The 57,671-nt window shown below is 58.6% G+C and carries 48 protein-coding genes and 5 pseudogenes (2 of these 53 running past the window's edge); 26 read left to right on the forward strand and 27 right to left on the reverse strand.

Features of this window, described 5'->3' with window-relative positions:
• The 3 genes and pseudogenes from ACYZUD_RS22495 to ACYZUD_RS22505 form a co-directional block, all read left to right on the forward strand.
• Nucleotides 1–471, forward strand: partial view of an SIR2 family NAD-dependent protein deacylase gene (locus ACYZUD_RS22495; protein ID WP_112196099.1) — the 3' portion only. It extends 318 nt beyond the left edge of the window; only the last 471 of its 789 coding nucleotides appear in the window; its start codon lies off the left edge, out of view; it ends in the stop codon at nt 469–471.
• Between the two features lie 426 nt (nt 472–897).
• Nucleotides 898–2,226: pseudogene (locus tag ACYZUD_RS22500) on the forward strand (tyrosine-type recombinase/integrase).
• Between the two features lie 905 nt (nt 2,227–3,131).
• Nucleotides 3,132–3,746, forward strand: a pseudogene (locus tag ACYZUD_RS22505) (integrase domain-containing protein); the annotation flags it as partial.
• A 187-nt stretch (nt 3,747–3,933) separates the two neighbouring features.
• Here ACYZUD_RS22505 and ACYZUD_RS22510 read toward each other — a convergent pair.
• From ACYZUD_RS22510 to ACYZUD_RS22525, 4 genes and pseudogenes are all read right to left on the reverse strand, one after another.
• Nucleotides 3,934–4,044 (reverse strand): annotated as a pseudogene (locus ACYZUD_RS22510) (AAA family ATPase); the annotation flags it as partial.
• 249 nt (nt 4,045–4,293) lie between these two features.
• Nucleotides 4,294–6,651, reverse strand: a complete 2,358-nt coding sequence (locus ACYZUD_RS22515; RefSeq protein ID WP_462020200.1) for a membrane-bound PQQ-dependent dehydrogenase, glucose/quinate/shikimate family — start codon at nt 6,649–6,651, stop codon at nt 4,294–4,296.
• 1,088 nt (nt 6,652–7,739) lie between these two features.
• Nucleotides 7,740–8,024, reverse strand: a complete 285-nt coding sequence (locus ACYZUD_RS22520; protein ID WP_462020201.1) for a type II toxin-antitoxin system RelE/ParE family toxin — start codon at nt 8,022–8,024, stop codon at nt 7,740–7,742.
• Nucleotides 8,014–8,256, reverse strand: a complete 243-nt coding sequence (locus ACYZUD_RS22525) for a CopG family transcriptional regulator (protein ID WP_462020202.1) — start codon at nt 8,254–8,256, stop codon at nt 8,014–8,016. The genes ACYZUD_RS22520 and ACYZUD_RS22525 overlap by 11 nt, the downstream gene beginning before the upstream one ends.
• A gap of 602 nt (nt 8,257–8,858) precedes the next feature.
• On the opposite strand from ACYZUD_RS22525, the gene ACYZUD_RS22530 reads away from it, so the two are divergent.
• Nucleotides 8,859–9,221: a DUF6124 family protein gene (locus ACYZUD_RS22530; RefSeq protein WP_462020203.1), complete on the forward strand. Its 363-nt coding sequence runs from the start codon at nt 8,859–8,861 to the stop codon at nt 9,219–9,221.
• A gap of 113 nt (nt 9,222–9,334) precedes the next feature.
• Here ACYZUD_RS22530 and ACYZUD_RS22535 read toward each other — a convergent pair whose 3' ends face one another.
• The 4 genes from ACYZUD_RS22535 to ACYZUD_RS22550 all read right to left on the reverse strand — a co-directional run bounded on the left by ACYZUD_RS22535 (nt 9,335) and on the right by ACYZUD_RS22550 (nt 11,873).
• Nucleotides 9,335–10,177: an oxidoreductase gene (locus ACYZUD_RS22535; protein WP_462020204.1), complete on the reverse strand. Its 843-nt coding sequence runs from the start codon at nt 10,175–10,177 to the stop codon at nt 9,335–9,337.
• Nucleotides 10,178–10,244: 67 nt separating this feature from the next.
• The gene (locus tag ACYZUD_RS22540) at nt 10,245–10,955 is read right to left on the reverse strand and encodes an SDR family NAD(P)-dependent oxidoreductase (protein ID WP_462020205.1); all 711 of its coding nucleotides are present in this window, start codon (nt 10,953–10,955) and stop codon (nt 10,245–10,247) included.
• Between the two features lie 43 nt (nt 10,956–10,998).
• A complete protein-coding gene (locus ACYZUD_RS22545) occupies nt 10,999–11,655 on the reverse strand; it encodes a DsbA family oxidoreductase (RefSeq protein ID WP_462020206.1) in 657 nt (218 codons plus the stop codon).
• Nucleotides 11,652–11,873 (reverse strand): tautomerase family protein, encoded by a 222-nt coding sequence (locus tag ACYZUD_RS22550; protein WP_008025002.1) that lies wholly within the window; start codon nt 11,871–11,873, stop codon nt 11,652–11,654. The genes ACYZUD_RS22545 and ACYZUD_RS22550 overlap by 4 nt, the downstream gene beginning before the upstream one ends.
• 375 nt (nt 11,874–12,248) lie before the next feature.
• Here ACYZUD_RS22550 and ACYZUD_RS22555 point away from each other — a divergent pair, with 375 nt between their 5' ends.
• The 3 genes from ACYZUD_RS22555 to ACYZUD_RS22565 are packed head-to-tail and all read left to right on the forward strand — an operon-like array spanning nt 12,249 to nt 15,581.
• The gene (locus ACYZUD_RS22555) at nt 12,249–13,589 is read left to right on the forward strand and encodes a CHASE2 domain-containing protein (protein ID WP_462020207.1); all 1,341 of its coding nucleotides are present in this window, start codon (nt 12,249–12,251) and stop codon (nt 13,587–13,589) included.
• A gap of 40 nt (nt 13,590–13,629) precedes the next feature.
• Nucleotides 13,630–13,992, forward strand: coding sequence for a hypothetical protein (locus ACYZUD_RS22560; RefSeq protein WP_462020208.1), 363 nt, complete (start codon nt 13,630–13,632; stop codon nt 13,990–13,992).
• A gap of 11 nt (nt 13,993–14,003) precedes the next feature.
• Entirely contained in the window at nt 14,004–15,581 is a 1,578-nt protein-coding gene (locus ACYZUD_RS22565) for a M48 family metalloprotease (protein WP_462020209.1), read from the forward strand.
• Nucleotides 15,582–15,766: 185 nt separating this feature from the next.
• Here ACYZUD_RS22565 and ACYZUD_RS22570 read toward each other — a convergent pair whose 3' ends face one another.
• From ACYZUD_RS22570 to ACYZUD_RS22590, 5 genes are all read right to left on the reverse strand, one after another.
• Nucleotides 15,767–16,546: a DeoR/GlpR family DNA-binding transcription regulator gene (locus ACYZUD_RS22570; protein ID WP_462020210.1), complete on the reverse strand. Its 780-nt coding sequence runs from the start codon at nt 16,544–16,546 to the stop codon at nt 15,767–15,769.
• 55 nt (nt 16,547–16,601) lie between these two features.
• Nucleotides 16,602–17,603 carry a 4-hydroxythreonine-4-phosphate dehydrogenase PdxA gene (gene pdxA / locus ACYZUD_RS22575; RefSeq protein ID WP_462025097.1) on the reverse strand — a complete coding sequence of 334 codons (1,002 nt, stop codon included), beginning with the start codon at nt 17,601–17,603 and terminating at the stop codon, nt 16,602–16,604.
• A 5-nt stretch (nt 17,604–17,608) separates the two neighbouring features.
• On the reverse strand, nt 17,609–18,889 hold the full coding sequence (locus ACYZUD_RS22580; RefSeq protein ID WP_462020211.1) for a four-carbon acid sugar kinase family protein: 1,281 nt from the start codon (nt 18,887–18,889) through the stop codon (nt 17,609–17,611).
• Nucleotides 18,886–19,899 carry a 2-keto-3-deoxygluconate permease gene (locus ACYZUD_RS22585; protein ID WP_462020212.1) on the reverse strand — a complete coding sequence of 338 codons (1,014 nt, stop codon included), beginning with the start codon at nt 19,897–19,899 and terminating at the stop codon, nt 18,886–18,888. The genes ACYZUD_RS22580 and ACYZUD_RS22585 overlap by 4 nt, the downstream gene beginning before the upstream one ends.
• Before the next feature lie 295 nt (nt 19,900–20,194).
• Nucleotides 20,195–21,481, reverse strand: coding sequence for an OprD family porin (locus ACYZUD_RS22590; RefSeq protein ID WP_462020213.1), 1,287 nt, complete (start codon nt 21,479–21,481; stop codon nt 20,195–20,197).
• Between the two features lie 476 nt (nt 21,482–21,957).
• On the opposite strand from ACYZUD_RS22590, the gene ACYZUD_RS22595 reads away from it, so the two are divergent.
• Entirely contained in the window at nt 21,958–24,057 is a 2,100-nt protein-coding gene (locus ACYZUD_RS22595) for a TonB-dependent receptor (RefSeq protein WP_462020214.1), read from the forward strand.
• A gap of 227 nt (nt 24,058–24,284) precedes the next feature.
• On the opposite strand, the gene ACYZUD_RS22600 is transcribed toward ACYZUD_RS22595, so the two are convergent.
• From ACYZUD_RS22600 to ACYZUD_RS22615, 4 genes are all read right to left on the reverse strand, one after another.
• Nucleotides 24,285–24,497, reverse strand: a complete 213-nt coding sequence (locus ACYZUD_RS22600; protein WP_462020215.1) for a hypothetical protein — start codon at nt 24,495–24,497, stop codon at nt 24,285–24,287.
• 245 nt (nt 24,498–24,742) lie between these two features.
• The gene (gene aguA, locus ACYZUD_RS22605) at nt 24,743–25,849 is read right to left on the reverse strand and encodes an agmatine deiminase (protein ID WP_462020216.1); all 1,107 of its coding nucleotides are present in this window, start codon (nt 25,847–25,849) and stop codon (nt 24,743–24,745) included.
• Between the two features lie 4 nt (nt 25,850–25,853).
• Entirely contained in the window at nt 25,854–26,732 is an 879-nt protein-coding gene (aguB, locus tag ACYZUD_RS22610; protein WP_462020217.1) for an N-carbamoylputrescine amidase, read from the reverse strand.
• 308 nt (nt 26,733–27,040) lie between these two features.
• A complete protein-coding gene (locus ACYZUD_RS22615; RefSeq protein WP_462020218.1) occupies nt 27,041–29,953 on the reverse strand; it encodes an aminotransferase in 2,913 nt (970 codons plus the stop codon).
• Between the two features lie 175 nt (nt 29,954–30,128).
• Between ACYZUD_RS22615 and rfbB the strand changes: the two genes are divergently transcribed.
• Genes rfbB through ACYZUD_RS22650 form a run of 7 tightly spaced genes read left to right on the forward strand, consistent with a single transcriptional unit; the run spans nt 30,129 to nt 37,223 of the window.
• Nucleotides 30,129–31,211 carry a dTDP-glucose 4,6-dehydratase gene (rfbB, locus tag ACYZUD_RS22620; protein WP_462020219.1) on the forward strand — a complete coding sequence of 361 codons (1,083 nt, stop codon included), beginning with the start codon at nt 30,129–30,131 and terminating at the stop codon, nt 31,209–31,211.
• Nucleotides 31,208–32,083 (forward strand): glucose-1-phosphate thymidylyltransferase RfbA, encoded by an 876-nt coding sequence (gene rfbA, locus ACYZUD_RS22625; RefSeq protein ID WP_462020220.1) that lies wholly within the window; start codon nt 31,208–31,210, stop codon nt 32,081–32,083. Before rfbB ends, rfbA begins: the two co-directional genes overlap by 4 nt.
• Nucleotides 32,080–32,625, forward strand: coding sequence for a dTDP-4-dehydrorhamnose 3,5-epimerase (gene rfbC / locus ACYZUD_RS22630; RefSeq protein WP_462020221.1), 546 nt, complete (start codon nt 32,080–32,082; stop codon nt 32,623–32,625). The genes rfbA and rfbC overlap by 4 nt, the downstream gene beginning before the upstream one ends.
• Nucleotides 32,622–33,491 carry a dTDP-4-dehydrorhamnose reductase gene (rfbD, locus tag ACYZUD_RS22635; RefSeq protein WP_462020222.1) on the forward strand — a complete coding sequence of 290 codons (870 nt, stop codon included), beginning with the start codon at nt 32,622–32,624 and terminating at the stop codon, nt 33,489–33,491. Before rfbC ends, rfbD begins: the two co-directional genes overlap by 4 nt.
• Before the next feature lie 36 nt (nt 33,492–33,527).
• Nucleotides 33,528–35,336: a sensor histidine kinase gene (locus ACYZUD_RS22640; protein ID WP_462020223.1), complete on the forward strand. Its 1,809-nt coding sequence runs from the start codon at nt 33,528–33,530 to the stop codon at nt 35,334–35,336.
• Nucleotides 35,333–36,727 (forward strand): sigma-54-dependent transcriptional regulator, encoded by a 1,395-nt coding sequence (locus ACYZUD_RS22645; RefSeq protein WP_462020224.1) that lies wholly within the window; start codon nt 35,333–35,335, stop codon nt 36,725–36,727. The genes ACYZUD_RS22640 and ACYZUD_RS22645 overlap by 4 nt, the downstream gene beginning before the upstream one ends.
• Before the next feature lie 40 nt (nt 36,728–36,767).
• Nucleotides 36,768–37,223, forward strand: coding sequence for a thioesterase domain-containing protein (locus ACYZUD_RS22650; RefSeq protein ID WP_462020225.1), 456 nt, complete (start codon nt 36,768–36,770; stop codon nt 37,221–37,223).
• A 101-nt stretch (nt 37,224–37,324) separates the two neighbouring features.
• Here the strand turns inward: ACYZUD_RS22650 and cysQ are convergent, their stop codons facing one another.
• Complete coding sequence (gene cysQ, locus ACYZUD_RS22655; RefSeq protein ID WP_462020226.1) at nt 37,325–38,152, reverse strand: 3'(2'),5'-bisphosphate nucleotidase CysQ; 828 nt, start codon at nt 38,150–38,152, stop codon at nt 37,325–37,327.
• Nucleotides 38,149–38,715, reverse strand: coding sequence for an ADP compounds hydrolase NudE (gene nudE / locus ACYZUD_RS22660; RefSeq protein ID WP_462020227.1), 567 nt, complete (start codon nt 38,713–38,715; stop codon nt 38,149–38,151). The genes cysQ and nudE overlap by 4 nt, the downstream gene beginning before the upstream one ends.
• A gap of 90 nt (nt 38,716–38,805) precedes the next feature.
• On the opposite strand from nudE, the gene yrfG reads away from it, so the two are divergent.
• Entirely contained in the window at nt 38,806–39,468 is a 663-nt protein-coding gene (gene yrfG / locus ACYZUD_RS22665) for a GMP/IMP nucleotidase (protein WP_462020228.1), read from the forward strand.
• A 111-nt stretch (nt 39,469–39,579) separates the two neighbouring features.
• Here the strand turns inward: yrfG and lysM are convergent, their stop codons facing one another.
• Nucleotides 39,580–40,020, reverse strand: a complete 441-nt coding sequence (gene lysM / locus ACYZUD_RS22670) for a peptidoglycan-binding protein LysM (protein WP_046045516.1) — start codon at nt 40,018–40,020, stop codon at nt 39,580–39,582.
• A 136-nt stretch (nt 40,021–40,156) separates the two neighbouring features.
• On the opposite strand from lysM, the gene ACYZUD_RS22675 reads away from it, so the two are divergent.
• The 4 genes from ACYZUD_RS22675 to ACYZUD_RS22690 all read left to right on the forward strand — a co-directional run bounded on the left by ACYZUD_RS22675 (nt 40,157) and on the right by ACYZUD_RS22690 (nt 45,160).
• The gene (locus ACYZUD_RS22675; protein ID WP_462020229.1) at nt 40,157–41,044 is read left to right on the forward strand and encodes a LysR family transcriptional regulator; all 888 of its coding nucleotides are present in this window, start codon (nt 40,157–40,159) and stop codon (nt 41,042–41,044) included.
• 94 nt (nt 41,045–41,138) lie between these two features.
• Complete coding sequence (gene fdhD / locus ACYZUD_RS22680; protein ID WP_462020230.1) at nt 41,139–41,978, forward strand: formate dehydrogenase accessory sulfurtransferase FdhD; 840 nt, start codon at nt 41,139–41,141, stop codon at nt 41,976–41,978.
• Complete coding sequence (locus ACYZUD_RS22685) at nt 41,975–44,323, forward strand: FdhF/YdeP family oxidoreductase (protein WP_462020231.1); 2,349 nt, start codon at nt 41,975–41,977, stop codon at nt 44,321–44,323. Before fdhD ends, ACYZUD_RS22685 begins: the two co-directional genes overlap by 4 nt.
• Before the next feature lie 360 nt (nt 44,324–44,683).
• Nucleotides 44,684–45,160, forward strand: coding sequence for a glycine zipper domain-containing protein (locus tag ACYZUD_RS22690; RefSeq protein ID WP_462020232.1), 477 nt, complete (start codon nt 44,684–44,686; stop codon nt 45,158–45,160).
• A 67-nt stretch (nt 45,161–45,227) separates the two neighbouring features.
• On the opposite strand, the gene ACYZUD_RS22695 is transcribed toward ACYZUD_RS22690, so the two are convergent.
• The 4 genes from ACYZUD_RS22695 to ACYZUD_RS22710 form a co-directional block, all read right to left on the reverse strand.
• A complete protein-coding gene (locus tag ACYZUD_RS22695) occupies nt 45,228–45,659 on the reverse strand; it encodes an acyl-CoA thioesterase (protein ID WP_462020233.1) in 432 nt (143 codons plus the stop codon).
• Nucleotides 45,660–45,824: 165 nt separating this feature from the next.
• The gene (locus ACYZUD_RS22700; RefSeq protein WP_462020234.1) at nt 45,825–47,051 is read right to left on the reverse strand and encodes a 3-hydroxyacyl-CoA dehydrogenase; all 1,227 of its coding nucleotides are present in this window, start codon (nt 47,049–47,051) and stop codon (nt 45,825–45,827) included.
• A 227-nt stretch (nt 47,052–47,278) separates the two neighbouring features.
• Nucleotides 47,279–49,207 (reverse strand): RecQ family ATP-dependent DNA helicase, encoded by a 1,929-nt coding sequence (locus ACYZUD_RS22705; RefSeq protein WP_462020235.1) that lies wholly within the window; start codon nt 49,205–49,207, stop codon nt 47,279–47,281.
• 284 nt (nt 49,208–49,491) lie between these two features.
• Nucleotides 49,492–49,995, reverse strand: a complete 504-nt coding sequence (locus ACYZUD_RS22710) for a polysaccharide deacetylase (protein WP_462020236.1) — start codon at nt 49,993–49,995, stop codon at nt 49,492–49,494.
• A 310-nt stretch (nt 49,996–50,305) separates the two neighbouring features.
• Here ACYZUD_RS22710 and ACYZUD_RS22715 point away from each other — a divergent pair, with 310 nt between their 5' ends.
• The 5 genes and pseudogenes from ACYZUD_RS22715 to ACYZUD_RS22735 all read left to right on the forward strand — a co-directional run bounded on the left by ACYZUD_RS22715 (nt 50,306) and on the right by ACYZUD_RS22735 (nt 54,302).
• A complete protein-coding gene (locus tag ACYZUD_RS22715) occupies nt 50,306–50,569 on the forward strand; it encodes a hypothetical protein (protein WP_462020237.1) in 264 nt (87 codons plus the stop codon).
• A gap of 101 nt (nt 50,570–50,670) precedes the next feature.
• Entirely contained in the window at nt 50,671–51,798 is a 1,128-nt protein-coding gene (locus ACYZUD_RS22720; protein WP_462020238.1) for a hypothetical protein, read from the forward strand.
• 316 nt (nt 51,799–52,114) lie between these two features.
• Nucleotides 52,115–52,480 carry a DUF1493 family protein gene (locus tag ACYZUD_RS22725; protein ID WP_462020239.1) on the forward strand — a complete coding sequence of 122 codons (366 nt, stop codon included), beginning with the start codon at nt 52,115–52,117 and terminating at the stop codon, nt 52,478–52,480.
• A gap of 49 nt (nt 52,481–52,529) precedes the next feature.
• Entirely contained in the window at nt 52,530–53,024 is a 495-nt protein-coding gene (locus tag ACYZUD_RS22730; RefSeq protein WP_462020240.1) for a helix-turn-helix domain-containing protein, read from the forward strand.
• A pseudogene (locus ACYZUD_RS22735) lies at nt 53,021–54,302 on the forward strand (type II toxin-antitoxin system HipA family toxin). Before ACYZUD_RS22730 ends, ACYZUD_RS22735 begins: the two are co-directional and overlap by 4 nt.
• 72 nt (nt 54,303–54,374) lie before the next feature.
• Here ACYZUD_RS22735 and ACYZUD_RS22740 read toward each other — a convergent pair.
• Both ACYZUD_RS22740 and hslO read right to left on the reverse strand, forming a co-directional pair.
• On the reverse strand, nt 54,375–55,916 hold the full coding sequence (locus tag ACYZUD_RS22740; RefSeq protein ID WP_462020241.1) for a phosphoenolpyruvate carboxykinase: 1,542 nt from the start codon (nt 55,914–55,916) through the stop codon (nt 54,375–54,377).
• Nucleotides 55,917–56,098: 182 nt separating this feature from the next.
• On the reverse strand, nt 56,099–57,001 hold the full coding sequence (hslO, locus tag ACYZUD_RS22745; protein WP_462020242.1) for an Hsp33 family molecular chaperone HslO: 903 nt from the start codon (nt 56,999–57,001) through the stop codon (nt 56,099–56,101).
• A gap of 101 nt (nt 57,002–57,102) precedes the next feature.
• Here hslO and ACYZUD_RS22750 point away from each other — a divergent pair.
• Nucleotides 57,103–57,297: pseudogene (locus ACYZUD_RS22750) on the forward strand (phosphatase PAP2 family protein); the annotation flags it as partial.
• Between the two features lie 194 nt (nt 57,298–57,491).
• Here the strand turns inward: ACYZUD_RS22750 and ACYZUD_RS22755 are convergent.
• Nucleotides 57,492–57,671: the 3' portion of an RNA-binding S4 domain-containing protein gene (locus tag ACYZUD_RS22755; protein WP_462020243.1), read on the reverse strand. 228 nt of this gene lie beyond the right edge of the window; 180 of the gene's 408 nt are visible here — the last part of the coding sequence; its start codon lies beyond the right edge, outside the window; the stop codon is at nt 57,492–57,494.

The following is a 57,671-nucleotide window of genomic DNA, read 5'->3' on the forward strand; positions in this document are numbered from 1 at the left end:
AATTATGATCGATGGCTCGAAAACACATTCGATCACTTCCAAAAGCCATACACCAAAATAGCATCAGTATCTGACGTAACTAAGATAAGACCTGGAAGTACTCAAATAATTAAGTTTCACGGAGACTTCGATGATGACACCTCGATAGTACTTGATGAAACTAGTTATTTTGAAAGATTAGAATTCGAAACACCTCTAGATATTAAATTGCGATCAGACGTGCTTGGCAAATCAGTACTATTCATTGGTTACCGACTTGCCGATATAAATTTAAGGTTTCTATTCTACAAGCTATCCAAAATCTGGAAGGCCAACTGCAATAGTGAGGCACAGCCTCGGTCATACATATTTTCACCTAGACCAAACCCTGTCCAAGAAGCCATTCTTAACCAATGGGGAATTAACATGCTGTCCTCTCAGGTAGACTCCCAAGGAGATGCTCTCGCTGAATTTTTAGAGAATTTTGTATAACTCAAATGCACTTTCACCCGGCTAAACCGAAGAAATTTACGACTTCGGCCTGATTCTAAAGAAGGCTCTCAGCAGGCCGAAAGTTCAAAGCAGACTCTGAAATTTATTAACCACATCGTTGCACTTGCTATGGGAATAATCCCTGGCAGAAAAAACTGCAAAATCTTAGGGTAGCTTTAGGGGTATAGCGGATTAATCGTAGCTGTTATCTCATTGTATTCAATGAAAAAAGTCCGTTTTTTCGACTCCTGGTGCCGCACCACATTAGGCTCCATTGCATTCTACTGAATGCTCTGGAAGCCCCGAAAACCCGCCCTTTGGCGGGTTTTTTCGTTCCAGGACCCTCTGTCGGGATCCAACAAAATCCCCCTTCCCCGAGGGTATGTTAGGGGTACTGCGATTTCCCGGTCAGGAGCGCGTACCCCTATGCCACGTCTAGCGATCCCCCTCAGCGACCTGCAATGCCGCACGGCCAAAACCCGCGAACGCGCCTACAAACTGTTCGACGGCGGAGGCATGTACCTTTTCGTCAAACCCAATGGCGTGAAGACCTGGCGCTTGAAGTACACCAAGCCCAGCGGCAAGGAAGGCACGCTCATCATCGGAAACTACCCCATCGTTACCCTTTCCGTCGCACGGCGTAAGCGAGACGAAGCCAAGGCGTTGCTGCTAGACAACCTCGACCCAACGGAAGAAAAAAAGAAGGCCAAGATCGTAGCCCAGCGTGCGGCATTGCTTTTCGAAACCGTTGCTCTGGAGTGGCACGCCGACATGTCCCGTCGCTGGACCGAAGGACACGCAAAAACCGTGATGAGCCGACTGCGTACCCACGTCTTCCCGCTGATCGGCCAACGACCCATCGCTGAACTCGATACCCATCACCTGCTAGAGATCACCCAGCGCATCAAGGAACGCGGCACCATGGATGTGGCGTTAAGGGTACAGAACTACTTATCCACCATCATGCGCGGGGCCAAAAGGGCTCGGCAGATCACCATGAATCCTGCACTGGATCTGGCAGGCTCGATTCACGCGCCGCGCACAGTCCATCGCCCGGCCCTCTCCCTCAACCGCCTACCCGAACTGCTACACCGTATCGACAACTACAACGGCCGCGAGCTGACGCGCCTTGCCGTCCTGTTGACGCTGCACGTATTCGTCCGCTCCAGCGAACTGCGCTTCGCACGATGGAGTGAGTTCGATTTCCAACGTGCCATGTGAGAAATCCCCGACACGCGCGCACCGATTGAAGGGGTACGCAACTCCACACGTGGGACCAAGATGAACGGCGACATTCAAATGGTTCCGCTATCGCCGCAGGTCATCGAAATACTTGAGCGCCTGCGCAGCCTCAGTCGCTTTTCAGAGTTGGTGCTACCGGGCGACCACAAGTACTGGAAGCCCATGTCCGAGAACACGGTGAATACCATGCTCCGCAACGTCGGCTATGACACCAGCAAGGACGTGTGCGGCCACGGCTTCAGGACCATGGCCTGTAGCGCCCTGCTGGAGTCCGGGTTATGGACCGACGCAGCCATCGAAAGACAAATGAGCCACAAGGAACGCAACCGCGTGCGCGCCGCGTATATCCACAAGGCCGAATTCCTCGAACAGCGCAGGCTGATCATGGCGTGGTGGAGCAACTACATCGACGCCAACCGCCATGGGCATATGACGCCCCACGAATTCGCTCACCCGATCGGCGACAACATTACCGCCCTACAAAATAGCCGCGGCGCATCCAAACGTGGGTAAGCCAATAAGATCACCGCAGTCCGCCCTTCCATGCGGGTCCATCCAAGCGGGGCTGCAAAGCCGCCTGCTTGGATGGACCTCATTTAAAAAATCTAAAGCCCACGCGAATTGTCTGTGGAAAACCATAGATTTCCACCGGTGGATAATTTCATCCACAGCCGCAGAACTCCCGAAAATTCGAGCCTTGACCCGAATTATCCACAGGCGTAGAAAAGGTCGGGCAAAGCGCTGTCGTTGACAGCAACCCAGGTAGCCAGAACCTTTAAGGCTACGCCACACCGTGGTGGTTCACCCAAAGTGCGATTAGCGTCCGGCGGCCCGCACGGTCACTCACCGAGTGATGGATGCCTACTTCAGATCATTGCCATTGCGGCAAATACATCCCCCTACCCAGCTGCCCTGCAGCAACCTATCCGCTTGGCCATTTCACTGCGCCAACCTGCGCCCGTCTCTTTCTCCCGGAAAGAGACGGGCGCTCCTACCGCTGCTGCAGCCCAACTCGTACAAGGCTTTGCGGCACTCCCCCTCATGACAATCGGCGTGACAAACACCGAAGTCACCAGCAACAGCGATGCAGATGATGGTGCCGCAGTCCACGGAATGGACTGCACCTGACTGACAGTCAGGCACGCCCCGGTCATCGCATTACTGCCTTCACCCGACTCAGAATCTCGCGGCGCCGGTCTCGTCAGCCAGCGCAGCCTCCACCCGCCCACTTCTTCGGAAGTGTTCAGGAGGCCAGATCATGAGATGCCCAAGCTCCCGGTCGTAAAGAGCCGCCAGTCCCGCGTTAGTGGACAACCCTCACAGGTCGCAGGGGCCTTGATCCCTGATAACACTCAACATTCTTGGCGGGATGACGGGGGGAAAGTTTTAAAAGTTTTGGCTTCGAGAGGAGTTCGATCATGGCACTGGTGGGCAGGCGAGATGGACGCAATTTTGGCTACGGTCGGCAGCTGAGCTATGCCGGGCCGCAAGCGCTGAAAGATCTGTTTGGCGGCGGGCATTACGGGACGGTCAAGGCGCACGGTGATCGGTGGCAGGCGTTTGTACGCTGGTGTCGCTCGGAGGATGGGCCAGGGTTTAATGATGCGCGGCAGATTGATCGGCAGACTTTGCTGGACTATGCAGGAGCTCTACGCCAGCAAGTTGAACAAGGTGAGCTCGCCATTGCCACCGCGCAAAACCGACTTTCCAGCGTCAACCGGGTCATGACTGCTCTTCGCGGTGATCAGTATGTGAAAGTGCCAAGCCCGAGTAAGGCGCTGGGAATGCGGCGCACCAGTGTTCGTCGTTCAGCGCCGCAAGGCCAAGACTACGAACAGGTGAAGCGGATCGTAGAGGTGCTTTGCGAAAACAAGCAGCCGCGCGTCGCGGCCATCGCTAAGTTAGCGCGAGCCGCCGGTATGCGCTTGCGCGAGGCGATCTTGGCCGACCTTCCCCGTCTAAAATGTGAAGCCAAGCAATTCGGCAAGATCAACATTCAGGACGGCACCAAAGGTGGACGTTCAGGCGCCTCGCTGGATTACGGTAGATGTGTTGGCGCTGATTGAAAACTGACCCACCCTGCCGATTGAAAAATGACCCAGGGCAGATTGCCGATTTGCCATCAGCAATTGTGGATTAGCGTAGCAGCCCTGTTCGGCGTCAAAGAGATCGAAAGCCCCACCACACGGATACATGCAGAGGGGCACTTTTCGGTCAGGATCAAAATGGCTCATCGTCCTCGACACCCTCATCGTCCTTGCGCTTTCGTTCACGTAATTTGATCTTTGTCTGCGCAGCCAGGGTGCTGTGTTGCAGACGGTAAGACTCGTTAGCCTGCTACGACTTCCTCGACCAGCCTTGGTCAAACCGATGATCTGGTAGGCACTGCGCCGGTCACCGGATTCCATACCCGGAGAAAGCAGGCGCATTGATCGTCCTCACAGAAATTAATGGGAAGCGTCGACTGACTTAGCTCACGTCAGCCGTCCCACGTCTTGATTCACAGCGATGATAGATCGAGTGATCACAAGACCCTGACGTTTACATAAGGGGGCAGTCACCCAAGACTGCCCCCTATGGTTATTTCGAGGTCTTAGGCAACGCAAAGGCAATCATGAAGTCGCCATGGTCAGGTGCCGCGCGTGAACCATTGGCCGTGACTACCACAAACTGACGTCCATCCTCGGGCGAGGTGAACACCAGAGGTGTAGCGCCAGCGCCCACTGGCAGCGGACTTTTCCAGACAACTTCGCCAGTCAGGCTGTTCAGGGCCCGCAGGTAATAGTCTGAGGTCGCAGAGAAGAAGATCAGTCCCGACCCGGTTGGCACCGAGCCACCCAGGGTAGGCATGCCCAGCTCGATTGGAAGACGCGTGCGGAGCCCCAGCGGGCCGAACTGCTCAGGCGTACCCAGCGAGCGGTGCCAGAGCATCTTTTGCGTTTTCATGTCGATGGCGGCCATCGTGCCGAAGGGCGGGGTGGTGCATGGCACGCCGAGGAACGACTGGACCATACCTCGCTCTGCACCGTAGGGCGTATTGTTCATCGGCACCACACCACCCACGCTGTGTGAGCCTTTGCCACCGGCGGCAGCGCGTGCGATTTGATCTTCGCGGGTCAGCAGCCGGGCCTTCATCATGACGCGCATGTCGTTGACGATCATGAGGTCATGCTGCTTGTCGATGGATTGACCACCCCAGTTGGTGGTGCCGTACCAGGACGGGTTCTGCAAGTACCAATCCATCTGTGGCGGCGTGTAGTCGCCTGCGTAGTAAAGTCCTTTGAACTGAATACGGCAGTTCAATTGATCGATTGGGGTGATGCCCCACATCATGGCTTCGTTCAGGACGGCGTCACGCATTTGCGGCATGCCGACTGAATAGGGCTGGGTTTTGGAAAGGTTTTCGCCTTCGACACCATTGGTGGGTACAGCGCGTTCTTCAACCTTGGTAATGGGTACCCCGGTGCGGCGATCAAGTACATAGATCTCACCGTTTTTACCTGCCTGCACCAGAGCGGGAATCCGCCCACCTTTACCGTCAGGCATGTCATAAAGCACAGGCTTGGACGGCAGGTCGTAATCCCATACATCGTGATGCACGAGCTGAAAGACCCAGCGTTCCTGCCCGGTAGTGGCATCCACTGCGACGACCGAGGTACTGACGCGGTCCGTCGCTGCTGAACGCATGCCGCCGAACAGATCAGGGGTGCCATTGCCTGTCGGCAGGTAGACCATGTTCAGTTCGGCATCGTAGGTCGGTGTTGCCCACATGTTGGGGGTACTGCGTGTATAGCTTTTGCCTTCTGCTGGCGGGTTTGGCTCACCGGGGCGGCCCACGTCCCACGCCCAGGTGAATTTACCCGTCGCCGCGTCGAAGGCTCGAACTACGCCGGAAGGCTCGTCCGTAGACTGGTTATCCATCACCCAGCCGCCGATGATCAGGTTCTTACCAGCCAACAGAGGACCGGAGGTCGGGTTGTAGAAACCTGGAATCACCGCGCCCATACCTGCGGCGAGGAAGACGGTACCGTTTTCCCCGAAGGTCGGTACTGGCAAGCCGGTTTTAGCATCCAGAGCGATCAGCCTCATGTCGCCCGTAGTGACGTAAATACGCTTTTTGCCCGGTGCATCATCAGCCAGTCCAGGAACCTCGTAATAGGCCAGCGAACGGCAGCGCATCCAGTCAGCAGTCGCGGCAGGGTCAACCTTGGGGTTGAAGTGCCAGAGCTGCTCACCTGTATCGCCACGCAAGGCAAACACCTGGTTGGTAGGCGTGCAGGGATAGATTACGTTGCCGATCTGCAGCGGCGTGTTTTGGTTTTCGCGGCCGTTGGCCGTGATGTCACCGGAGCGAAAGGTCCATGCGATCTGCAAATCCTTTACGTTATCCAATGTGATCTGGGCGTCAGGCGTGAAGCCTTCGCCCGAAGGTGTGCGCCCGAAACCGACTGATTGCGCCTTGTCCGCACCAGGGTTGTAGTCCGAGGCCACCTGCGGTGTAGAGGTCGGCTTGACCAGCCAGATTGGATACAGTGCGTTGACGAATGCAGCAATCAGCCCCAGCACGATAACCGTGGCAATTCCGCAGGAGACTGGCCGTACTTTTTGACTGCCTCGCGCCCGCGGCAAAGCGGGCGCGCAGAGGGCAATCAGCAAACCGAAAACGGCGAACATGCCTAGACGTGCAGCGAGCGGCCAGAACTGCAGCCCGGTTTCCCAAAGGGACCAAACCAGAGTTACTGCGAAGAAAGCACCGTAAAGGTAAGCCGCTCGCAGATCCAGACGAAAAAGCATGACAGCAGTAGCGATCAGCGCGATGCCCGCTGGCATGTAATAAAGCGAGCCGCCTAAACCGATGAGTTGTGCTCCGGCGTAACCCAGATAAGCGCCCGAGAGCAAAAGTATTGCGCCGACGACGATCGTATAGACGCGCAGCAACGGCGAGACTCTCAGAGGGCCAGGTTTAAGATCTGATAACAAGTCGGAAATCCTCTTTTATTTGGAATTGCATCCGCCGAAATTCGCCCAGATTCATGGGGTATGTCGCATGTGGATAGGTTTCAAAGCAGGGTGACAATATGTCGCACTATAGTGGAATGCTATCACTTAAGCGGCTAGTGATAGACGATCTGAATGTCTACTCAGAGTAGATCTGAAGGAAACAATTGACCCATTTTCGGATGGTGTTTCTCGACAGCCCGGTACCCTTGGCGATCTGGTGCGGCGACAGCTTGTCGCGAAAGTACATCCTCCGAATTTTCCCCAACATTTCCATGCTGATCACCCTGTGTTCTCCTGCTCGGAAAGTGAGCAGAAGTAGTTGAACACCTGGGTCAGTTTTCGGTCAGCGGCAACATGCTCAGGTCTTTACCTCTGCCAGTTTCCGGTCGGAGACATACCCCGTTCGCTTTTACTGGCTCACCTATCAAAAGTAGAGCTTTCCTGAGCCTGCCACTCACCAGTCAAGCGCCTATGGGCAGCCTCGCAAAGACCATCAAAGCCCAGCAGTCGGAGGGGTGACGAAGTTCGTCAACGATGCAGGTCTTCATTCGCCGCAGTGCCGGTCTGGCTTTTTGAAAAGCAGGCGAGAGCCTATCTGCTCAGTTGCGTTCTTACCTGAGCGATCCAATCCAGGAATTGAGCTTCTCGGAATACCGCGGCAACTCACACTCGAACAATGGCCAGACGATCACCCAACAGGCAAACATAACTGCCACCCCGAGGAATTCATTCTGATCGCCAAGTTCGACCCAAGCGAAGGGCATTTCGCCGTATGCCGCTCTGGATATTTTACGTGCAGGCCAACAACGTGCCGACGCCTTAAAAATCCCCGATTCGACTCCACTTAAAGCCATAACTAGCTGATTTATTTATAGTTACTAGATGGGGTACGCCAAATTTTCCACCGACTTCCAGACCCGCAGGAAACCTGGCCTCGTCGAAAGCTACCGTTCGTCTGGTGCCGCACCATATAAAACGAAGCCCTCGTAGAAATACGAGGGCTTTTATGTTTTCGGGAGCCCCTCTTACCACTTGGTACGAGGGCGTTGCCGTGTGTGAAACACCCCGAGAATTTGAAGGCGATCACCGCGAACTCGGTAGGGAATGAGATAGGACCAGTTGGGCACTGCCCATTCGCGCGTGTTTTTGACTCGACCTTCACGGCCCATGGCTGGAAATTCGACCAGCTTGTCTACGCTGGCAAAGATCGCATCGGAGAAGTCGTCAGCAGCCTTGGGGTTTTCAAGGGCAATGTAGCTAGCTTCGTCTTCCAGGTTTTTGAGGGCTTTTTCCAGCCACTCAACCTGCATTCCTGCTCCAACGCCGGGCGCGCATCGCCGCTACCTGATCATCGGAGGCGAATTTACCCTGATCGGCCTCCTCCACCGCCAGTTCGATCTGTGCAGTCAGTGTCCTCTCGTGCTCGATGTAGTCACGAAGAACGTCCATCGCCAAGTAGCTCACACTTTGGCCGTTGGTCCTGGCCAGATCGGCGAGAGAGTTCGAAAGGTCTTCCGGCAGGTTCAGGGATATCCCGGTCATGGCAGCCTCGATGGTGAACGTTTGTTAGGCATCTTACACCGGCAAGCGCTCACTTGAATTGGCAGGTCGTCGCGAGGTGCTTCACGATGCTTTTCGTTTTCAGGCTGACTGCTTTATGAATCCCCCTTCACTTTCGCGGTTAACATTGCGCTGAATCTCCGACTGCCAAGCATGAAGATCGTCGGAAATTTCCTCGTTGCTCGGTGGAAATGCTCTCTTGAAAGGCGTGCATGTCGGATGCATGGCTTGCTTAGCGATGCTTGTTTAATGGCGTTGCGCGTCACTTCCTGAAAGCTACAAAACCTTGCGGCATTGCCTACAGGTACGCCAGACTCCGCCGGCTTGTGCAGCCGAATTACGGGCTCTATCGTTGACTTGCCACTGCCAATCAGTGGTCGGGTTTAGCAGCCCGCTATTCGTCTCTTGCACGTGCATCCATCCCTCGGGGGGTCTCCATACCCGCGGTTTGATGGTGGCTGTACTCAGGGCGCCTTCGGGCGCGCCGGCTTTGAGACGTTTACCGGTCTGCTAACCTGCGTGCAGCTGCCACCCTTTTTGTATAGCAGCCGAAAGGGTTGGCACCCAATTGGAAAAACGTCTCTATGCATAAGGTAACTCCTGATCCCCCGGAAGCAGACAACGCATCCGCGCAAGAAACCCCCGATACACAAAAGTCCGACGAAGTCACCGACCGCAACGTCGACGATGATCACATCTCCTACGCCAACATCCGAGCCACCCCACGCACACCTTGCACGATGTACATCGTCAACCCGGAAGTCGACATTCAAACTCTGCTGGGCTCCGTGTCCGAATCGCTGGCATCTGCCTGCGTGATTACTATGGATCTGGCAGACCGAGAGACGGGGACAAGTCGCAACACTCTGTTGGGCATTTTTGAAATCATCATGCTGGCGGAAATCTCGGTGAACCGGGCACTGGATCAACTCGATCCCATTGAATAGAACGCGGCACGTAAAAAACCACGCTCAAATTCCGTGGAATCCCCATCTGTAGAAAATGGGCATTTCACGGATGTCACTCAATTGTCCGGTGAGTTTTGTAGGTATGAAGCACCTCAGTTGAACTCCGTCGACTCAGAAAGATGCTCCCAAGCGTCAATCTCTCCCTGAAGCTGCACAATCTTTTCCCGCACCAGCCTCACCGCATCCTTACCCAGTAACAAATGAACTGGCGGTTTTTCAGCCGCTACCAGTATCAACAACGCCTGCGCCGCCTTGTGCGGATCACCAGCCTGCTTGCCACTCTTCTCTTCACGCGCCTTGCGGACCGGATCGAATACCGCGTCGTACTCACTAAAAGCGCGACCCGACCGAATCATCGAGCGCCCTGCCCAGTCGGTTCGAAACGAGCCCGGCGCCATGGCCGTCACGTGAATACCCAGACTTTCCACTTCTTTTGCCAATGCTTCGCTGACACCTTCAAGGGCGAATTTGCTGCCGCTGTAGTAGGCGATGCCCGGCAAGGTGATGAAGCCGGCCATGGAGGTGATGTTGACGATATGCCCGCTGCGCCGCTCACGCATACCGGGCAGAACCGCCTTGATCATGGCTACCGCGCCAAACACGTTAACGTCGAACTGGCGCTGCATTTCCGTCAACGGCGACTCTTCGAGAATCCCCTCATGGCCATAACCGGCGTTGTTCACCAACACGTCGATCCGGCCGACCTCGCGCAGGATCTCGGCCACCAGCGGCTCTATCGCCGGGTAGTCGGTGACGTCGAGCACGAATGCCTTGGCGCGATGGGCATCCAGCGCTTCGAACGCAGCACGTTCAGATTCACGCCGCACCGTGCCCACCACCGTATTCCCCTCCGCCAGCGCTGCTTGCGAAAAGGCCAGGCCGAAGCCTGAACTGACCCCGGTGATGAGGAAAACTTTGTGAACGTGGGTGTTCATTGTGCGCTCTCCAAATGAAAACGCCGTCGATAGCGATCGACGGAGTTGCGGACAGTCAGGTCGGGTCTTAGTGACCCGCACTCTGCCCACCATCGACATGCAGAATCTCGCCAGTAACAAAATTGGCGCCGTCCAGATACACAACCGCCTGCGCAATATCGCTGATCTCGCCCATATGCCCGACCGGGTGCAGAGCGCCCAGCGCGGCGTGGGTTTCCTCACCGTGCATCGGCGTCTTGATGATGCCAGGGGAAACCGCATTCACCCGAATCCCGCGCTTGGCGTACTCGATGGCCAAAGATTTAGTCGCCGAGTTCAAACCACCTTTAGTCAGCGAAGCCAGTACCGATGGCACGCCATCGATGGCGTGGTCCACCAGGCTAGTGGTGATGTTGACGACATGGCCGCTACCCTGCTTTTCCATCTCGGTGATCGCGAGCTGGGTGATGTAGAAGAAGCCATTCAGGTTGACCGACAGCACATTGGCGTAGTCTTCAGCGGTGTACGCGGTGAACGGCTTGGCAACAAAGATCCCGGCATTGTTGACCAGGGTATCGATACGCCCGAAACGTGCGATCGCTTCACGGATGACTTGCTGAGCGACTTCCAGGTTGCCGATGTCGCCGGCCACGGTGAGGATGTCCGGGTCGGTGGACGGTTTGATCGAACGCGAAGTGGCGACGACTTTGTAATCCAGATCACGGAACGCTTTGACCATGCCTGCGCCGAGACCTTGGGAGGCGCCAGTGATAACGATGACTTTTTTCGAATTGCTCATGATGAACCTCTACTAAATAAATGATGGTTTAAAAAATAAGTAATCAGGCTTCGGCGGGGGCCTTCGCCATTTGTCTCAATATTTGTTCGTAGTACTCGATCGACTGCGAACCGGACACCAGGTGACGACCGTTGAGAATCATGGCCGGTACCGAGTTGATGCCGCGCTGCTGGTAAAACCCTTCAAGTTCACGCACTTCTTTGGCGAACGCTCCGGACGCCAACACCTCTTGAGCCGCTGCTGCATCCAGTCCCGCTTCGGCAGCCAGTTGAACCAGCGTCTCGCGATCACTTGGGTTCTGGCCGTCGGTGAAGTAAGCGCGTAGCAGGATCTTTTTCAGTGCGACCTGCCGCCCTTCCTGCAGCGCCCACAACAACAATCGGTGCGCATCAAACGTGTTGTAGAAGTGGCTGCGCTTCTCCAGATCGAACGTGAAACCGATGGCCTCGCCGCGTTCGATCTGCATCGCTTTACCGGCGGCGACGTCGTCGGCGGTGCGCCCGTATTTGCGCATCAAGTGCTCGACGGCTTTCTCGCCTTCGGCCAGCATGTTCGGGTTCAACTCGAAGGGCTTGTAGGTCAGCTCTACCGAGACTTCACCGGCCACGTTCTCGATCGCTTGCTCCAGCGCGGTCGCGCCCAAGGCGCACCACGGACACACCACGTCGGAGATGAAATCGATGGAGACCGACGCCGTCACGACTTGCCCTCCTTTTCAGCCAGTTGCTTTCGGTACTGGGTGGTGGTGATGCCGGCGTAGCCCCAGTTATCGGTGTCGACTTCTTCGATCACGATGTGGGTCAGGTGCGGATCCTTCTTGAGGACGCGTTCCAGTGTTTCAGTGATTTCAGCGATCACCTGAGCTTTCTGCTCAGAGGTAACGCCATCGCGGGTGATGCGTACGCTTACGAAAGGCATGAGGAAGATCTCCAGTGACCTGCTCATCGAGATGATGGGTAGGTGTTGGAGCTCAATGTATGAGGTTGGCTGGAGGGGATAAAGGTGGGGGCGGGAACATCATTAGTTACGCGGTGTAATGGATGCAGGCGGAGTAATAGCCCCCGCCCTGGCGATGACTAATCTGTAGGAATCAGCATCCACCTGCGTAGTCCACTCTTTTACGTGTCGCTGTTTTCCAGTTTCAGCGACACGTTCTTGTTATGTGTCGCTGACGACGACACGTATGCGAGGACGCAACCTACAGAGTATGCCCCGCCAGAAAAAGATGGCACCTTGACATCATCTATCGAACTAACCTAAAACGTCAGCTCATTTGACTTTATCGAGCCAGGGATGTCGGCCAGATCACCACTCTTTTCTAGCTGGCAGTACGTGCTCGGGGCGCTTGTCGTGGTCCTGGCCGTGCTCGATCCTTTCGGGCTTTCGAGCTCTAGCAAAAATGCCTCCGCACAGTGGCTGAATCGGGTGTTTGCCAGCAGCTACAAAAACACGGGGCAACAGCAAGTCGCGGTCATTCTGATCGACGACGCGTACCTGATGCGCAACAACACGCACTGGCCCATGCCGTACGACGAACAAAGCAAGCTGTTCAAACGTTTGCTGGCTTACAAGCCGAAAGCAGTGTTCGTTGATTTCATGTATAGCCACGATCACTCCTTGGGTGACCCGGCGCAGGGTAGTCAGTTACTGGCCAATGTCTTCGAACGCTACCGCCACCAGGGCATTCCACTGTTGCTGGCAAACACCGGCCAGGTACGAGGAGCAGAAGGTCAGGCCAATACGCTGGGCAATCTGGCCAAGGTCAGCAGCCCTGCATTGGTGGCGTGGAGCGGGTTTGGCGATAAGTACCCACTGGCAGTCGAAACGCCGCTGGGGCTGATGGAAACGCCAGCGTTTTCGCTGTATCGCCACTATTGCCAGGCGCATTCCTGCGCTGACCTGCCAAGTGATACGCAAGCCGCTGTCCAGAAGCCACCGATCGCCATTCAGTGGGGGATTAACCTGGCACCGGATCAGATGCGCATCGCGGACACCGCCCATTGTTCAGCCCCAGGAGGTTTCTTTGTCGATTTAGCAAAGGAGTTTTTTCAGGCGATTTTCTGGAAACTGGCCGGTGCCGATCAATCACGGTGCCTCTATAACTTCACGCTCTCAGCCAGCGCTCTGGAGGTCAGCACGCCCGAAGACCGCGCCCTGCTGACCGATCTGCTGCGTGATCGCCTGGTGCTGGTCGGCGCGAACATCACCTCCACGGGTGACCTTGTGCAGTCGCCCGTGCACGGCAAGGTTCCGGGCATCTACCTGCATGCCATGGCGCTGGATAACCTCGTCACGCTGGGCATGAACTATGACCGCGAGCCAGCCAACCTGCTGAACTTCGATATCAATTGGCTCGATTTGGTGGAGGTTGCGCTGCTTGGGCTGATCGTGGTGCTCAAAGCGCTGCATGAGCGACAGAGTTCGAGGTCAGGAATCATCGGTCTGCAAGACAGGAGAGGCGGCTTTTTCCGTTCGTCCCTGCTGTCATTCGGGCTGGTGGTTGGAGTGCTCATGCTGCTCAGCTATGGGCTTCACAAGTTGCACTTTACGCCCGTCAACGTACTCGCCGTGCTGATGCTTTCACTGGCGATATTCAGCGAAAAAATCGAAGCGCGCTTTGCGCGCAAGTACTGATTGACCACTCATTTTTCATCTAATAAAAAAGGAATCAAGGATGACCAGAGCAGCCGTCTTGTTACTCACCGCACTGTTCAGCCAGGCAGCCTGGTCGGCCACGCCTACGGTTGAGGCATTTCTCGCCGACCCGATAGCGCTGCTCGACGCACAAGGCAAACTTGAGCGGGAGCTGCCGTTAAAGGACGCCCCGAAAAATTCGCTACCGGTGCTGCAATACAACGAGGCACTGGAGTTGGTGCAAATTGAGCTGGCTGGTCAGAAAGTCTGGCTGGACACCATGGACCTGCGCCTGAACCCCAGCAAGCTGGTCAAACTGCCTTGCGAAAAAATGCCGAGCAGCAAGATTGTCGATAGCCAAAACAACTCCACCATCGGTTTTGGTGCAGGCTGCAAACCGTAAGGGGTCGGCAGATGAAAAGGTCTCTACTGGCGCTCGCTGTGCTGGTCGGTTCGTTGCTCAGCGGCTGCAGCACTCTCAATGGCGCCAACGATGCATTGATGAATCTGGTCGGCCCATCGACTCAATCCAGAGTCACTGGAAAGTATGTCGACAACGCGGACGTTCGGCAGCACTACAAGCTCGATGTCCAGCACCAGAGTAAACAGCGCTTGAGCTATGACGGCCACGCCATTCCGGCCGCCGAGATTCGCCAGCACAACCTGGTGGATATCCCGATCCTGCAAAGCTACTTGCAAGGCGTTGTGACTCGACTCTCCAAGGGCTGGCCCGGTGAGCTTCCAACGCTGCAGGTACGGGTCACCGACAGCTACAGTTTCGGGCCGTCGGCGGATCCCTTCGGTAACGTATACGTCCCCTTGGGCATGCTGGATAACGTCGAGAGCGAAGACGAAATCGCTGCCATGCTGGGCCACGAAATGAGCCACGTGCTGCTACGCCATCATGACCGCATGGCAGCCTTCCAGCAGCAGAAAGAACTGATGACCAACGTCGCTACCACCGTGGTGTTCGCCGCCATGGCCTCCAATACCGGTGTGAATCGTAGCGCCGGAACGATGACGTTGATCAACAAAGATCCAATCGGCACGCAGAAGACCATCGGCAATACCGTGTTGTTTACGGCACTGGCCAACAGCTTTTCGGACAATATCTGGAGCACCGCCTGGGGTCGAAGCCAGGAAGATCAGGCGGATTTGCTGGGCACAGACCTGATGATCCGCGCCGGTTATGCGCCACGGGCTGCCAGCTACAGCCTGCAACGACTGAATGACTTCCAGGGCAAACAAAAGCCGCTTCTCGGCAGTTTTCTTGAAGCGCGCAAGACCGCCATGCAGCAGTCTCTGGAGCAGTTCAACCTCAACAACTTCACCAAAGAACTGGACGTGCTGCTCAACCAGGGGCTGGTCACCGGTATCACGGCGACGAGCCAGTACCTCACGCGCTCGCACATGTCGCCGATCGACCGCGATGAGGAGCTACGCCAGTACCTGCAACGTGAGTACCGCCAGGAACGTCGAGCCCGGGTCGATGTGCGTAGCTGGCCGAAAATCCGCGATGCCGCGCCAGTCGCTGCAGCCATGCAGGGTTACAAGGACGCCTACGCCGCGACTGCCGCACTGGAACAAGGCAAGGTGCGTGAGGCCGACACCTTCAGCAAGCGTGCACTGTCCTCACCGGTGAAGGACCAGCCGGGCATTCGTCGCAGCGCATTTGCCGTGCATCTTGCGCAAGGCAAGAGCGCTGATGCATTGAAAGATCTTGAGTCGATCAAGGATTGGTCGCTGGCCGGACCGTCTATCTATGACCTGATGATCGGCTACCATCTCAAGCGCGGCGATGCTCAATCGGCACTGGCCCTGATCGAAAAGGCCGAACGCAACCTGGGTTCGGAAGAACTGTTCATCACCGAAAAGCTACTGGCCAACCAGCAGCTCAAAGATGCCACACAGGTTCAGACCGTGCTGCGCAAATGCGAGCAGTATCCAACCCGCAAGGAAAACTGCAAAAAACTGGCCCCGATGAAAGCCTGAATTCACGTTTGAGCATCCACAAAAAAGCCCCGAATCAATCGGGGCTTTTTGCTGGCAAGACCTTGCGGCCGCTCGCACTCCAGGCATAGCGAATGTGTTTGGGTTGTCGCGGTTCGGAACAATGCGTGGAAACAGAGATTTCTTCGGCGTGATGAGATTGCCAAGATCGCAGCCTTCGGCAGCGCCTACACTGACTGGGTACTGACTGTTTCCACGGTGATTTGCTTGATCGCGCGAAACGGTGCGAGTGCAGCTTCATCCGCCGTGGCACCGGTAATCAACCGCCACTCCCGCTCAATCGGCGTCCAATGCTGTTGCCTTGCGCGGCCCAGCTTATCGGTGTCGGCAAGGACGACGATCTGCGCCGCCCGTTTGATGATGCATTCCTTGAGATACGCCTGCTGCGCACTCGCCTCACACAAGCCAAACTCCGCGACCACGCCGTCCGCACCCAGAAAGGCCTTGTCGACACTCAACCGGCTCAATGTCAGTTCCGCCAACGGCCCTAACGTGCTCATGCTCGAACCGCGCAAATCGCCGCCGATCAAGGTCAGGCGAATACCCGGCGCGTTGGCCAGGGTCATCACTGCGAGCAAATTATTGGTCACCACATGCACGTCTTGTCGCGAGCACAAATGATGAGCCAACGCAGCGCAGGTAGTCCCGCCGTCGAGCAGTACGGTATCACCGTCCTGGACATGGGCCGCCGCCGCCTGGGCGATGGCGTCTTTTTGCTCCCACTGAGACGTCTTGCGTTCTTCGAGGGAAGCTTCCGGCTCATGAACGCCAACCACGGAGGTCGCGCCGCCATAGGTACGGACCAGGTGCCGCTGCTTGGCGAGCATGGTCAGGTCACGTCGCACCGTGGCTTCCGAGACCCCGAGTGCCGCGCTCAATTGCTCGACGTTGGCATCGCCAATGCGTACGAGATCGAGGATGGCGCGGTGGCGTTCGGAGGCTTTCATGGCGGGTCTCGCACGGTGGACGGTGGTCGATCTTACACGACAGCGCCCGTGCGGCTCATCCCCGTCGCGTGGCAAGCTCCGCACCCTGGCGCAGCGCTTCGAGCAGGCTGCGTTCATCAGCAATGCCCTTGCCAGCGATGTCGAAGGCGGTGCCGTGGTCGACCGAGGTGCGGATTACGTCCAGGCCGACGGTGACATTCACACCGGCTTCAAGGCCGAGCACCTTGACCGGGCCGTGGCCCTGGTCGTGATACATCGCCACCACTAGATCGAAGTCGCCGCGTCCGGCGCGGAAGAACAGCGTGTCGGCGGGCAGCGGGCCGGTCACGTCGAGGCCACGTTCCTGCAACAACTTCACCGCAGGGATGATTTTTTCTTCCTCTTCGCCATAGCCGAACAAGCCGTTTTCGCCGGCATGGGGATTGATGCCGCACACGCCGATACGGGGTTTGGCGATGCCGGCCTTGATCAGTGTCGCGTTGCCGCGTTCGATGGTGCGCTGGACCAGGCCTGGCTCGATCTTGCGGATCGCGTCGATGATGCCGATGTGGGTGGTGACGTGAATCACCCGCAACTGCGGCGCCACCAGCATCATCGACACTTCGTCGACGTTGGTCAGGTGCGCGAGCATTTCGGTGTGGCCGGGGTATTTGTGGCCGCCGGCGTGCAGCGCTTCCTTGTTCAGTGGCGCGGTGCAGATCGCATCAATCTGGCTGGCCTCGGCAAGTTGCACAGCACGGGCGATGTATTGATAAGCAGCATCACCGGCGATGGGCGACAGCTCGCCGAACGGCAGGTCGTCGGGGATCAGGTCGAGATCGATGCAGTCGATGGTGCCGGCCTCATACCGTGCCTGGGAGGCATCCTCGATGCGGCGTACTTTGGCGCTGCCACCGACGATGACATTGGCCTGTTCCAGACGACGGGCATCGCCGATCACCAGCGGCCGGCATTGTTGGTAGACGATGTCATGAGTCAGGCTCTTGACGATGATTTCCGGGCCGACACCCGTGGCGTCGCCCATGGTGATGCCGATGATGGGGAGGTAGTTGCTCATAGTGTTCATTCGAGTCCTTGGATTCGTGTGCGTTTGGGCTGCGAGCGATCGGCGCTATCACTCAGGTGTTGCCATGCCGCATACAAGGCGTGATCGGTGCCGAACGCGCCTGCCTTGGTAACAATTCCGGGACGATGACCCTGCCGGGAAACGGTCGGTCGAGCGAAGGCGACCCCGGCTTCGATTTCCGTCAGCAGTTGCAGGCTGTCGATGCCAACGGTGGTCAAGATGGCCCGCGCCGTCTCGCCGCCCGTGGCGATCAGACCGCCGACCTTGAAGAAGTGCGGTTCTACCAGCGCGGCCAGCATGGTCGAGAGTTGCGCGCCTTCATGGGGATTGAACGCTTCATCGCGGCCAATGCGCAGCAGCAGGTCGCTCCAGCCGTCCAGTTGCTCGCCGATGCGCGCCTGCCAAATCGGCCAGTCTGCATGAGCGTTGCCTTGGCGAAGGACCGCTGGCGGCACGACCAATTCGCTGACCCCGCCACGCTCCTTGAGCAGCGCGCATTGCCGTTCGCAGACACCGGACAGACTGCCCACGAGTATCAGGATCGGCGCCTGGCTTTTTTCGAGGGCAGCAGGTTCGATGGCCGCGAACCGTGCTTCGGAAAAATCAGGAAGACTGGCTATTTCCCGTGCGAGGCCACCCGAACCGATCCAGAACAGCGGCTGATCCATCGACGCGGTAAGCCGAGCGAGAGTCAGCAGGTCATCTTCGGTTTGCGCATCGACGATCAACGCCTGCGTACCGCTGCGGGCGACTTCGGCAATGTGGTGTGCGAGTGCATTTTCGTTGCCGCGCAAAGTGTCGAGATCAAGCTTCGCGGTGCTCAGCCCTGCGGACACAAGCATCGCCTCGACATCCGCCGGACGATCAGCGTTTTCGAGTTTCCAGGTGTCGGTGGTTTCCAGCGGCTGGCCGTTCACGAACACCCGACCGCCGCGCAACGTGCGCCCGGTGGCGGGAAACGCCGGGGCGACGATGGCCAGGCCCGCCAACGGTTGCAGGGCGGCAACTTCCGCCGCCCAGTTACCGCGCAAGGTCGAATCGATTTTCTTGTACAACCGCTGCCCGGGTTGATGCAGTGCCTTGAACGCGGCCACGGTGCGCTCGGCAGCCTGCGCCGGTGAAAGGCGCCGGGTGTCCGTATCGGCGGCGATCACTTGGGCGTCAGCCTTGTCGTTCAAAGGGTCGAGCGTGACGACCGTTTGCATCCCGGCGCTCGCAAAACCGATGGCGCAATCCGCCGCACCCGACAGGTCATCTGCGATGATCAGAATCCTCATCGCAAGGCTTCCTGCTTTTGCGGCTCTAACTCCGGTTCGGGTATGACGACGGGGTTGCGCTGCTGCACGCGCTTGGCGACGGCGGCAGTGAGTATCGGTGCGAGGATCGCGGTGACCACGACGCAGGCAGCCACCAGAATGGTCGCGCTCTTGGCGGCTTCGGCGTACACCGGGTTGGCCGCCGCGATCAGCGCAGGAACGGCTGCGGCATTACCAGCGGTGGTGGCTGCAGCGACACCGGCGACGCCAGTGCCACCGGTCAAACGATCGGCGAAAAACAGCGGGAGACCGGTCAGCACGACAACCGCAACACCCATGCCGAGACCCAGCAAACCGGCTTGCCAGACGTTATGCAAGTCCAGGCTGGCGCCGAGGGCCAGGGCGAAGAACGGAATCATCACCGGAACGGCCTTGGCCAGAAAGTCGCGCATGTCACGGTCGAGATTGCCCAACAGCATGCCGAGAGCCAGAGGCAGGATGCTGCCCACCAGCGTTGGCCAAGGGAACGCCGACAGGCCGGCGATACCCAAGGTGACCATCGTCAGAAACGGCCCGGATTCCAGCGACATGACCGAGTAGGCGCCGACGTCTTCGGAGCGACCGTACTGCCCCATCAGCGCCATGTACAAGCCGCCGTTGGTATCGTTCATCGCCGCAACAACCGCCAGTGTTGAAATGCCGGCGAAGAGTCCTGAAGAAATCGGCTGCTCGCCCAGGAAGTGCCCGAGCACAATGCCGATGAGAACGGCGATGCCGACCTTGGTGACGAGCAGCGTGCCGCCCTTCTTGAGCAGGTAAGGCGTGGCTTTGATGTTGATGCTCGCGCCCATGCAGACGTAGAACACCGCGAGAATGGGAAGCGCACCGGTGAACAAGGCATTAGTGAATGAGCCGAAAAATTTCGGTGTGTCGGGCAGGAACGTTGCCACCAGCGAACCAATCAGCAGGGGCACGATCATCATGCCGCCCGGTATACGTTCAATGGTGCGTTTGATAGGAATCTGGGCCACGAGGGTCTCCTTTTATAATTGTTTGGTAAGACGTGTATCACCTCGAAACTGACTGAACTGATCACGTAATGATTGATTCAGTCAAATTTATCTTAGGTCATCGCCACAACTTGCGCAAACCAATCATTCAAATGATCGTTTTGATCATTTGAGGTGGCGAACCGGGCTGTGATGAACGACTCGAATCGCCCTGTGGAGCAGGCTAGAGCCTTGCAGCGCCCACAAAAAAGCCCCGAACCAGTCGGGGCTTCTTTTTTCTCAGCCTTGAATCAGGCCTCGATCATGCGACCAATCATCAGAAAACGTTGATCGGGTAATCCACAAACACACGTACTTCGTTACCGCTGACGTTGTATTCGCTGGATTTCTGCGACACGCGCAGGATCGAGCTGCGCAGTCTGACGCTCAGGTCTTTGGCCGGGCCGCTTTGGACGACGTACTTGAACTGGTTGAAGATTTCGCGCTCGGTACCGCCTTCGCTGGTGGAGGTGGTGATGTTGTCGCCGCGCACATAGGCGAAGTTGTAGCTCAGGCCTGGAACACCGAAGGTGCTGAAGTCAAGGCCGTAGCCCAGCTGCCAGCTGCGTTCGTCTTCGGCGTTGAAGTCGGACCAGTAGGAGTTGGCCAGGAGGATCGTGTTGCCGCCGTCGCCGACGCGACCTTGATCCTTCTGGTAGCCGCCGTAAGGGTAGCCCAGGTTGCTGTCGCCGGTGCTGCGCTGGTGCGCGACGGTGAACGAGTGCGGGCCGGTGGCGAAGGTCGCAGCCAGGCTCCAGATCTTGTTGTCGTCGCCGGTGAAACCGTTTTCGCGGACGTAGGAATCGTCCAGCTTGGTGCGGTAGCCGTTGAAGTCCAGGGTCAGGGACTGATCCTTGTCGATCGGGAACACGTAGTTGGCGTTCACGTATTGCTTCTTCAGCACGTCTTCGACGTCGGACGCGTACAGGGCAGCCTTGAACTGTTCAGTGAACTGGTAGCTACCGCCCAATACGTTGATCGACTTCAAGCCACCGCTGTCACGGCCTTCAGCGCTTTTACGCGATTCGGCGGTGAAGCGACCGGCGTTCAGCTCCAGACCTTTGATCTCCTTGGAGGTGATCAGCGTGCCGGTGTAGCTTTCTGGCAGCAGTCGCGAGTTGTCGTAGTTCAGCACCGGCAGGACCGGCATTTGGTCGCCGTAGGTCAGCGTTGTGCTGGAGAGACGGAATTTGACCGCGGCGCCGCCCTTGGACAGGTCATCCGCCGCGTTGCCGCTGTCACCCTTCTTGAAGAAGTCGATGCCTTGTGCACCGGTGCGACCCTTGCCGCCGTCCAGACGCAATGCGTACAGACCGAAAGCATCCACACCTACACCGACGGTGCCTTGGGTGAAACCGGACGAGAACGTACCGATGGCCGCTTGGCCCCACTCGGCTTTGTCTTCACGACCGTCTTTGTAGTCACGATTGATGTAGGCGTTGCGCAGCAGCACTTTGAGGCTGCTGTCTTCAACAAAACCCTTGGATTCGGCCTGGTCGTTAGCCATGGCCTGTGTGGCGCTCAACATCCCCAGAGCGATCAGGCTGATTCGCTTGTTCAACATTTTGTTCTTTTCCTTATTTCGGGTTGATACGCGCTGTGTCGAACGGCTGAAACGGCGCTATCGCACTCTTTTTTCACCCCGAAAACAAAAAGGCCCGCCCACGAAAACATCGTGGCGGGCCTTCTTATTATTTTGAGTCATGGCGGTTGGCCACAGGCGTTGGGCCGAATCGTAGCCGCGCCCCTAACGATGTGTCAATTTCATGAATCGTCTGTAAATAGGCCGAAATCGTCTAAGAAATTACTTGTCGGCGGCAGCAGGTTGCGCGAGGGACGGTTTATTCAGGGCATGCGAGGAAACCCTGGCCGCCAACGTTGGCCAGGAGTGCGCGGCTTTCCGCTTGTAACAAGATCGACATAACTTGAAACAATCAAACAACGGAACTTTTCAGGAACTATTAACGAAAGCAAATAGCAATCATTATCATTCGTGACCTGCATGCTACAGCCTAAAAATCCTACGGACGCGTCCTTAAAATGCCCCCCCCTTTTCGTCTTACGCCCTACAGTCTTGGGCTCTCTGCCTTGCTATCTGCTGGTTTTTCCTACGCCGCTCCTACAACCCTGCCAGCAACGTCCATCAGCGCCGAAGCGGAAGCAGAGGAGGATGACCCACGAGTCAAGCAAACCAGCACCGCGACCCGCACGACCACACCGGTTCGCTACGTGCCACAAGCCATCGACTCGATTAAAACCGCGAATGTCGTGGATTACGGCACCAACGATCTGGGCACCGCACTGAGTGGCCTCCCCAACGTCAGCAGCGGCGCCGACACCCGCTTTGATAGCCTGCGCATCCGCGGCTTCGACGCCAGCAACGACTTCTACCTAGACGGCATTCGTGACGACAGTCAGTACGTGCGCGACTTGCACAACATCGAGCGCATCGAAGTCCTCAAAGGCCCGGCCGCCGTGTTGTATGGCCGTGGGAGCCAGGGCGGGATCGTCAATCGGGTCAGCAAGCTGCCGGAGTTCGGCCGTCGTTCAACCCTCGAAGCCCAGGGCGGCAGTGATGATTTGCGCAGCCTTTATGCCGACCTGAACACCGACCCAAGCGAGAACATCAGCCTGCGTCTGAACATGGGCAACATGGATCAGAACAGCTTCCGCGATGGCGTCAGTGGCAATCGCCAATTGTTCGCGCCGTCGATGAGCTGGCAGCTGACCCCTGATCTGAGCTGGTTGGTGCAGTACGAATACAGCCGCTACAACCGTACGCCAGATCGCGGCATTCCCGGTGTAAACGGACGTCCGGCAGACGTAGGCCGGGATACGACCTACGGCAGCGAACACGATTTCATCGACGACAAGTCGCAATCCCTGCGTTCGAAACTCAGCTACGACATCAGCGAAAACTGGCAATTGCGCCAGACCCTGGGCGTGTTCAAGCTCAACAGCGATTTCGACAACACCTACCTCACCGGCTACACCCCGGCGACCAACCGGGTGACACGTCAGCACTGGCAGCAGGATCTGACCACCCGCAACGTCTACAACAACGTTGAACTGGAAGGTGGTTTCGATACCTTCGGCCTGGAGCATCGTCTGCTGACGGGCATTGAGATTGGCAGTCAGCGCCGTGATCCGAAGCTATACACCGCGGCCACTACCGGGCCGGGCCGTCAGGCTGTGCCATCGCTGGACCTGAATAACCCGAATCGTGATTTACGCCACACCGGGACCATGCAGGTGTCCAGCGACAACCACACCGAAGTCGAAAGCCGTGCTGTGTACGTGCAGGATCAACTGCGCCTGAACGATCAATGGCAACTGTTGGCCGGTCTGCGTTACGACACCTTCGACATCGAATCGACCAACAAGCTGCGGGACATTTCCGAAGACCGCGACAGTCACAGCACCAGCCCCCGTGTAGGACTGGTCTGGACGCCGCTGCAGAATCATTCCTTCTACGCCTCTTGGACCAAGACCTTTTCCCCAGTCGGTGGCGGCTTGATCGGCATCACTCCGGGCGCTGCCGGCAACACCAACGACCTGAGTCCCGAGCTGACCAAGCAGAAAGAAATCGGCGTGAAGAGCGACTGGCTCGACGATCGCCTGAGCACCACGTTGGCGATCTACGAACTGGAACTCTACAACCGCCGTACCAGCGACCCGCTCAATCCGACCGTCACTTTGCTCAGCGGCCTGCAACGTTCCCGCGGGATCGAGCTGACCGGCACCGGCAAGATTGTCGGCAACTGGTACGTGCGCGGCGGCGTGGGCGTGCAGGACGCGACGGTAGAGAAGGACAACAACGGCTTTGAAGGCAAACGCATCAGCAACGTGGCCAAGCACAACGGCAGCCTGTTCCTGACCTGGAAACCGGAAATGGGCTGGTACGCCGAAACCGGTTTGACGTTGGTTGGAGACCGCTACGCCGACAACCTCAACACCACCGTGCTGCCGGGTTACGGTCGGTGGGATGCGTTGGCCGGGTTCCGTCAGAAGGATTGGGATTTGCGGACAGCGCTGAACAACATCAGCGATAAAACCTATTACTCGTCGGCCACCAGCGCGGCGCAGATTCAGCCGGGGGCACCGCGCAGCCTGGTCGTGACCGGAACCTACAGCTTCTAAACACCGCAATTCCGGTGTGGGCCACAAATAGTGTGTTCACACCGATCCCCTGTGGGAGCGAGCCTGCTCGCGAAAGCGGTGGGTCAGTCGACATCGACGTTGAATGAACGACCGCCATCGCGAGCAGGCTCGCTCCCACATTTGATCTCCAATGATCATAAAACCCTCGCCCATAAAAAAGCGCCACCATCCCGGCAGCGCTTTTACCCATCCGTTGTTCTTTCTTCTTATCCTTCCATCACATCCCACAACGCATCCAGTTCCGCCTCGCTGAATAAACCAGCGGGGTAGCGCTCGATCATCATCCGGCGCGGATCAGGTTCTCTGATCTGACGCGTTCCATTGGATTTCAACCAGTGCGCCAGGACCTGGAGCGATTCGCTGTTTACTGCCAGGGGATGCAACGCCCGCTCGCTCACTACGTTCATTTCGGCGTTCATTTCCGCGCTCTCTCCTGGTTCGTGAGCGGCTAACTTATCCAAGGTTTGTGACAGAACATCGAAGTTCTCCCCCTCCCTGTTTTGCATCAGGAGAGATACAAGAGCTGTGCCAATGTGTGGGAAGCGTCGACGAACGGACACAAAAAAGCCCGCAGTCCTGATGGGCTACGGGCTTTGTGCAAGGTGGCCGGGAAAAACGTTTGCAGGCGCGATTTAGCAATCAACTCAAGCTGTTACAACCCCACTCATTCCTTGTGCGGCGCTGGCTGTTGTTGGGTAAGGCAGTGGATGTTACCGCCCCCCAGTAACAGTTCGCGGCCCGGCACCATCACCACTTCGTGCTGTGGGAACAGCGCCTGCAAAATCTCTTGGGCCGGGCCATCCAGCGGATCGTCGAAGCTCGGCGCGATGATGCCGCCGTTAACGATCAGAAAGTTCACGTAGGAACCGGCCAGACGAACGGTCGGATTTCGTTCCTGGGTGCCGTCCACCGCGTCCACGCCCGCGCACTCTTCCTCGGTCGCATACAGAGGTCCCGGAATCGGCATTTTGTGCACCGTGAATGGGCGTCCCTTGGCGTCGGTGCTGCTTTCCAGCACTTTCATGGCCGCCTGGCAGCGCGGGTAGTTCGGGTCTTGCGGGTCGTCGGTCCAGGCCAGCAACACTTCGCCAGGACGCACGTAGCAACAGAAGTTATCCACATGGCCGTCGGTTTCGTCGTTGAACAAACCGTCCGGCAGCCAGATGATTTTATCCACAGCCAGATTCGCGCTGAGCACCGCTTCGATTTCCCCACGGTTCAAGTGCGGGTTGCGATTGCGGTTGAGCAGGCATTCTTCGGTGGTGATCAGGGTGCCTTCGCCATCGACGTGAATCGAACCGCCTTCGAGCACGAAGCCTTCGGTGCGGTAACGCTGGCTGCGCTCGATTTCGAGGATTTTGCCGCCCACTTGCGAATCACGGTTCCACGGCGAATACAGCCCACCGTCGAAACCGCCCCACGAGTTGAAATCCCAGTTCACGCCACGGACTTCGCCGCTGTTATTGATGACGAACGTCGGGCCGGTGTCCCGGACCCAGGCGTCGTCGCTGGACATTTCCACGACACGAATATTCGGTACGTCGAGACGGGCACGGGCGTTTTCGTACTGGCCGGCGGAAACGGCCACGGTCACCGGTTCGAAACGGGCGATAGCCTTGGCCACCGCCACGTGCGCGGCTTGTGCCGGTTTGCCACCCAGGCGCCAGTTGTCCGGGCGCTCGGGCCAGATCATCCAGGTCTGGGTTTGTGGCGCCCATTCGGCGGGCATGTAGAAGCCGTCGGCGCGCGGGGTGCTGTTCAAAGTGGTCATGCGGTCAGGACTCCAGGGAACCGTCGAGGGTTTTGATCGCATTGTATAGGTTCGGGCGACGATCACGGAACGAACCCCAGGCGCTGCGGATGTGCTCCAGCTCGTCCAGGTCGAAACTCTGAACCAGCACGCCTTCTTCGGTTGTGTCGAGTTCCTGAACCTTCTCGCCGAACTGATTGGCGATGAACGACGAGCCGTAAAACGTAATGTCGTAACCGTCCTGCTCCTCGTTGCCGATGCGGTTGCTGGCGATCAGCGGCATCAGGTTAGCGCCGGCATGGCCCTGTTGCACGCGCTGCCAATGGTCACGGGAGGAAATGGTCTTGTCGTGCGGCTCGCTGCCGATGGCGGTCGGGTAGAACAGGATTTCCGCGCCCAGCAACGCCATGCTGCGGGCGCACTCAGGGAACCACTGATCCCAGCAGATGCCCACGCCGATTTTCGCGTAACGGGTGTTCCAGACCTTGAAGCCGGTATCGCCCGGGTTGAAGTAGTACTTTTCGTGGTAGCCAGGACCGTCCGGGATGTGGCTTTTACGATAAATCCCGAGGTTGCTGCCGTCGGCATCGATAATCGCGATGCTGTTGAAACGCGCGCGACCGGCCAGTTCGTAGAAGCTGATCGGCAGCACCACTTGCAGTTCCTTGGCGACTTTCTGGAAATGCTTGATGGCGACGTTGTCTTCAACCGTCGTCGCCAGTTGCAGGTAATCCGGGTTCGGCTTCTGGCAGAAGTACGGAGCCTCGAACAGTTCCTGGATCAGGATGATCTGCGCGCCTTTGGCTGCGGCCTCACGGACCAGCTTCTCAGCGGTCTCGATGTTGGCTTCAAGGTCCCAGGAACAGGCCATCTGGGTGGCGGCGACGGTAACGATACGGCTCATGAATCGGCTCCTGAGCAAGTGCTTGAGGGTCGAGTGTGGCGTCGACCGATGACAGAAAGAGGAAGCACCGGGCATGGTTCGTCCACGCCGTGGGCAGCGATGACTTTATAGCCGATAAAAATCGGCTTTTAAAGCAACAAATCTTCCTTTCGTCTAAATTTATGCACTTAAAGTCGATAACAATCGGTATTTATGACCACCTGTAGGAGCTGCCGAAGGCTGCGATCTTTTGATTTTGGCGCCAGTGGTATCGCTGAAGATCAAAAGATCGCAGCCTTCGGCAGCTCCTACAGGAGTAACGCTGACGCTTATAGGCCCTCTGCGAGCACCTTCGCCAGCATGTCGACAAAGAAATCCACGCTCTGGCGCGAGGTGACCATCGGTGGTTTGATCTTGAGGATGTTCAGGTAGTCGCCGGTCGGCTGCATGAAAATCCCCAGCTCACGGAGGCGATCACACAGCGCGGTGGTTTCTTCGGTCGCCGGTTCCAGTGTTTCGCGGTTGCGGATCAACTCGACGCCCAGATAGAAGCCGGAACCGTGCACCGCGCCCACCAGCGGATGGATATCGATCAGCGCTTCAAGACGCTCCTTGAAATACCCGCCCACGACCTGAGCGTTTTCCCAGAGCTTTTCTTCCTCCATGACATCCAGCACGGCCATGCCGACCTGACAACTGACCGGACTGCCGCCGGCCGACGAGAAGAAATACCCCTCGGCCTCCAGCGCCTCGGCGATTTCCCGGCGGGTGATCACCGCGCCCAACGGCTGGCCGTTGCCCATGCCCTTGGCCATGGTGATGATGTCCGGCACCACGCCCTGTTCTTCAAAGCCCCAGAAGAAGTGACCCATGCGCCCGTAACCGACCTGCACTTCGTCGGCGATGCACACGCCACCCTGGGCGCGGACCAGCGCATAAACCTGCTTCAAATATCCCGGCGGCAGCGAGATACCGCCGGCATTGCCGTACACCGGCTCACAGATAAACCCGGCCAACGGGCGTTTCTGCTCGGCGATTTTCGCCAGGTTGTGTTCGACACTGCGCACGTAGTCCGGCGCGCTGTCCGGGCCACGGAATTCGCCGCGATAGGTGTTCGGTGCAATCACCGGATGCACCCAGTCCGGACGGCTGCTCAAGGCCTTGGGGTTGTCAGCAATCGAGGTCGAGACCGCGTCCGCTCCCACGGTCCAACCGTGATAAGCCTCCAGCACGCTGAGCATGTCGCGACCGCCGCTATAGGCCCACGCCAGACGGATCGCCAGGTCATTGGCCTCGCTGCCGCTGTTGACCAGGAACACCCGGTCCATGGAGTCCGGCGACAACTTCAGCAAACGCTCGGAGAACTCGGCAACCGCCGCGTAGTTGAACCGCGAGTTGGTGTTGAGCAGCGACCACTGACGACTGGCGACCACGGCCATGCGCGGATGACCGTGACCAAGCACTGCGACGTTGTTGAGCATGTCGAGGTAAGAACGGCCCTGCATGTCGATCAAGTGGTTGCGCCAGCCCCGCTCAATACGCGGCGGGTCGATGTAATAGTGCTTCTGGGTACGGGCGAAACTGGCGGCGCGGCGCGCCAGCAATGTCTGTGAATCGAGCTCTTCCTGAGCATCGCAGGCCAACCCCAGCAGCGCGGCTGGCGACGGACACAACGCTTGCCAGGCGGCGGCGCGAGACGGCGTGCAAAACAGCGGAGCATTGAACGAAGCGCCTCGGCACAACTGCACCACCAACGGCCCGCTGACAGAACCCAGCACCTGGCCTTTGACCAGCGCCGCACCCGTGTGCAGCGACGGCGTCACGCCCCACAGCCGCACGCTCAATTGCGGACCGTCCAGTTGCAGCACCCCCGCCGTCGGCTGGTGGACCACCCCGGCAAACGGTGACTCGACCGCCGTGCCATTGGGCACGCGCAACTCGACGTGCAAGGGGCAAGTGTCCGGCTCGTCGGCACTGTCCGGCCGGGTGCGGGACAGGCGATATTGCCCATAACGACTGGCTGCCAGACCGTGGGCCGCAGCGGCCTCGGTCAACAGACGCTGGTCGATCCCGTCCTGCTCCCAGTTACCGGCCTCGAAATGCGGGCTGAGTACACCCAGATCGATCAACGCGAATTCACGGCCCACCAGGCTCGGCAGCAAAGGCGCGAAGCCTTCACTGCCGATGCCTGGCAGGCTCTGGCCGACAGACGTCAGGATTGCCGCTTCCATCAACGCCAACGGCACCGACGTGGCCACGCGGAAAATCTCCCATTCGTGGGTCAGGTTGTCGCGACTGTAGGCATTGCCCGGATCGATACTGACCTGCTGTTCGCCGCTGAGCACCAGCACCGCCGCCCGCGCGACGATCAGCGGCCAGAGCGCCAGCAGTTCTTCATGTTGCAACGGATTGACCGCGTGATAAGCCCGCACCGCCGGCAAAATATAGAAAGGATCGCCGCCGGCATGGTGCAGCAGCGCCGCGCAGGTCACCGACAGATCGGTAATGCGCCAGGTGCGGACCAGATCGCCGAAATCGATCACGCCCTGCAACTGCCACTGACGTTGCGAATCCCGCTGCCACACGACGTTGTCATCGGTGATGTCCATGTGAATGGCCTGCACCGGCAACTTGTCCACCAGCGGCTGCAAATGCCGCTCGGCCTGTTCGGCCACCTCAGCGATCAGCGCTCGCTGCAGGTCATCTTCAATAACCGGCAGCAAATGAGCGATCAACGCGTTGGCGTGGCGGGCGTCCCATTGAAGGATACGCTCAAGTCCCGCGTGGTCGAAACTGGCCAGCGCCAGGTCCATTTCGCCGCAGAGCCGACCGAAACCGGCCACCACTGAACCGGGCAGATGATCAAGGTGTGTGAGCGACCGACCTTCGATGTAATCGAGCAGGCGCACATGCACCGCTTGTCCGCCGACTTCCAGGGACAGCAGGTCTGCACCGTTTTTCGCAGGAATCACCCGAGGCACATGCACGTCGGGGTGCCCGGCCAAATGCTTGAGCCCCGCATGCTGGGCTTGCAGCTCCAGCGCCGAATAGTCGCCCCGGCAGATTTTCAGGACGAAACGCCCCTGGTCGCTGTCGACGCGGTAGTTGAGATCCTGCTGGCTGCCGAGGGCCTGTAACCTGCCGCTCAGCCCGTAATGCCCCTCGAGCAGCTCAAGCGCTTGCTCCGCAGACACCTGCGGGCTGGGCAAACTGGCGCGATGAATCAACGTGGCGAGCGGCATACAACGACCCCTGAAATTTTATTAGGCACTTATATCGCCACTCCGTCGGTCGATAATCAACCCCTGTCGACGCTGCAAAACCCAAATAGCACCCACAACCCTATTGCACCACCCCCCTCCTGCCGACAAGCTATGCACATTCGCTTTATCGTCTTACGGAAAAAGGCTGGCCAACATGCGTATTCTCATCACCGGCGGTGCCGGTTTCATCGGCTCGGCCCTGGTTCGCCACCTGATTCGGCACACCGAACACGAAGTACTCAACCTGGACAAGCTGACCTACGCGGGCAATCTCGAATCGCTGACCAGCATTGCCCACGACACTCGCTACGAATTCGTGCAGGCCGATATCGTTGATCAGGCGACCGTGAGCGCAGTACTGGCACGTTTCCAGCCCCACGCGATCATGCACCTGGCAGCGGAATCCCACGTTGACCGCTCCATCGACGGGCCGTCGGATTTCATCCAGACCAATATCGTCGGCACCTACAGCCTGCTGGAGGCAACCCGCGCCTACTGGCACACCCTGGCCGAGCCTGAAAAATGCGCCTTCCGTTTCCATCACATTTCCACGGACGAGGTCTACGGCGACCTGCATGGCGTCGATGATCTGTTCACTGAAACCACCCCATACGCGCCCAGCTCGCCATATTCCGCCAGCAAAGCGGCATCCGACCACCTGGTCCGTGCGTGGCAGCGTACCTACGGCCTGCCGGTGCTGCTGACCAACTGCTCGAACAACTACGGGCCGTTCCACTTCCCCGAAAAACTGATCCCGCTGGTGATTCTCAACGCCCTCGCCGGCAAGCCTCTGCCTGTTTACGGTAACGGCCTGCAAGTTCGCGACTGGCTGTTTGTCGAGGATCACGCCCGGGCGCTGCTTAAAGTGGTCACCGAAGGCGTGGTTGGCGAGACCTACAACATCGGCGGTCACAACGAACAGAAAAACATCGACGTGGTGCGCGGCATCTGCGCCCTGCTCGAAGAACTGGCACCGAACAAGCCCGACGGCGTCGCGCATTTCGCCGACCTGATCACCTTCGTCCAGGACCGTCCTGGCCACGACCTGCGTTACGCCATCGATGCCAGCAAGATCGAGCGCGAACTGGGCTGGGTACCCGAAGAGACCTTCGAGACTGGTCTGCGCAAAACCGTTCAGTGGTATCTGGATAACCTTGAGTGGTGCCGCCGCGTTCAGGACGGCAGCTATCAGGGTGAACGACTGGGCGCCATCAATACCAAGGAGCTGCTCGCATGATGAAAGGAATCGTTTTGGCCGGCGGCTCGGGGACGCGTCTGCATCCGATCACGCTTGGCGTGTCCAAACAGCTGTTGCCGGTCTACGACAAGCCGATGATCTACTACCCGATCTCGGTACTGATGCTGGCCGGCATCAAGGACATTTTGCTCATCTCCACGCCGCAGGATTTGCCGCAATACCGCAATCTGCTGGGTGACGGCAGCCAGTTCGGAGTCAATTTCAGCTACGCCGAACAGCCGTTGCCGGATGGCCTGGCCCAGGCGTTTCTGATTGGTGAAGAGTTCATTGGCGATGATCCTGTGTGCCTGATCCTCGGCGACAACATCTTCCATGGTCAGCACTTTGGCGACCAGTTGAAAAGCGCCGCAAAACGCCCTTCTGGCGCCACCGTGTTTGGCTATTGGGTCAAAGACCCGGAGCGCTTCGGCGTGATTGATTTCGACAGCGAAGGCCGTGCCCTGTCGATCGAAGAGAAACCGAAAAAACCGAAATCCAGCTATGCCGTCACCGGCCTGTATTTCTACGACAACGATGTGATCGAGATCGCCAAGGCGGTCAAACCTTCGCCTCGCGGCGAGCTGGAGATCACCGACGTCAACAATGCCTACCTCAAGCGCGGCGATCTGCAGGTCGAGCGTTTCGGTCGCGGTTTTGCCTGGCTTGATACCGGCACCCACGACAGCTTGCTCGAAGCCTCTCAGTACGTGCAGACCATCGAGCACCGCCAGGGACTGAAAGTTGCCTGCCTCGAAGAGATCGCCTACGAAAATGGCTGGATCGGCCGCGAGCTGTTGCTGGAACGCGCCCGCTATTTCGGCAAGACCGGCTACGGTCAGTACCTCTTCACACTGGCCGGAGAAGAACAGTGAATGTGATTGAAACCGAGCTGCCCGGCGTATTGATCATCGAGCCCAAGGTCTTCGGTGACGAGCGCGGCTTTTTCTACGAAAGCTTCAATGCCAGGGCGTTTGAAGAGGCGACCGGCCTGAACACACAGTTCGTTCAGGACAACCATTCCCGTTCGCAGAAGGGCGTGCTGCGCGGGCTGCACTACCAACTGGAAAACACGCAGGGAAAACTGGTACGGGTCACCGCCGGTGAAGTGCTCGACATAGCGGTAGATATTCGTCGCAGCTCGCCGCACTTCGGCCAATGGATGGCGGTGCGCTTGTCCGCTGAAAACCATCGCCAGCTCTGGGTGCCTGAAGGCTTTGCCCATGGATTTGTGGTGCTGAGCGACTTCGCCGAGTTCCTCTACAAGACGACAGACTATTACCTGCCGTCCGCCGAACGCTGCATTCGCTGGGACGACCCGACCCTTGCCATCGACTGGCAACTGGACGAAGCGCCCAAGCTATCGGCCAAGGACCAGAACGGCAAAACCTTGCAAGAGGCTGATCTGTTCCCATGAGAGTACTCATCAGCGGCCAGCACGGTCAGGTTTCACGTGAGTTGCAGCATCGCCTGGGCGCTCTCGGCGAGTGGGTGGTGCTGGGTCGTGATCAGCTCGATCTGGCACAGCCGCAACAGATTCGCCAGCAAGTGCAACGCGTTCGTCCCGACCTGATCATCAATGCGGCGGCCCACACGGCAGTCGATCAGGCTGAAAACGAACCGGACATTGCTTTCGCCATCAACGCTGTGGCCCCTGGCATCCTGGCCGAAGAAGCACTGGCGCTGGGCATCCCGCTGATTCACTACTCCACCGATTATGTGTTCGATGGCAGCAAGACCGAGCCTTACAACGAAGACGATAAGCCCAACCCGCTCGGCGTCTACGGCAAGAGCAAGCTGGCTGGCGAACAGGCCATCAGCGCGGTAAATGGCCAGCATCTGATCCTGCGGACCAGTTGGGTCTACTCGACCCACGGCCGCAACTTCCTGCTGACGATGCAACGCCTGCTGCAAGAAAAACCGGAGTTGCGCATTGTCGCCGACCAGATCGGAGCCCCGACCTGGGCAGGCACGATCGCCCACAGCACCCTCGCCCTGATCGAACGCTGGCAAGCGGGTGAGGCCGGTGCCTGGGGCACTTATCACCTGACCGCTCAGGGTGAAACCTCCTGGTTCGGTTTCGCCCAGGCCATCGGCGAAGCGTTACGCGAACAGGGAAAACCTTGCGCAAACCTGCTGCCGATTCCTTCCAGCGACTATCCGACACCGGCCGCCCGCCCGCTGAACTCACGCCTGGACTGCAGCCGCCTGCAACGGGAATGGGGCGTCAGCCAGGCAGACTGGCAAACCGCGTTGCGCGAGTGTCTTGCCGGGCAAGCCTAGGCATAATGCGCCTGTACCCACAGGCGCTCGATGCTCATGACTCCGACTCTCCCTCGCAGACCCCGCTGGCGCAGCCTGGCCCTGCTCGCGCTGTGCCTGGCGCCGTTGCTGTGGCCGCTGGAGCATCTGGCCGAGCGTTATTACCGCAGCGAACTGGCCGGGCAGAACCGTCAGACCCTCGACCTGTACGTCGCCAACCTGCTGGGCACCCTGCACCGTTATGAAGTATTGCCGCAGATCCTCGGCGACCTCCCGGCCCTGCGCGCCGACCTGGCCGCACCGGACGACGGTGTGACGCAAGGCAACGCCAATCGCCTGTTGAAAAACATCGCCGCCCAGACCGGTGCCGAAGTCATGTACCTGATGGACACCACCGGCAAGACGCTGGCGGCCTCCAACTGGGACAAACACGACAGCTTCGTCGGCCGTAATTTCTCTTTTCGGCCGTATTTCAGCGAAGCCATGGCCGGGCGCCTGGGACGCTTCTTCGGCCTGGGCACCACCTCGGCCAAACGCGGCTATTTCTTCGCTGCAGCGGTACGTGACCGGGAAAAAATCGTCGGCGTGCTGGTGGTCAAGGTCGATCTGGACCACACCGAAAGCCTCTGGGGCAAAACCCCGGAACAACTGCTGGTCACCGACCACAACGGCGTGGTCATCCTCACCTCGCGGCCGGAGTGGCGTTTTCGCTCGACCCGCCCGTTGAGCGATGCAGAGCGCGAGGCCATCATCGCGATTCAACCCTATCCCACCCGCGATCCAAAACCGTTGAACCTCAACCTCGACGCCTGGCTGACCCAGACCCGGCAGATCGACGAAACCGGCTGGAGCGTCAGCATCCTTGCGCCGCGTACGCTGATCGACCGCCCGGTTCGCACCGTCGTCGCCATCGGCGGCGCGACGCTGCTGGTGTTGATGCTGTTGCTTGGTCTGATGATGCAACGCCGCCGCCACTACCTTGACCGGATCGCCTTCGAAGCCAAGGCGCGCCGCGAACTGGAAGGCCGGGTGGCCGAGCGCACCAGTGATCTGGAAGGCCTCAACCGTCGACTGAAAGAAGAAGTGCTGGAACGCGAACAGGCCCAACAGGAACTGGTGCGCGCCCAGGATGATCTGGTGCAGGCCGGGAAGTTGTCGGCGCTGGGCACGATGTCGGCGAGCATCAGCCACGAACTCAACCAGCCGCTGGCGGCGATCCGCAGTTACGCGGAAAACGCCGAAGTGCTGCTCGATCATCAGCGCACCGACGATGCACGCGGCAACCTCAAGCTGATCAGCGAACTGACCGGGCGCATGGCCTCGATCATTGCCCACCTGCGGGCCTTCGCCCGGCGCGATCGCCACGCCCCGGAAAGCGTCGCCCTGCAACCGGCGCTGGATGACGCGCTGGCCTTGCTGGCCAAGCGCCGGCGCAGCATGGAAGTCGAATTGATCCGCGATTTGCCGGCCGCCACCCTGTGGGTCGAGGCCGGGGAAACCCGTCTGCGCCAGGTGCTCGGCAATCTGCTGGCCAACGCCCTTGATGCTCTGACGGAAAAAGGCCCGCCGCGTAAACTCTGGTTGAGTGCCCAATCCACCGCCGACGGCGTCAGTCTGTACATTCGCGACAATGGCCCCGGTTTTTGCATGGAAGCCCTTGGCCGCGCCAGCGAGCCCTTCTACACCACCAAGACCCGCACGCAGGGGCTTGGGTTGGGGCTGGCGATCTGCGAGACCCTGATGCGCGCCTTCGGCGGTGAACTGTCGTTTGCCAACCACAAGGAAGGCGGTGCCCTGATTACCCTGAAACTGCGCGCAGGCGCACCGGGCGTGAGCCTGCAACCGTCCGAGGACCGAAGTGCATGACCATCGACAACCGCATCCAGGTCGTGTTGATCGACGACGATCCCCATCTGCGTCAGGCCCTGAACCAGACCCTGGACCTGGCCGGCCTGAAAATCCTGCCGCTCGCCGAAGCCAAGGGTTTGGCCGGGCAACTTGAGCGGGACTGGCCCGGCGTAGTGGTCAGCGACATCCGCATGCCGGGCATGGACGGTCTCGAACTGCTGACCGAACTGCATGCCCAGGACCCGGAGCTGCCGGTGCTGTTGATCACCGGTCACGGCGATGTGCCGCTGGCGGTGCAAGCCATGCGCGCCGGGGCCTATGACTTTCTGGAAAAACCGTTCGCCAGCGACGCCCTGCTCGACAGCGTGCGCCGTGCATTGGCCTTGCGTCGCCTGGTGCTGGACAACCGCAGCCTGCGTCTGGCCCTGAGCGACCGCAATGAACTGAGCACCCGACTGGTCGGGCAATCGGCGCCGATGCTGCGCCTGCGCGAGCAAATCGGTGCGTTGGCGGCGACCAAGGCCGACGTACTGATCCTCGGCGAAACCGGTGCCGGTAAGGAAGTCGTGGCCCGGGCGCTGCACGATTTGTCGAGCCGTCGCAACGGCCCGTTCGTGGCCATCAACGCCGGCGCCCTGGCGGAGTCGGTGGTGGAAAGCGAGCTGTTCGGCCACGAGCCGGGCGCCTTTACCGGTGCGCAGAAACGGCGCATCGGCAAGTTCGAATTCGCCAACGGCGGCACGCTGTTCCTCGATGAAATCGAAAGCATGAGCCTGGACGTGCAGGTGAAATTGCTGCGGTTGCTGCAAGAACGGGTAGTCGAGCGCCTGGGCGGCAATCAGCTGATCCCGCTGGACATCCGCATCATCGCCGCGACCAAGGAAGACCTGCGCCAATCCGCCGATCAGGGCCGCTTCCGTGCCGACTTGTATTACCGCCTGAACGTCGCGCCGCTGCGCATTCCACCGCTGCGCGAGCGCGGTGAAGATGCGCTGATGCTGTTCCAGCACTTCGCCGACGAAGCCAGCGCTCGCCACGGTTTGCCACCTCATGAACTGCAACCGGGTCAACGGGCCCTGCTGCTGCGTCACACCTGGCCCGGCAACGTGCGCGAACTGCAAAACGCTGCCGAACGTTTCGCGCTCGGCCTGGAACTGGCCCTGGACAACAGCGCGCCGGATGGCGGCGCCAGCAGCCCGGTCGAAGTGGTCAGCGGAGGTCTGAGCGAGCAAGTGGAAAACTTCGAGAAGTCGTTGATTGCCGCCGAACTGGCGCGCTCCCACAGTTCGGTGCGCAGCCTCGCTGAAGCCCTCGGCATTCCGCGCAAGACCTTGCACGACAAACTGCGCAAGCACGGGCTGAACTTCGCCGATAGCGGCGCCAGCAGCCACACCGACGAGCTCGATTGAACTACCGTCAAATCATCATCTTCATACAAGAGCCCCCTGCATGAGCCGCGACAGTCGTCACCTGGAATCGATCCTCCATCACGACATTCCCCTGACGCGGGACATGGGCCTCAAAGTGCTCGACTGGCACGACCAGCAACTGCGCCTGCACTTGCCGCTGGAGGTCAACGTCAACCACAAAAGCACTATGTTCGGCGGCAGCCTGTATTGCGGCGCGGTACTGGCCGGTTGGGGCTGGCTGCATTTGCGTTTGCGTGAAGAAGGGATTGAGGACGGCCACATCGTGATTCAGGAAGGGAAGATCAGCTATCCACTGCCGGTGACCACCGATGCCACGGCGATTTGCCAAGCGCCGAGTGCGGCGGTGTGGAAGAAGTTTTTGGCGATGTATCAGCGCTATGGACGGGCGCGGTTGACGCTGCATTCAAGGATTGTGAATGCGGGGAGTGAGGAGGAGGCGGTGACGTTTACCGGGCAGTACGTTTTGCATCGGTAAGTAAAAGATCGCAGCCTCGTTTCACTCGACAGCTCCTACAGGGGGACGCGCGTTTCTCTGTAGGAGCTGTCGAGTGAAACGAGGCTGCGATCTATTGATCTTCAGGCCCGAGCCAATGCCAACAACTTATCCCGCCACGCCGCGTTAGCCGGCAGCGCCAGGAAAAACTCATTCAACAAAGAATCCCGCGCCGGATAGCAAAACGGCGCGCCGCTCAAATCCAGCACCTCGCCCCCCGCACCTTCGAGAACGCCCTGGGCTGCCGCCGTATCCCACTGCGAAGTCGGCGCCAGCCGCGGATAACAATCCGCCGCCCCTTCCGCCAGCAAGCAAAACTTCAACGAACTGCCAATATTGGCCAATTGCAGTTCACCCAGACTGTCACTCAACCCGGCCAGCAAGCGCTCCTGCTCGGGGCTCGAATGCCGCCGGCTGGCGACCACGGTAAAGGCCTCACCTGCGGCCGGCACGTTGCGAACCTGAATCGGCAACGGCTCGGCATCTTTGTCACCCCGCCAGGCGCCCAGTCCTGCACCACCGACATAGAAACGCCCGTTGGTCGGCATCGACACGACGCCAAACACCACCCGTCCCTGCTCGATCAGCGCAATGTTGACGGTAAATTCTTCACTACCGGAGATGAACTCCTTGGTCCCGTCCAGCGGGTCCACCAACCACCAGCGCTGCCATCCGGCGCGCACGCTCTGGGAAATGTTGGCGTCCTCTTCGGACAACACCGGGATGTCCGGATCCAGCGCTGTCAGCCCCGCCAGAATCAGGTGATGAGCGGCCAGGTCTGCTGCGGTGACCGGGGAATCGTCAGCCTTGGCGGTCACGGCGGTGCCGGTGCGCCAGAACGGCAAGATGACCTCACCAGCCTTCAATGCCAGTTCAACCACCGGCGCCATCAACGGATGAGGGAAATTCATGGCAGGAACACTCCGCGCTGAGTCAACAGATCACGGGCCAGGTACAGCGCTGCCAAGGCACGGCCCTCGGTGAATTTCGGATTCTGGGCCAAGGCTGACAGCTCACGCAGGTTGATCTTGTCCACGCCCATCGGCTCGGGCTCGTCGCCCTCAAGGCTCTCTTCGTACAAATCGGTGGCCAGCACCACCTGAATCTTCTGACTCATGTAACCGGGCGACAATGACAGCTCGGTCAAATGCTCCAGTTGTCGTGCGCCATACCCGGCCTCTTCCTTGAGCTCGCGCTCGGCCGCCGCCAACACGTCTTCGCCCGGCTCTATCAAGCCTTTGGGCAGTGACAGCTCGTATTCATCGGTGCCGCCGCAATATTCCTCCACCAACACCGCGTGGTCCGCATCGAGCATCGCCACGATCATCACCGCGCCATACCCGGCGCCCTTGCCGACCAGTCGCTCGTAAGTACGCTCCACGCCATTGGAAAAGCGCAGCTTCAGCTCTTCGACGCAGAACAAACGGCTGGTGGCGACGATCTCGCGAGCGAGGATGGTGGGTTTTTGGCGCATGAGCGGCTCCTTGGCGATAGCGGGTTACTATACCCGGCCTATCCTGATTGTTTACCTCGGATATCTTTTTTACCGCTGGAGAAGTTTTTTATGTCCCTGCTGCCCTGGCGCGACATCGACACCGTTCTGCTGGATATGGACGGCACGCTGCTGGACCTGCACTTCGACAACCATTTCTGGATGGAGCACCTGCCCCAGCGTTACGCCGAGTTGCACGGCGTGAGCCGGGCCATGGCCGAGATGGAGTTGCAGCCGCTGTTCGAACGCAATGCCGGCCAGTTGCAGTGGTACTGCCTGGACTTCTGGAGCGCCGAGCTGAAGCTGCCGGTGCGTGAACTGAAACTGGAAACCGCGCACCTGATCGCTTTGCGCCCGGATGCGGACACGTTCCTGGCGGCGATCAAGCAGGCCGGCAAGCGTGTGGTGCTGATCACCAATGCCCATCGTGATTCGCTGTCATTGAAGCTGGAAAGAGTCGAACTGGCACCGTACTTCGAGCGGTTGATCAGCTCGCATGATTACGGTTTTGCCAAGGAGAACCCGCAGTTCTGGGATGCGTTGCAAGCGGATATCGGGTTCGATCCGGCGCGCAGCCTGTTTATTGACGATACGTTGCCGATTTTGCGCAGTGCGCGCAGTTTTGGGGTGGCGCATCTGTTGGCCGTGAGCGAGCCGGACAGTCGCAAAGGGCCGAAGGACACGGCGGAGTTTGCGGCGGTGGGGGATTATCGGGAGCTCATTGCAGGGCTTTGATTCCATGTAGGAGCTGCCGCAGGCTGCGATCTTTTGATCTTCGCGGTATTGAAGCTGCCGAAGATCAAGATCAAAAGATCGCAGCCTGCGGCAGCTCCTACGGGCCTCACATTATTCGGGAATCCGCAACGACTGCCCCGGATAGATCTTGTTCACATCCTTGAGCATTGGCTTGTTGGCCTCGAAGATCTTTTGATACTTGTTGGCATCGCCATACACGCGCAAGGAAATCGCGCTGAGGGTGTCGCCCTTCACCACCGTGACAAACTTCGCTGCCACCACCACCGGCCCGGTCACCGTAATCTGGTCATCCACGCTTCCAACACCGGCGATATTACCCACGGCCAGCAGAATCTTTTCCTTCTCTTCCTGACTGCCGACTTCCCCGGTCACGATAACCTTGTCGCCATCCACCGTAGCCTGCACATTCGGGTTACCCAGGCCGACCTTGCTGATGTGTTCCTTCAACTGCTCGCTGGCATTGGCGTTGCCCGGCGTCAGCAGATCGATAAGTTTTTCGCCTGCTTCTTTCACAAAGCTAAAAATACTCATGGTGCACTCTCCTTGGGTTTTAGGTTCCAGACGCAAAAGCCTAGACCAAGGTTGCAAGACCTGGTTCCCACCCGACCAATGACGCAGGTTGCCCCTAGGCGCTAGAATCCCGACCTTCCCGCGCCCTGGAGCGAAGATGGACATCAAGCAACTCAAATTCCTCATCGCCCTCGACGAAACCCGGCATTTCGGCCAGGCCGCTGCGCGCTGTCATATCACCCAACCGACGCTGTCGATGCGCCTGCGCAGCCTCGAAGAAGAACTCGAATTGCCCTTGGTCAACCGTGGCCAACGCTTCGAAGGGTTCACCGCACCGGGCGAGCGTGTGCTGGCGTGGGCGCGCACCGTGCTGGCAGCCTACGATGGTTTGCAGGCCGAGGCCGCTGCCTGTCGCGGCAATCTGGTCGGTACGCTGCGCCTGGGCGTGGTGCCACTGTCGAGTTTCGACCCGCTGCCCCTGTTGCAGCGCCTGCACGGCGAACACCCGAACCTGCGCTTCGAGCTCTCGGCGCTGAGTTCCGAGCAGATCCTCGAACAACTGGCGAACAATCGTCTGGACCTGGGCGTGTCTTACCTGGATCGCCTGGACAGCGAGCGCTTCGACGCACTGTCATTCAGCGAAACCCACATGGGCCTGCTCTACGATCAGCGCTTCTTCAGTTTCGGCGAGGCGCCGTTGAGTTGGGAGTCGTTGATCAAGCTGCCGCTGGGCATGCTCACCAGCGGCATGCATTTTCGCCAGTCCATCGACCATAACTTTCACAGTCGCGGCCTGACGCCACAGCCGTTGCTGCAAACCGATGCGGTCCACCAACTGTTACAAGCTGTGCACGGTGGCCTGTGCTGCGCCGTGATGCCGTTGAACGGCGGCCTCGAAAACCTGACCGATCATTTGCGCCTGCACCCCATTGAAAACGCCCAGACCCTCGCCCGGCTGGGGCTGATCATGCGTCGCAGCGCGCCACGCTCGGCGCTGGCGGAAGCCTGTTTCGCGATCTATCAGAAATCGCTGCCGGGCTCTTGATCGACGGCATCTATCGGCAGATCAGTATTAGCGATTAGACGCGACAACTTGACGCGCCTAGGCTTAAAGCTGATCAAACCGTCGGTGATACCTGATGAACGCCAAGCGCCCTGCCTGCGCGGCGCCTGCCCTCGAAACGCCAGCGCCCGCTGCAAGCCAGACGTACAGTTACAGCAACCTCCAATACTCCGAATCGGACAACACCGCGCTGGCCGAGGAAGTCGCGTTGGCGATTGCCTACAACGGTATCAGTCAGGCTGTCATGCTGGTGACACCGACGGACCTGGAAGACTTCATCGTCGGTTTCAGCCTCGGCAGCGGCATCATCGAAGACGCCTCCGACATCTACGACTTGCAACTCAGCGGCTCGGGTTCGGCGCAGTACGCGCAAGTGACCATCGCCAACCGCGCCTTCTGGAACCTCAAGCAACAACGTCGGCAACTGGCCGGCACCAGCGGCTGCGGGCTCTGCGGCGTGGAAGCGGTCGAGCAGGCGTTGCCCGACCTCAAGGTTTTGCCCGGAGCACCACTGCCGCCCGCCGAATGGCTGGATGGCCTGCGCCAACGCATCGGCGCATTCCAACCTCTCGGCCAACATTCTGGTGCGGTGCACGCGGCGGTGTTTATGAACGGTCAGGGCGAATTGCTGCTGGGCCGTGAAGACATCGGCCGGCACAACGCCCTCGACAAACTGATCGGCGGCCTGATCCGACAAAAGATCCCCACCACCGGCGGCCTGGCGATTGTCACCAGCCGTTGCAGCCTCGAATTGATCCAGAAAGTTTTACGCGCCGGCATCCAGACCCTGGTCAGCCTGTCGGCGCCCACAGGCCTTGCCGTGCAATGGGCCCGTCGTCACAACCTAAACCTTATCCATCTGCCACAGAAGAATGCGCCGCGGGTCTACAGCCCAGCGTTGGAGAATCAAGCGTGAGTCAACATCAACAAGCCGACCAGAAACCCGTCCCTCGCTACAAGCCCTATAAAGGCGCTGCCGGTGGATGGGGCGCGCTGATCAGCGTTGCCCAGGCCTGGTTGACCAGCGACAACGCGCTGAAAAACCTGCGCATGATGCTCAAGACCAACCAGAACGGCGGCTTCGACTGCCCGGGTTGCGCCTGGGGCGACTCGCCTGAAAGCGGCATGGTGAAGTTCTGCGAGAACGGCGCCAAAGCCGTGAACTGGGAAGCGACCAAGCGCCGGGTCGACGGGGCGTTCTTCGCCAAGCACAGCGTCAGCTCGTTGCTGGAACAGAGTGATTACTGGCTCGAGTATCAGGGTCGCCTGACCGAGCCAATGAGCTACGACGCCGAGACCGATCGCTACAAACCGATCAGCTGGGAAGCGGCGTTCGCGCTCATCGGTAAACACTTGCAGGGCCTGTCGACCCCGGATCAGGCCGAGTTCTACACCTCGGGCCGCGCCAGCAACGAAGCGGCGTACCTGTATCAACTGTTCGTGCGCGCCTACGGCACCAACAACTTCCCCGACTGCTCGAACATGTGCCACGAGGCCAGCGGTGTGGCATTGGCGCAAAGTGTCGGCGTCGGCAAAGGTACCGTGATCTTCGACGACTTCGAACACGCCGATGCGATTTTCGTCTGGGGCCAGAACCCTGGCACCAACCACCCACGGATGCTCGAACCCCTGCGTGAAGCGGTGAAACGCGGCGCTCAGGTGGTGTCGATCAACCCGCTGAAAGAACGAGGTCTGGAACGCTTCCAGCACCCGCAAAACCCGATCGAAATGCTCACCAACGGCGACAAGCCGACCAACACCGCGTACTTCCGTCCGGCATTGGGCGGCGACATGGCGGTGCTGCGCGGCATGGCGAAGTTCCTGCTGCAATGGGAGCGCGACGCGCAGAAGGCGGGTGAGCCTGCCGTGTTCGACCACGACTTCCTCAATGAACACAGTGTCAACGTGCTGGAATACCTGGGCACCGTCGACGACACCTCGTGGGAGCAGATCGTCGAGCAGTCCGGCCTGACCCTGGTGGAAATCGAGCAAGCGGCGCGTATGTACGCCAAAAGCAAGAACGTCATCATGTGCTGGGCGATGGGCATCACCCAGCATCGCCATTCGGTGCCGACCATCCAGGAAATCGCCAACCTGATGCTGCTGCGCGGCAACATCGGCCGGCCGGGCGCTGGTCTGTGCCCGGTGCGTGGCCACAGTAACGTGCAGGGCGACCGGACCATGGGCATCAACGAGCGTCCGCCGGTGGCGTTCCTCGATTCCCTGGAGCGTCGTTTCCAGTTCAAGGTGCCGCGTGAAAACGGCCACAACGTGGTCGAGGCGATTCATGCCATGGCCGACGGGCGTGCGAAAGTGTTCATCGGCCTGGGTGGTAACTTTGCCCAAGCGACCCCGGACAGCACTCGCACCTTCCAGGCCCTGAGCAATTGCGACCTGACCGTGCAAATCAGCACCAAGCTCAACCGCAGCCATTTGGCTCACGGCAAGGAAGCACTGATCCTGCCGTGCCTGGGCCGTACCGACATCGATATCCAGACCGAAGGCGCCCAAGCGGTGACCGTCGAAGACTCGTTCAGCATGGTCCATGCCTCCAACGGCCAGTTGCAGCCACTGTCGAACCAGATGCGCTCGGAACCGTCGATCATCGCCGGCATCGCTGCCGCCACCCTGGGCAGCCGCCCGGTGGACTGGAACTGGCTGGTGGCCGACTACAGCCGCATCCGCGACCTGATTGCCGACACCATTCCAGGCTTCAAGGACTTCAACGAGAAGATCCGCAATCCGGGTGGTTTTTACCTCGGCAACAGCGCTGGCGCGCGACGCTGGAACACAGCGTCGGGGCGCGCCAATTTCCGCCCGAACATCCTGCCCAAAGACCTGGTGCATGAACGTACGCGCGCCACTGGCATTTTGCCGGACCTGATCATGCAATCCATGCGCTCCCACGATCAGTACAACACCACCATTTATGGCCTCGATGACCGCTATCGCGGGGTGAAAGGCCAGCGTGATGTGTTGTTCGTGAACGAAGCGGACATCATTCGCCTGGGGTTCAAACCGGGGCAGAAGGCAGACATCGTTTCGATCTGGGATGATGGCCGCGAGCGTCGGGTGAAGGGCTTCACGCTGCTGGCGTTTGATATTCCTGCGGGGCAAGCTGCTGCGTATTACCCGGAAGTGAATCCGCTGGTACCGCTGGAAAGCACTGGGGATGGCAGCCATACGCCGACGTCGAAGTTCGTGGCAATTCGGTTGGAAGCGACGAGTGAGTCCAGGTTGATTATGGCGAAGTCTGCTTAACGCTGCGTGTGGTCTGACGCCATCGCGAGCAGGCTCGCTCCCACATTTGATCTTCAGCGAACACAGCATTTGTGTTCTACCAAGATCCACTGTGGGAGCGAGCCTGCTCGCGATGGCGTCGGACACAGCAACTCATGTATCGGCACCCTGCGAACACTTTCCAATCGCCCACAAAAAAGGCCGTTTTTTCTCAAAAACGGCCTATCCGAAGTAGCTAAAGACCGGCGAAAAACACTTAAGTTCCGCCTAAAAAACAGTAACTTATAGAAATGTGTTGAAGTCGTGTTACTCGTCGGATTTCGATTGTCACGACCATGACACAGCCTCAGGATCGCGCCGTCATCCCCTTGAGGTTCCTCTATGAAGTTCTCCTCGATTCTCTTGTTGTCCCTTGGCCTGGTCAGTGGCATCGCTTCTGCCGGCGGCACCACCGAAGCAGGTGTGGGCGGCGCATTGGGCGGGGTTTTGGGCTCGGTCGTCGGTCAGTCATTAGGCGGCAATACAGGTTCAACCATTGGCGCGGCCCTGGGCGGCGCGGGTGGTAGCGCAGTCGGCGCAGACAAACGCAGCCGTGGCGAAGCCGCCATTGGCGGTGCGTTGGGCGCAGCAGGCGGTAACGTGGTCGGCCGCAGCATGGGCGGCACCACCGGCAGCCTGATCGGCTCCGCAGCAGGCGGCGGCGCCGGTGGCGCGCTGGGTAACTACATGGGCAACAAGAGCGATGACGACGACGATGATCGTCGTGGCCGTGGTGATCGCCGCTACTCCCGTGATGGTCACCATGATCGTGGCCACCACTACGGTCATCGCAAGCACAAACATCGCTATCGCGACTGAGGCTGAATCGCCTCGTTTACCGGTAGATCAAAAAGTCGCAGCCTACGGGCTGCGATTTTTTTGTCCGTCAAACCACCAAACGCTCCATTGCACCGCGTAGCCCGGCAGGAATCGCCACGGGCTGATTCGAGGCCCGATCCACAAACACATGCACGAAGCGCCCCGCCGCGCAGGCTTCGTCTTCACCAGCCTTGAACACCGCCAATTCGTATTGCACCGAGCTGTTGCCCAACTTGCCAACGCGCAAACCGATCTCGATCCGATCGGGGAAGGCGATGGACGCAAAGTAATCACAGGACGAACTCACCACAAAGCCCACCACCTCACCCTCATGGATATCCAGGCCGCCGACTTCGATCAGGTAGGTGTTCACTGCCGTATCGAAGAAACTGTAGTAAGTGACATTGTTGACGTGACCGTAGGCGTCGTTGTCGTGCCAGCGGGTGGTGATGGGTTGGAAGTGGGGGTAGTCGGTGCGTTGGGGCATCGGGTTGGACATCAGTGTCGGTTCCTGGAGTTGGATGGCCAGTTTAAGGCGAAAACCGCTTCGTACCCTTCGCGAGCAGGCTCGCTCCCACATTAAATCTCGGTCGAACGCGAAATAAGTGTTCGCCGAAGATCAACTGTGGGAGCGAGCCTGCTCGCGATGGCGTCCGTAAAGACGCTATAAATCAGCAAACCCTTTACCCTCCGCAGCCAATTCCCCAATCAACCGCGCCGGTTGCCAGTGATCACCCTGCTTGGTTTCCAGCTGCAACAACCGCTGATGAATATCCGCCAACCCTTGCTGATCCGCCCAAGCCATCGGCCCACCCTTGTCCGCCGGGAAGCCATAACCGTTGAGGTACACCAGATCGATGTCGTGCGCTGACCCGGCGATCCCTTCCTGAAGGATCTTCGCCCCTTCATTGACCAGTGCCAGCAAACAGCGCTCAAGAACCTCCTCGGGACTTATCTCACGACGCTGGAACCCCAATTCTTCGCTGACCTTCAGCACCAGCGCATCGACTTCAACATCGTGTTCAGCCTGGCGACTGCCCGGTTCATAGTGGTAATAACCATTGCCACTCTTCTGACCGAAACGACCCAATTCGCACAGACGATTGTCCACCTGAACTTCAGGCGCATCCTGCCCGTCGCCGGCCAACTGCCGGGCGCGCCACTCCAGATCGATGCCGACCACGTCGTACATGCGGAACGGCCCCATGGCGAAACCAAAACCTTGCAGTACTGCATCCACCTGATACGGATAAGCGCCCTCAAGCAGCATCTTGCGCGCTTCGAGCACGTAGGTATTGAGCATGCGATTGCCGATGAAACCGTCGCAATTGCCCGATACAACGCTGACCTTGCCCATGCGTTTGCCCAGTTCCTGCGCGGCATCAAGCACCGCCGGTGAAGTCTGCGCACCGCGAACGATTTCCAGCAGCTTCATGATGTGCGCAGGGCTGAAGAAGTGCAGGCCCAGGACCTGTTGCGGACGGCGAGTGGCTGCGGCAATGGCGTCGATATCCAGCGCCGACGTGTTGCTGGCCAAAATGGCTTCGGGTTTGAGCAACCCATCCAGTTCACGGAATATTCTCTGCTTGAGCTCGAGGTTTTCGTAAACCGCTTCAATGACCAGGTCAACCTCGCGGATCGCCGCGTAATCGGCCGCTGCCGTGACTTGTGCAATGTGCGCGTCCGCTTCAGCCTGATCGATCCGCCCCTGTCGCACGTTGTGCGCGTAGGTTTCAGCCACGGCGGCCAGTGCCTGCTCAAGCATCTGCGGATTGTTATCGACCCATTGCACCGGCACCCCGGCGTTGGCCAGGCACATGACAATGCCACGGCCCATGGTACCCGCTCCGATGACGGCTGCGCGCTGAATGTTGAACAGTGTCTGGCTCATAGTTGTTCTCTTGTTGGCGATCCAAAGACAGCCCTCACCATAGTCAGCCACCGGGCCTTTTTGAAATTTATTCCTGTGATGAGCGACATTCAGCGGATGGATGTGCCCCCGAGGCATCATCGACCCCTGTAGGAGCTGCCGAAGGCTGCGATCTTTTGATCTTGATCTTCGGCAGTTTCAATACCGCTAAAGATCAAAAGATCGCAGCCTTCGGCAGCTCCTACGGGTTAGAGGTATGACTGGGACCAGTCTCGCACTTCGCCATAGGGATATTCCTCCAGCGCCGCAAACCCCGGAATCGACCGCGCCTTGAGCTTGGTAAACAGCGGCACGCTGATCCCGCACAAAAACCGCGTCACACGCTCCGCCGAAGGAATGCTGCCGGTGTGATGCTCGTGCCTGTGGATAAAATCACCGCACAGCGCCTCGAAGTTTTTATCCACAAGCACCGGCAATTCCGGTGGCGCCGGCAGTCGCGCCACATCTCCGTGACACACCGAACAATGCCCGCATTGCTGCGGTGCGTTTTCGTCGCCGAAGTACTCGGCCAGGCGATAGCCCAGGCAATGGTCCGTAGCGAACAGGTCGAGCATGGCGTGAATCCGTGCGATCTCAGTGCGTTCATGCTGGGTGAAATAAGCGTGCAGTTCAGCACTCAAGGTCTGACTGTCGAAGTCCGTTTGCAGCAGGCTGTAGACCTCGGTCATCTGCTTGCTTTCAAGCTCGACCCAGCCTTTCTCCTGGAAATAATCCAGCGCCTTGACCACCCGGTTGCGCTCAGCCTGATGCTGCTCGTACAGCGCGTCGAAATTCACGGTGGCCCAGGTCCGCGCGCGCGTGGAGGTCTGGATGATTGCCGCGACGAAATCCTTGCGTTCACCCTCGAAGCGAGCCAGCAAAGCCTCCGGCTCCTGCAAATACTTGAAGCGGTATTCAGCGTAATAGGCGTAACGCGGGGCGATGATCCCGCGCAGCTCCAACTGCACCAGCAACGTCTTGAGCGGCAACTGGCGGATGTTGCTCTGATCTGCCAGTGGTCCTAGCAGAAACTCCCACTGCCCCTCGGGCGCGGCGGCTTGCAGTTCGTCGAGCACGCAGCGGATGCCGTCCAATTCCGGCGTGTCGCCGTACACAAAGTTTTCCAGCACATTGAGGCTATCGCGGTTGGCCAATACCAGGCAGTCCGACGGCTGCCCGTCACGCCCGGCGCGGCCGATTTCCTGACTGTAGTTTTCGATGGATTTGGGCAGGTCGAAATGCACCACGTTGCGGATGTCGCTCTTATCGATGCCCATGCCAAACGCGATGGTGGCGACGATGCAATTGGACTGCCCGCTCATGAAGCGTTTCTGGATGGCTTCCCGTTGTTCGTGAGGCAAACCGGCGTGATAGGCCTCGGCCTGAATGCCGTTGCGACCCAGGTGTTCGGCAATGTGCTCGGCGGTTTTCTGCAAGGTGACGTAGACGATGCTCGGTTGGCCGGGACGTTCGCTCATCCATTCAACAAGGCGTCGGCGCTTGTCCTGACCTCGGACTGGCTCCACCAGCAAGTTGAGATTCGGCCGGTAGAAACCGGTGGTCACCACGTCTTCGGGAGCGATGGCGAACTTGGCCTCCATGTCGGCGATCACCTTCGGCGTCGCAGTGGCGGTCAGCAGGAGCGCCTGAGGAATATTGAACTGACGCTGATAGTCGGGGAGCTTGAGGTAGTCGGGGCGGAAGTTGTGGCCCCACTCGGAAATGCAGTGTGCCTCGTCCACCACCAGCAACGAGATCGGCACCTGCTGCAGGAAATTGCGGAAGCGCTCGTTTTTCAGGCGCTCCACGGAAATCATCAAGATCTTCAATTCGCCGGACTTGGCGCGGGCCATCACGTCGCTGGCGTCATCGCGGCTCTGGGCCGAATCGATACTGCCTGCCGCAATGCCATGGCGCTGAAGGAACGCCAACTGATCCTGCATCAGCGCCAACAACGGCGAAACCACCAGCGTCAGATGCGGCAGCAACAACGCCGCCAATTGGTAACAAAGGGACTTGCCCGAGCCGGTGGGAAAAATCGCCGCCGCCGAGCGACCGGCCAACACCGCGCTGACCGCCGCCTCCTGACCGGGCCGAAACTGTGGATAACCGAAAACCTGTTCCAGGGTGTTGTGCATAAGCTGTCACTCCGTTGACCGCTGCGAAGCCCAAAGCCTAGCCGGCGATCGCAGCGAGTCGAGAAAAGGTCGGGGGCAAAAACGATACGGGATGATACAGCGGATGGCACGGGGTGATTGCAGGGCTTGAGGAGTGGGGCGGCTGTCAGATTGCTATCGCGAGCAGGCTCGCTCCCACAGTTGATCTTCAGTGAACGCAGATTTTGTGTACGGCCCGGCATCAGTGTGGGAGCGAGCCTGCTCGCGATGAGGCCAGCAAAAACACTGCAAAAACATCGGAAAATTCAGGGCACCATCACCGCCACCCGCAACTGCTCGTTCAACACCTGCTCATGAAACACCTGACTCTTGCTCGCCCACACCGCATGGGCCGGGCTGATTTCGCCGGTGAACGCCGCCGCCAACTGACGCAAATCAGCGACGCTTCGTACACGCGGGCAGAACGGTTCGCCGTCGCAATGCTGACTGGCGTTACGGTAAGTGGTCAGCAACCGATCCCACAGCCCGTCACGCACCTGTCGCACAGATTTGAGCTTCACCGCCTGCACACCCAGACGCTGTTTCAGACCCTGTTCGTCCAGCGCTTCACTGGCCAGCAGCGCCTTGCCGAACATCAGCACCTCGGCGCGGGAGGCGGTGTTCATGTTCGCCTGAGTGGTGAGGGCGTCCGGCCAACCGGTGCGGTCCATGTTGACCATTACCATCGAGTGACCCGCGTCGGCCGCGCCCGTCAAACGACAAACACCCGCCCACAACAACAAAACCGAGGCCATACGTAGCCACTGCATACCTAATTCCCTTTAAGTGCCTAACCAGGCATTTTCGAAATGCCCTACAGATTCTGGCGCGCACGATACAGAGGTTTACGGCGCTGCGCCTGACAAACCCGTAGGAAATTTCACCTATAAGGGTTTCGGTTAAAAAAACCTCGGGAAACGCGTAGGGCCAATGCCCGAAGACCAGTAAAACCCCTACAAACCCTGTCGATTGCGGCCGTATTGCCGCGCTGCGTCGCCACCTTCATAGTTTGTGGCGCGGCTGAAAACAGGGTGTCGACCTGCCGGCGAGACTGCCCGACTTCCTACAGGACTGAACTAAATGCAAGACCGCTATCGTCCACTCAAAACCAGCTACAGCGAAATACCCGTCCTCGTCATCGACACCGCGGCCAGCACCGGCGCCGTCCTCGACGCAGCGCACCAACGCCTGCGCGCAGCCAGCGATTTGCTCGAAACGCTTTATTGTCTGTGCTTCAAACAGGCCGATGTTAAAGACATTCCTCATATCGTGAATGCACTTTATTTATTAACGCAGGACGGTTGCGAGCTCTTAGAAGTTGCCAGACAAAAAATAGAACACTAAAACTTCAAACACACACTACAAACCCGGCAACAACTAACCACTTCATTATTTAAACTACTAAAACTAGTCTGCAGACTCTTAAATCAAACAAGAGTACAACAATGACTACATTAACTATTTTTTTTTGCGGCACCGGCTCGACCAAATTCGACAACCAAAATCCAACTTACTGGAGTGGTGAGTTGGTTTCGACGCTGGCCTCCCATCATACCGGCCGGGAGTTCGCAGAATGGATCGTGATCGATGGTCCGGGCACCAGCAACCTGCAAGCTGATGAACTGTTTACCCAATCCAAGGGCTACGGCCTCAGCGGAACGCTGTTCGGCAAGGGCTGGGAAGAGAACGTAAAGCACGCCATCAACATCATCAAAGGTCAGTGTGAATGGCAACGTGAAAAACTGACCGAAGCGGAATACAACCGCCTCAAGGCTGCAGGGATCCCAATCGAAGACGTGATCGTTGAAGGCTCTTGGCTATGGCGTAAATATAACTACGGCGACCGCAGCGTGACCCAACAGAAGCTGCAAGAACAAATCATCAAAACATTCCGCAAGGGCGGCATCCTTCCAACCAACGTCAACTTGGTGGGTTGGAGCCGAGGCGGTATTAGCTGCCATATGCTGGCCAATGCCATGTTCAAGGACAGCGCACTGAAGAACATCCCGGTGAATATCTTTGCGATTGATCCGGTGCCGGGCGTCGGTAACTTTCAGGAAGACAAAGTAAAACTGAATGCCAACGTAAAAGAATACGTCGGCTTCTACGCCCGAGACGAGCGCTCCAAAGGCTTCAGCTGCGTCATCCCGCAAACAGCCACGGGCACCCGAACCCACATTTATCCCATGCCCGGCCGCCATGGCACGCTGGTTGGCAACGCCGCAGCAGACGGTGTCAGCGGCCCTAAAGCGCTGGCCGAACCCGGCCTGATCGTCCGCCACCTTGCCGAAGTGTGCCTGAAGCGTTGGGGCGTGCCGCTGAACAAAACCCTCAACCTGACCCCTGCCGACCTGCGGAACCACCACAACACCATGGTCAGTGCCGCCGCGAAATACAAAGCGATGGAAAAGTGCTCGTACACCTACTTCACCGAGCTGGACCAAGGCGAGCGATACGTATCGCTGGGCAGCAATGGGGTCAAGTTCTCGGCAGTGAAAGGCACGATCTACGCGCCGGCGACTGGGTTGACCACTGGCCTGCTGGATGTTGCTTCGTATCAGCATATTCGTTGAATTGATGGGAACGGGGTTCGGCTAAGCTGATGGCGGAAAAACGCGAGAAATTGCGTCGCAGAAAATTCCTATAGAAGCGGTCTGACCAAGATTCATCCCGTTCCTACAAGCGGGGACTCTTTGTCGTCTATCGCCACCCGGCTGCTCACACCTATAGTCGGGTTGTCGCTGCTAATTCAGCGACTCGGGCTTGGTCACCCGACAAAGAGAGCGCACATTCCCAATTGATTAGAGTTCGCAGCATTGGCGGACGTCCCACTCGCCGCAAAATCAGACTTGATCCGCCTCATCGACATGCCCTAACGGAAGATGTGCCATGAACCTCGCCCCCAACTTCCCCGACGACCACGCCATGCACCTGCTTATGCAGTTACTGCACGAAGAACTCGGCCTGCCCCAACGCAAAACCATTAGCCTTACCACCTCGATCAACTTCGACCTGGGCTGCGATGGCGCCGACGCACGAAACCTGATGGAAGCACTGGAAGAACAATTCGCAATCGACTTCATCGACTACGAAGCCTATCGCTACTTTCAGCCGGAAGGATTTGATGTGTTTCTCAAGCGCCGGGCCAAGGGGCGTGGCGACAAAATCTCACTGACTATCGGCATGCTTTACAAGGCGATCAAATTGCAACGGTGGGATACGCAAACATTGGAAAGCCTGTCGCCGAACGCATAAGTGGCATTATTCTGGCAGTTTAGTGTGAAAAATGAAGGAATAATGGCACATGGCAAAGAAAACAGCGCCACTCCTGCCCTCAGCAGCCAAGCTGCTCTCCGAGTTTGGTGAGCGGCTGAAACTCGCTCGACTGCGTCGCAAACTGACAGCCAAACAAGTCGCCGAGAGGGCTGGCATGTCCCTGACAACGCTGCGCTCCCTAGAATCGGGTGGATCAGGAGTGACGATGGGCGCCTATTTATCAGTGATGCAGGTGTTGGGCCTGGAGAAAGACTTAAGCAAGCTCGCCGCAGTAGATGAACTGGGGCGCCAACTGCAAGACGCTCAATTAATCCCAGGAGCAAACCTGGCAGCCAATAAACGCCAACGAGTACGCAGCTTAACTGCTGCAAAGGTATCGCCACCTATTCGCGACAGAGAGACGAGGGCATCTGAAAGTCCCACCTCAAAATCGGACCTTTCCGCTGAATTCCCTTTGAACACTCATTCCCTATCCAGTTTGCTATCCAAGAAAAAACCTAAACCTACGACGGGTAAAAAATGACACGGATCGCGGTGTATGCCGATTGGGAATCCTTGAATGGCCCAAGGCGTCTTGGGTTCCTCCATGCCAGAAAGGCTCGCTCCAGCAACGTGTTCGAGTTTGAGTACGACGCCGTAGCACTGGCCGATCCCGAATTGAACTTCACATCGCTGGATCCGCGCATCGGGCTCTTCGAAGGCCGACAGTTTCCCGGTCAACATCAGACCCGGTTTGGTGTTTTTGCCGACTCTAGCCCAGACCGATGGGGCCAATTGCTAATGAAGCGGCGCCTGGAACGAGACATTCGTGAAGGACTAGCCCCTCAAGACACCAAACTGTACGAGTCGGATTTCCTTTTAGGCGTTCATGACCTCTATCGAGTCGGCGCAATCCGCTACAAGCTCAATGACGAAGGCAACTTTCTGGATGATCGCGATGGCTTGGTCGCCCCTCCTTTCGTCGAGTTACGCGCATTAGAGGAAGCAAGTCGGGCCTTGGAAAGCGATCCGGACAACACCTCTCCCGATGGGCGCGAATGGCTGAGAATGGCTGAGAATGCTAATAGCGCCCGGTGGCTCACTAGGTGGCGCCAGACCCAAGGCCAGCGTTGCTGACGAGCGTGGTCATTTGTGGATCGCCAAATTTCCGAGCACTTGCGATGACTATGACGTCGGCGGCTGGGAAATGGTGGTAAATGCCTTGGCAAATCATTGCGGTTTGCGGGTTGCAACCGGCACTGCACGCCGCTTCGCGAGCGATCATCACTGCTTCATGGTCAAGCGCTTCGACCGTACCGAACAGGGTGGCCGACTGCATTTTGCTTCGGCAATGACCATGACCGATCGTGTTGTCGGTGATGATGCATCGGTAGGTGCCAGCTACCTTGAATTAGCAGAAGTGCTCATGGAGCACGGCTCGGAAACCAACGCAGATCTTCGCGAGTTGTGGTCTCGGATCGTGTTCAACATCTTGGTCTCCAATACCGACGACCACATGCGCAACCATGGTTTTATCCTCGACCCCGGCCGGGGATGGCGCCTGTCTGATGCCTATGACATGAACCCGGTAGCACACGCCGATGGGTTGAAGCTCAACATCACAGATGCGGACAACGCTTTGGATCTTGAACTCGCTCGTGAAGTGGCCGAGTACTTTCGGGTAAGCCGTGCAGATGCGAACGAAATTATTGAGAGTTTCCAAGAAGCAGTCAGCCAATGGCCAATATTGGCAGGCGCGTTGGGGCTATCGAAACGTGAGCAAGACAACATGGCACCAGCGTTTCGTCATTCCGGCAATTGACCAGGGCACATTATTTGCGCCCACAAAAAAGCCGCCCCGAAGGGCGGCTTTCTCATTCCATCAAACCAACGCTTACAACTTCGGCCCAGCAGCCTTGATCGCGTCGCTCACGTCGAACTTCTTGAAGTTCTCAACAAACAACCCAGCCAACGCTTTAGCCGCTTCATCATAAGCAGCCTTATCAGCCCAGGTATTACGTGGGTTCAACAGACCAGTCTCAACGCCCGGCACAGCCAATGGCACGTCGAGGTTGATGGTGTCGAGGTGTTCGGTTTCAACACCGATCAACGCGCCGCTCTGGATCGCTGCGATCACGCCGCGAGTGGTCGGGATGTTGAAGCGTTTGCCGACGCCGTAGCCGCCGCCGCTCCAGCCGGTGTTGACCAGGTAGACCTTGGAGCCGAAGCCGCGGATGCGTTTGATCAGCAGTTCTGCGTATTCGCCGGCCGGACGCGGGAAGAACGGTGCGCCGAAGCAGGTGGAGAAGGTCGATTTGATGCCGCTGCCGGAACCCATTTCGGTCGAGCCCACCAGTGCGGTGTAGCCGGACAGGAAGTGGTAGGCCGCTTGTTCTTCGCTGAGGATCGAGACCGGTGGCAGGACGCCGGTCAGGTCGCAGGTCAGGAAGATCACGGCGTTTGGCTCGCCACCGAGGTTAAGCGGCGCGCGTTTTTCGATCAGTTCACGCGGGTAAGCGGCGCGGCTGTTCTGGGTCAGGCTGTCATCGGCGTAGTCGGCCTTTTTGTTGGCATCGAGTACGACGTTTTCTAACACTGCGCCATGTTGGATGGCTTTCCAGATGACCGGCTCGTTTTTCTCGGAGAGGTCGATGCACTTGGCATAGCAACCGCCTTCGATGTTGAACACCACGCCCACGCCCCAGCCGTGTTCGTCGTCGCCGATCAGGTAGCGGCTTTCGTCGGCGGACAGGGTGGTTTTACCGGTGCCGGACAGGCCGAAGAACAGGGTCACGTCGCCCTCTTCGCCCATGTTGGCAGCGCAGTGCATCGGCAGAACGTCGACCGCTGGCAGCAGGAAGTTCTGGACCGAGAACAGGGCTTTTTTCATTTCGCCGGCGTAACGCATGCCAGCAATCAGCACTTTCTTGGCCGCGAAGTTGATGATCACGGTGCCGTCGGAGTTGGTGCCATCACGCTCTGGCACGCATTCGAACTCAGGGGCGTTGAGGATCTGCCACTCGTCCTTGCCAGCCGGGTTGTACTGTTCAGGATTGATGAACAGGCAACGGCCAAACAGGTTGTGCCAGGCAGTCTGCGTGGTCATTTTGACCGGCAGGTAGTGCGCAGGATCGGAACCTACATGCACGTGGGAGACAAAGCGCTCGCGTTCGCCCAGATAGGCTTCAACGCGGTCCCACAGGGCATCGAACTTGTCGGCCGGGAACTTGCGGTTGATCGGGCCCCAGGCAATGGCTGCCTGAGTGGAAGGCTCTTCAACGATGAAACGATCGACTGGCGAGCGGCCGGTACGGTGACCGGTGCGAACCACCAGCGCGCCGGTATCGGCAAGCTCGCCTTCACCGCGACTCAGAGCTTCTTTTACCAGATCATTAACACTCAGATCGGTGTACACGGCGTTATTGGCTTGCGTCATGAGATTCCCCGTCGGCCAGTGGCCGAGTGTGCTCCAAACGTTTTGTAGTAGAAAGTCGTGCACTACTACCGCGACAAAAAGTGGGCCGGATTATGCCAGAAACGCCCAAAAATAGTAGGGCCCTCCCGTCGTAACGGCGTTATTCCGGCGTTAAGCAGTGAATTTACCTGCGCTGAACCGTTTTAGTGACGGGTATCTGACGGCGTCTCGACGCCCGCACCGGCGAATAATTGAGCGATATCGGCGGCGTCGAACAGGTAACGCTGGTTGCAGAACTGGCAGTCGATCTCGATGTTTCCACCGTGTTCGATGACCAGTGCCTGGGCATCTTCCAGACCCAAACTGACCAGAGCATTGGCAGAACGTTCGCGCGAGCAGCTGCAACGGAAGCGCAGTTTCTGCACATCGAACAACCGAACCTGCTCTTCGTGGTAGAGACGATGGAGCACGGTTTCGTTGTCCAGGCTCAGCAATTCATCGGCCGTCAGCGTGCCGCCCAGCGTGGTGATGTGCTGCCAGCTGTCGGCGCGTTCTTCTTCATCTTTCAGACGGTCGGCGGGCAATTGCTGCAGCAACAGCCCACGGGAACGACGGCCATCGGCGTACAGCCAGAACCGCGTGCCGACCTGCTGAGACATGACGAAGTAGTTAGTGAAGCACTCCGACAGGGTTTCGCCATCCAGGTCGACGATGCCCTGATAGCGCTGGCCTTGGGTCGGGTCGACGGTCAGCGCCAATACGCCGTTCGGCATCAGGTCGGCGAGGGTCGCGTCGGGGGCGATCTGGTCGGCCTCGTAACGGGCGAGGCCACGGATTTCACGCTCGCTCGAGCATTCGATCATCAACAGCGGCACCGGGCCGTCGGAGCGGGCCTGGAGAATCAGCAATCCATCGAACTTCAAGGTGCCGACCAGCAACGACGCCGCCGCCATCAGCTCGCCGAGCAGTTGTTTGACCGGCTCCGGATAGGCGTGTTTAGCGAGGACTTCGGCGTAGCTACGCTCCAACGAAACCAGCTCGCCGCGGGTGTCGCTGTCATCGAAGATGAAGCGTTGGGTGTAGTCGGTATCCGGTAGATCGGTCATAGGTCTGGGTATCTGAAGTAATGACAAAAGTTACAAGAGGTGAAATTTGCGCCTTTGCAGCACCGTGTTAGTGCGCGATGTTCGGCCAAGGCAGGCATTTTATGAACAATCCGGGCTTGTTCCAAGCAAAGTGGAACAAGCGCCGGTTTTTGCCCCTGGCGCAGCTGGCCTTCTGGTTATGGCCTACGGGTCAGATGCTGCGTGGGATTTTCGACGAGTGGCTTTTTCACCGAGTCAATTCGCTGCTGGCGACAAATCCGATATGGCTACACATCCGGGCGATTGCAAGTCTGCGGCAAACTGCCGGTGGTTTCGCGGATGAGTGTGGTGCGTGGCGCCTGATTTCGCGGGGCTGCCGGGCGAGTGCTGCGCACTCGATCGCGAGAAGGCTCGCTCCCACGGTTGACCGCGTACTAACCAACGACTCGGTCTAATGTGGGGGCGAGCCTGCTCGCGAAGGCGCCCTCTCTGTCACCACAGAAACACCGGCTTACTCGTCGTTGCTACTGCCACGAAACTTGAACAAATCCCGTCGCTGCTTCTTGCTCGGCTTGCCATCGGTGCTCACACCCAACGACCCGGCCTTGCGCATGGCCGCAGCCGCTTCGCGCTTGGCGATGCTGGCTTCGGTTTCGGCGTACAGCGTCTGAGCCTCCGGCGCACCACGGCG

It is taken from the genome of Pseudomonas sp. XS1P51, assembly GCF_054897845.1.

Excerpts from the sequence above, each read along its gene's own strand:
- ACYZUD_RS22520 (WP_462020201.1), bottom strand. The coding sequence starts at position 8,024 with ATGCAGGTTGAGTGGCTGGAAAAAGCCCTCAAAAACCTGGAAGACGAA.
- ACYZUD_RS22525 (WP_462020202.1), bottom strand. The coding sequence starts at position 8,256 with ATGACCGGGATATCCCTGAACCTGCCGGAAGACCTTTCGAACTCTCTC.
- ACYZUD_RS22530 (WP_462020203.1), top strand. The coding sequence starts at position 8,859 with ATGCATAAGGTAACTCCTGATCCCCCGGAAGCAGACAACGCATCCGCG.
- ACYZUD_RS22535 (WP_462020204.1), bottom strand. The coding sequence starts at position 10,177 with ATGAACACCCACGTTCACAAAGTTTTCCTCATCACCGGGGTCAGTTCA.
- ACYZUD_RS22540 (WP_462020205.1), bottom strand. The coding sequence starts at position 10,955 with ATGAGCAATTCGAAAAAAGTCATCGTTATCACTGGCGCCTCCCAAGGT.
- ACYZUD_RS22550 (WP_008025002.1), bottom strand. The coding sequence starts at position 11,873 with ATGCCTTTCGTAAGCGTACGCATCACCCGCGATGGCGTTACCTCTGAG.
- ACYZUD_RS22555 (WP_462020207.1), top strand. The coding sequence starts at position 12,249 with ATGTCGGCCAGATCACCACTCTTTTCTAGCTGGCAGTACGTGCTCGGG.
- ACYZUD_RS22560 (WP_462020208.1), top strand. The coding sequence starts at position 13,630 with ATGACCAGAGCAGCCGTCTTGTTACTCACCGCACTGTTCAGCCAGGCA.
- ACYZUD_RS22565 (WP_462020209.1), top strand. The coding sequence starts at position 14,004 with ATGAAAAGGTCTCTACTGGCGCTCGCTGTGCTGGTCGGTTCGTTGCTC.
- ACYZUD_RS22570 (WP_462020210.1), bottom strand. The coding sequence starts at position 16,546 with ATGAAAGCCTCCGAACGCCACCGCGCCATCCTCGATCTCGTACGCATT.
- pdxA (WP_462025097.1), bottom strand. The coding sequence starts at position 17,603 with ATGAGCAACTACCTCCCCATCATCGGCATCACCATGGGCGACGCCACG.
- ACYZUD_RS22580 (WP_462020211.1), bottom strand. The coding sequence starts at position 18,889 with ATGAGGATTCTGATCATCGCAGATGACCTGTCGGGTGCGGCGGATTGC.
- ACYZUD_RS22590 (WP_462020213.1), bottom strand. The coding sequence starts at position 21,481 with ATGTTGAACAAGCGAATCAGCCTGATCGCTCTGGGGATGTTGAGCGCC.
- ACYZUD_RS22595 (WP_462020214.1), top strand. The coding sequence starts at position 21,958 with ATGCCCCCCCCTTTTCGTCTTACGCCCTACAGTCTTGGGCTCTCTGCC.
- ACYZUD_RS22600 (WP_462020215.1), bottom strand. The coding sequence starts at position 24,497 with ATGAACGCCGAAATGAACGTAGTGAGCGAGCGGGCGTTGCATCCCCTG.
- aguA (WP_462020216.1), bottom strand. The coding sequence starts at position 25,849 with ATGACCACTTTGAACAGCACCCCGCGCGCCGACGGCTTCTACATGCCC.
- aguB (WP_462020217.1), bottom strand. The coding sequence starts at position 26,732 with ATGAGCCGTATCGTTACCGTCGCCGCCACCCAGATGGCCTGTTCCTGG.
- ACYZUD_RS22615 (WP_462020218.1), bottom strand. The coding sequence starts at position 29,953 with ATGCCGCTCGCCACGTTGATTCATCGCGCCAGTTTGCCCAGCCCGCAG.
- rfbB (WP_462020219.1), top strand. The coding sequence starts at position 30,129 with ATGCGTATTCTCATCACCGGCGGTGCCGGTTTCATCGGCTCGGCCCTG.
- rfbA (WP_462020220.1), top strand. The coding sequence starts at position 31,208 with ATGATGAAAGGAATCGTTTTGGCCGGCGGCTCGGGGACGCGTCTGCAT.
- rfbD (WP_462020222.1), top strand. The coding sequence starts at position 32,622 with ATGAGAGTACTCATCAGCGGCCAGCACGGTCAGGTTTCACGTGAGTTG.
- ACYZUD_RS22640 (WP_462020223.1), top strand. The coding sequence starts at position 33,528 with ATGACTCCGACTCTCCCTCGCAGACCCCGCTGGCGCAGCCTGGCCCTG.
- ACYZUD_RS22645 (WP_462020224.1), top strand. The coding sequence starts at position 35,333 with ATGACCATCGACAACCGCATCCAGGTCGTGTTGATCGACGACGATCCC.
- ACYZUD_RS22650 (WP_462020225.1), top strand. The coding sequence starts at position 36,768 with ATGAGCCGCGACAGTCGTCACCTGGAATCGATCCTCCATCACGACATT.
- cysQ (WP_462020226.1), bottom strand. The coding sequence starts at position 38,152 with ATGAATTTCCCTCATCCGTTGATGGCGCCGGTGGTTGAACTGGCATTG.
- nudE (WP_462020227.1), bottom strand. The coding sequence starts at position 38,715 with ATGCGCCAAAAACCCACCATCCTCGCTCGCGAGATCGTCGCCACCAGC.
- yrfG (WP_462020228.1), top strand. The coding sequence starts at position 38,806 with ATGTCCCTGCTGCCCTGGCGCGACATCGACACCGTTCTGCTGGATATG.
- lysM (WP_046045516.1), bottom strand. The coding sequence starts at position 40,020 with ATGAGTATTTTTAGCTTTGTGAAAGAAGCAGGCGAAAAACTTATCGAT.
- ACYZUD_RS22675 (WP_462020229.1), top strand. The coding sequence starts at position 40,157 with ATGGACATCAAGCAACTCAAATTCCTCATCGCCCTCGACGAAACCCGG.
- fdhD (WP_462020230.1), top strand. The coding sequence starts at position 41,139 with ATGAACGCCAAGCGCCCTGCCTGCGCGGCGCCTGCCCTCGAAACGCCA.
- ACYZUD_RS22690 (WP_462020232.1), top strand. The coding sequence starts at position 44,684 with ATGAAGTTCTCCTCGATTCTCTTGTTGTCCCTTGGCCTGGTCAGTGGC.
- ACYZUD_RS22695 (WP_462020233.1), bottom strand. The coding sequence starts at position 45,659 with ATGTCCAACCCGATGCCCCAACGCACCGACTACCCCCACTTCCAACCC.
- ACYZUD_RS22700 (WP_462020234.1), bottom strand. The coding sequence starts at position 47,051 with ATGAGCCAGACACTGTTCAACATTCAGCGCGCAGCCGTCATCGGAGCG.
- ACYZUD_RS22705 (WP_462020235.1), bottom strand. The coding sequence starts at position 49,207 with ATGCACAACACCCTGGAACAGGTTTTCGGTTATCCACAGTTTCGGCCC.
- ACYZUD_RS22710 (WP_462020236.1), bottom strand. The coding sequence starts at position 49,995 with ATGCAGTGGCTACGTATGGCCTCGGTTTTGTTGTTGTGGGCGGGTGTT.
- ACYZUD_RS22715 (WP_462020237.1), top strand. The coding sequence starts at position 50,306 with ATGCAAGACCGCTATCGTCCACTCAAAACCAGCTACAGCGAAATACCC.
- ACYZUD_RS22720 (WP_462020238.1), top strand. The coding sequence starts at position 50,671 with ATGACTACATTAACTATTTTTTTTTGCGGCACCGGCTCGACCAAATTC.
- ACYZUD_RS22725 (WP_462020239.1), top strand. The coding sequence starts at position 52,115 with ATGAACCTCGCCCCCAACTTCCCCGACGACCACGCCATGCACCTGCTT.
- ACYZUD_RS22730 (WP_462020240.1), top strand. The coding sequence starts at position 52,530 with ATGGCAAAGAAAACAGCGCCACTCCTGCCCTCAGCAGCCAAGCTGCTC.
- ACYZUD_RS22740 (WP_462020241.1), bottom strand. The coding sequence starts at position 55,916 with ATGACGCAAGCCAATAACGCCGTGTACACCGATCTGAGTGTTAATGAT.
- hslO (WP_462020242.1), bottom strand. The coding sequence starts at position 57,001 with ATGACCGATCTACCGGATACCGACTACACCCAACGCTTCATCTTCGAT.